This window comes from Candidatus Limnocylindrales bacterium (assembly GCA_035571835.1).
Lineage (GTDB): Bacteria > Desulfobacterota > Binatia > UBA1149 > CAITLU01 > DATNBU01.
The window spans coordinates 1-57,671 of the sequence record DATNBU010000045.1; the positions used below are offsets into that span (position 1 = coordinate 1).

A 57,671-nucleotide genomic window follows, 5' to 3' on the forward strand; every position below is an offset into this window, starting at 1 on the left:
CGAGCTCGGGAAACTCGTAGTAGCCGTCGTAGTAGGAGAGCGCGGCGTCGACACCGCGGATCGTCGTCTTCGCCCTCACGCCGACCTGCGAATGCCTGAGGTCCGACGACGGTGCGGGCGCATGCGCGAGCCGCACGATCGCGTCGTAGTCGCCGGCCAGCTCCGGAAAGCCTTCGTTGAACGTCTTGCGGTCGAGACCGACCCAGCGGCTGTCGAGCGTCGGCAGGCGCGACGGTGAGAAGAACGGGACCCACACGACCTCGAGCTGCACGTCGTGGAACGTCGTGGTCGCAGCCGCCGACCATGCCGCGAGCTTTTCGTCGCGCCGGTGGCCGTCGACCGGATCGCGCCAGTCGTGCGAGTTCAGCCGGTCGGTCGGATTGTACGAATCGCCGCTTCCCCACGCGTAGATGCGGCGCCCCGCGTAAAAGCGTGCGTTGCCGTAGCGGGCGGCAATCTCGCATTCGGCGATGTCGAGGATGCTGCGATCGCGCCGGTTGTCGGGGATCTCGATGACGACGTCGTCGACCAGGCTTCCGTCGTCGGCCTGCGCGCGCAGCTTGGCCGACGCGCGGAAATTCTCGCCGAGCTTGCGCTGCCAGTCGATGTCGAGGCGCGCTTCGTTACGGATCGTGTGGTCGCCGGCGACGGCGTGGAAATGCGAGAAATTGCGAAGCTCGAGCGTGGCCTGAAGGCCGAGCGCATCGAGGTGGAGCGCATCGGCGGCCGGTCCGGCGAACGCAGCGCTCGAACGCAGAACGGCGAGTATGCACGCCGCGACGAACGTGATGCGGCAGCGGCCAGTCACGGCGCCGGCCTCCTGCAGAAAAGCTCGACGCCCAGACCGACAGCGCGGCGAAGCACGATCAGCGAGTCGGTCGCCTTGACGGCGTCGTTTGCGTCGACGTCGCAGACGCACGCCGGGCATTGGCTGCCGAGTCCGACGGCCGACAGCAGCACCGCACGCGCGTCGCCGGCGCCGGGAAGCTCGGCATCGATCGAGAGCGGCTGGCCGCACGACGTGCAGGCCGCAGCAACCATGCACGATCCGAACGGACACGCGCCGCCCGAAGCGTTCGTCGTCACGTCCGGCTCCCCGTCGAGCCCGGTGACGAGCGCTTCGTATGCTGCCGCCGAGCCGCGGAGCTCGGCGTCGAAGAACTCGACGACGGCTGTTCGCGTAAGATCGTGCTGGCGCTCTTCGTCCATGAAGTCGCCGCTCCACGTCGGGCAGATCGAGCCGCACGACCCGGGCTCGATCTCGGGAGAGTCGCCGATCGACGACGGCAGCTTCGGCGTCGGCAGCGGCCGCAGTCCGAGCAGGCCGAACGTTCCGTCGCAATAGACGTCGTCGGGATTTTCACCCGCATCGATGTCGAACAGCGCGCGCGAGAAATTGATGTGGATTCCGTCCTCGAGCGTGACGAGCACGCGCGGCGAAGAGGCGCGTTCGAACGGAAGCGCCTGGTTCCTGTTGTACGGTGTGATCAGGTCGGCGGTGCCGCCCATCCAAAGCGCCGGCACGTCCGACCCGTCGAAGAATTCCTGCTGCAGCGAGCATGCCCACGGAGCGAGCGCGGCGACGGCCCGAACACGCGGGTCGCGAGGCTCCGCGCTGTAGCCGTGCAGCAGCACGGTAAGTCCGCCGAGCGAATGGCCGAGACTCCCGATCTTTCCGGTGTCGATGCGGCCCGCAAGAAAGCCCTGCGGCTCCGCAGAGTTTCCGATGAGCTGATCCGCAACGAACGACAGGTCGCCCGGCTGCTCGGCGATGTCGAAATACGTCGGAATCAGCGCAGGCGTATCGAACTTCGACAGCGGAAAGCTCGGCGCGGCGACGACGTAACCGTGGCTTGCGAGGAACGTCGTCAGGTAGACGGCATCGCGTGCGCGTCCGCCAAGGCCGTGCGCGCGCAGGATCAGCGGAAACGGATTCAGCGAGCTCGCCGGCGGGGCATCGCGAACTTCGACGAGACCCTGGCCGGTATCGGCCGGATACCAGACTTCGACGTCAAGCTCGCGCGAATCGCTGCCGTCATACGGGCCGTACGCCATCGTTGACCGTGACGGGTCGACGAGATGCAGCGTGCGCACGCCGACTCCGTACGGGCCCGGCTCCCCGTAAGCGCCGGTATCGGCTGATGCGAGAGCCACCGGGAAGACCGCGGTCCATGCCGCGAAAAAGAGATAACGGAGCATCCGCCGGATAATCAGCGCGCGCCGAGAACGTCGAGGGCGGCACGGTGCATGCGATCGTCGCCCGACATCACGACCCGCCCGTCGCTTTCGAACGTGAGGGGATCGCCCGACCAGTCGGTGAGCCTGCCGCCGGCGCCGTCGGCGATCGGGACGATCGCGGCCCAGTCGTGGATCTTCAGGTTTGCCTCGACCACCAGGTCGACCCAGCCGCTCGCGACGAGCCCGTAGTTGTGGCAGTCGCCGCCGAACAGCGGATAGCGAACGCGCGAGCGCAAGCGGTCGTACGCCGCCGCATCGTCTCCGCTGAACATATACGGCGACGTCGAGTACATCAGCGCGTCTTCGAGGCGGCCGCAGCGCCGCGTGTGGCACGGCATGTCGTTGTGCGTCGTCGGCCGGCCCTCGAGCCCGACCCAGCGGTCGTCGATGCCGGGGCAGTCGATGATCCCGAGTATGGGCTTGCCGTCGCGGCAGAGCGCGATCAGCGCTCCGAACAGAGGCCGTCCGCTGACGAACGCCTTGGTCCCGTCGATCGGGTCGAGAACCCACACGTGGCTCGCGCCCGGATTATCGCTGCCGTGCTCTTCGCCGATGATGCCGTGCTCGGGAAAAACCCGCCGGATCTCCTCGCGCATCAGCCGTTCGCATTCGCGGTCGGCGATCGTGACCGGGGTCGCGTCGGATTTGGTCTCGGTGACGAACTCACTGCGGAAATACCGCAGCGAAACGGTGCGAGTGATGTCGGCAAGCGAGAAGGCGAGTGCGACGAACTTGTCGAAATCGCCATCCACGAGACGCCGCCGCGTCATCAGTCGCCCATGAAGGCGAGCTGGATGCCGCCGAGCGGTGTAGTCATTCCGGTGATGCGGCCGCCCTGAACGGCGCGGTGCGGATCGCCGACGTCGACGCCTGCCATGCGCAGGAACGTGACCGTCGCGTCGATGTTCGTGCTCGCGAATGCCACTCCCCACGGGCCACCGGTGATGCGGGGCAGGACCTTTCCCGGCGGCGTTTCTGCGGCGCCGGGCTTGAGCGGGCCGACGATCTCCAGCAGCGAGCGTCCGGCCTTGAGGAATGCATAGTAGCGATCGTTCATCGCCGACGTGCGGCCCTTGAGGCCGAAGTGTTTTTCGTAAGTCTGCGATGCGGCCTTGGACGCGCTCACCTGCAGCACGACATGATCGAGGCGCACCAGCGAGTTTGCATGCGAGTGCGACGCGGCCTCGGCCGGCGGCCGCTCGAGCCACGTCGCGGCGGCAGGCGTAAGCTCCATCGGGATCTGCACGATCGAATCCGACCAGTCCTCGCACTCTTCGTGGAACGGGCTGCCGGCGAGCTGACCGATGGCGACTGCGGAACGATGCGGCTCGCTCGCGGCCCACGTCCAGCCGAAGAGTCCCGAACCGAGGATCAGGCGCTGGCGAACGAGATCGGCTGCGGCGGTCGCGTCGGCGTGAGAATCGGCGGCGAGGAAACGAATTCCGCCGCCTTCGAGGTCGATGTGCGCAGCGTGACAGCCCTGCCACGTGTAGGCCTCGCTGACGTGGAACCCGAGCTTGCGCCACGCTTTGACGGTGGGTCCGAGCGAAGGCACTGCGGCCAGCGCATATCCGATGCCATCGACGACCTGCTCGGCGGGGACGCGACGGGTCTTTCCCTTGCCGGTCGGACGCTCGGCTTTGGCGGGCTCGGGCGCAGCCTCGGCGACGGCTTGCTTCGCATCCTGCTCGGCAGCTTTGTCGGCCTGTTCGGCTTCTTCCTTGGCCTTGCGCTTTCGCGATCTGAAAAACGGAAGCTTCATCCGGAGGAAAACAGGCCGCCGTTCGCGAGCACGTACCGCACGAACGCGACCAATTGACTGGCGCGATGTAACTCTTTACCCACCACAAAGACAAGGCGTTACGCCGGGTTCGTCGGCCGGACCGGCCGCGCCTGCCTCCCTTCCCGTGAGCGACGACGACCTTCGAAAAGCCCTCGAGCAATACCTGCGCGGTCACGGCCGCCCGGGCGTTGCGGTTACTTCGCTGCGGGAGCTTTCCGGTGGCGCGTCGTGCCGCGTCTACGCGTTCGAGCTCGACTGCGGTCCGCCGGCCCTCGTTCTGCGCCTCGACCGTGCGGGCGGCGGAGTCCAGGGTACCCGCCGCGAAGAGCACGCGCTGCTCGATGCAGCGTCGCGCGCGGGCGTGACGGTGCCGGGCGTGCATCAGTTCGGCGACGAGGCGGACGGTCTCGGCGGCGCGTTCTTCGTGATGGACCTGGTCCCCGGCGAAGCCTTGGCGCGGCGCCTGCTGCGCGATGAACGTTATGCGGCAGCGCGCCGCGCGCTGCCTGCCCAGCTCGGCCGAGAGCTCGCCCGCCTGCATTCGATCGACCTCGCGCAGCCTTCGCTGTCGTTTCTCACGGCTCGGGCGCCGGCCGGCGAAGATCCGCGCCGCTATGCGCTGGCCGAGGTCGAACGCTACCGGCAGATCCTCGACGTGATGTCGGCCGACCAGCCGTATCCGCTGCTTCGCCTGACGGCGCGCTGGCTCGAGCAGAACGCGCCCGAAGTGCGCCGGCCCGCGCTCGTGCACGGCGACTTCCGCATCGGCAACGTGATGTTCGACGAGCGCGGCCTGACTGCCGTGCTCGACTGGGAGCTCTCGCACGTCGGCGATCCGATCGAAGACCTCGGCTGGCTTTGCGTGAAGACGTGGCGCTTCGGCAACGACAGCCTTGCAGCCGGCGGACTGTGTTCGCGCGAGGAGCTGCTCGGATACTACGAGGCTGCCGGCGGCATCGGCGGGGCGTGGAGCGCGCTTTCGTGGTGGGAGCTGTTCGGCAACTGGAAGTGGGCGATCATCTGCCGCATGCAGGCCGGCCGTCACACGGCCGGCAAATGGCCGGACGTCGAGCTTGCGGCAATTGGCCGGCGCGTCGCCGAGACGGAGCAGGAGATTCTGTCGCTGATGGAGTCCGGTGACGGATGCTGAACCTTCGCGATGACCTGACGATGAAGTCTCTCATGGAGAAGCGCTGATGCAGGACAAGCCTTCGGCCGTCGAGCTTCTCCAAGCGCTCGCCGCATTCCTGCGCGAGGAAGTCGCGCCGCGCATGGAAGGCGGGATGCGTTTCAAATCGATCGTCGGCGCCAACGTCGCCGGCATCGTCGCGCGCGAGATCAGGCTCGGTCCGGCGCAGGATCGTGCGCAGCTTCGGCGCCTCGTAGCGCTTCTTCGAGAGCCGGCAGCCGCCGCGCAGAGCTCAGGAGAAGAAGCGCGTGGCGAAGACGTGCGCGCACGCGTCGAGGAGCTCTCCTTCGAGCTGTGCCGCCGCATCGAGGCCGGGCTCGCCGACAGCGGTCCGTGGCGAGAAGAGGTCATCGCGCATCTGCGCGCGACCGTCGATGAAAAGCTTGCGGTCGACAATCCGAAAGCCCGCGAGAAACGCTGAAATAGAGTCCTGTATTCCGCGACGCTCCTCCCGATCGCGCCGCGCGTACCAGGCGTCAGTCGCAGCTCGCCTCCGTCCCCGGCGACAGGTCCACCACCCAGTACGTCCCGTACGTGCCGCCTCCGGTTGCACGTCCGATCCCGATGCTGTCGGCGTCGTTGTCGAGCAGAAGAGCGGCGATGCTCGGGGAATCCTTGAAGCTGTCGAGCATTGCCGCGGCGGTGGAGAATCCCGCGCCGATCGCTTCGGCCTGGTCGAACAGGTTGCACGCTCGCGCGAAGCACGCATCGCACAGACGGTCGAACAACGAGGATCCGTCCTTGCCGACAGTCGAGAAATAATTCTGGTCGCGCATGTCCTCGGCATGTCCCTGCGTCGAGCGCGACATCGACCTGCAGTTCTGCACGGCGCCTCGCCCGTGGTCAGCGCGGTAAGCGTTCACGAGCGACAGGAACGCCTGTTCCTCGGAGTCGAGCAGCGTTGTCTCCGGGCTGCCGCCGCTGCAGTTGCTGCAGACACCGCAGTCGGACGCGCAGGTCTCGCACGTCTCTCCGCTATCGCACGACTGATCGCCGCAGGTCGGAAGTCCGCAGACCTGCGGACATTGCAGCTCCACCTGCTGGCCGACTGCGCGGCGCAGTACACGCAGCGCGTCCGAGACGCCGACATCGCCGCTGCCGTCGTGATCACCGCACGTTTGCGTGTCGGCGTCCGATGCGGAAACGAAAAGCACGAGAACGAAAAATGCGGCGAGCGGGATTCTCATAGCGCCTCCGGACTGCAGCGCCCGCTCCCCGCGACGAAATCACGCAGTCATGGCAAGGCTAGAAGCGCCGGAGTCGGGCGACAAGACAGGGAGGCGATTCTCCAACTCACCTGGACCGACTGACTCGGCTGCTCCCGCTATGGACTCTCGTGTGCGTCCCGGGCGGCGGCGGCACGGCCTGCGCGCTGGCGCAGAATTGCGAGTTCTTGCGTGTCACGGCTCTTGTCACACTTCTGCTCGGCGGGCATGTTGACGCACATTTCATTGATGGGGGAATATCCGATGCTTCGACGTCTGTCCCTGTACCTCGCCGTGTTCGCGGCGATGGCCCTGATGCCCGCGCACGCGAACGCCCAGTTCTTCTATCGGCCCGACCTGCCGTTCATCGGGCTGCTCGGAGTCGGTGATCTCGGCGGCGCTACCAACTATGCCGCCGTGTTCGAATTGTCGGAGGCGCCATACTGGCTCATCCAGAGCGGCGGCAAGTGCTTTTCTCCGACCGATCCGACGCGGGCTTTCGAGATCTACGCGCAGATCCCGGAGTCGGTGTCTCACTCGACGAAGGGCGCGAAGGGAAAGCAGAAACAGGAAATCACGGTCACGTTCTATACGGCCGACGCCGTGTACTCGTCGATCGTCTCCGACAACTGCTCGATCAAATGGCAGGTCAAGGACGTCGACGGCGATTTCGACTACGATGGCGGCACCGACGTGATGACCGGCGCCTTCAAGTGCAAACCCGCCGTGGCGGCGGAGTTTGCCGGCCTCGGGCTCGACGACGCGGGGCAGGCCGCTTTTCTGGCGGCGTTCGGCGGAAAGCTCGCATGCAAAGTCAGCGGCGTTCCGGTCAACGGGCCGGCGCCGGTCTGTTTCCGCGGTGACACTCCGGTGGCCACCGAGTCCGGACTGCGCGCGATCCGCGACCTGAAGGTCGGCGATCTCGTCTGGTCGCGAGATGAAGCCACCGGCAAGGACGTCCTGTCGCCGGTCGAAAGAACCTTCGAAAATCCGGGCTTCGCGCTTCGCGAAATCGTTGCGGGCAGCGAAACCCTGCATACGACCGACGCGCATCCGTTCCGCGTTGAAGGCAAGGGCTGGGTCAAGGCGAGGGACCTCACGATGGGCGATCGCCTCGTTGCGCGAGATGGCACGCCGATCGGCGTTGCGTCGAACCGGATCGTCGACGGTACACGCTTCTATGCGGGCTACGACCGGCCCGCGCCGGCGAGATCGGCCAGGCTTTCGGATCTGCGCTGGACTGCGGCTTCGTACGCACCGCAGTCACGGATCCCGCAGGACACTCCGGAAGCGCCGACGGTCTACAACATCGAAGTCGGCACGCATCACAACTACTACGTCGGCGCGAGCCGCATCCTCGTGCACAACAAGTGAGAAGGGGGAACACCGCCATGCGCAACTCACTGGGCAGATCATCGGCAGCTCTGGCAGCAGCCGCGCTCGCAGTTCTTACGTTTTCTTCCGCGGCTCAAGCGGTCCGGCCGTCGCTGTCTTCCGGCAAAGAGGTGAACGACGGTGCCAACAACATGACGATTTACGACATCGGCCAGTCCATCCACTGCGTTTCGGCGACCGACAGCCAGACATTCCTGAACGGAGCCGTCAGCATCCCCGACTCGGTCAAGTTCGGGAAGAAATCGGCGGAGGCCGTCGAGTCGCAATATGCGGTGCTGCAGGTGAGCCTCGGCGATGGTGCCGGCGGTACACTCATCGACAGTGGCCCGCTGCAGCCTGCAACGTGCTCGATCTCGTGGAGCATTGCCGACAACGACGGGGACGGTGACTACGAGGGCGGAACGGACGAGATGACGATGTCGTTTCACTGCAGCCCCGGCGAGCTGATGGCGACGATGGGATTCGACTACGCGCAGGCGACGTCGTTTCTGTCGCAGTTTGGTGGCGAGCTCGGCTGCACCATGTCCGGAGTTCCGCAGCCCTGAACAGATGCCGGCGTCTAAAGAGACGCCGGGGTTCGCCATCTCGCGTTTAGTGAAACGGCCCGCGCTCCACAGGAGGCGGGCCGTTTTTGCCTGTGCGGCCGACCGTCGGACGTGTCGCGTCGAGCTCGCAAGCGCCGACGGTGCTCCAACAATCGCCATAGGGCCCGCGCGCCGGGTGCCGGCAGCTCGAGGTCGGGATCGTGTGACCGAGGCTACAGCACGGTATGTTCCGGCCAGAAAAAGCGGCATTCGGCCTTGATGGATCCAGCGCTATCCGTCATCGACGCTATCTTTCAAACAACTCGGTGGTGCGAGCCGTAACCCGCCGGTCGCTGACGGCGATCGCGCCATGCTGTTCGATGGAGGAGCTCGATGCGCGTTCGAAAAGTGGACAACAACATCTCTGTGCACGCCGTCTCGGGGACCTACGTCGTACTTCTTGGCATCGACATGAAGCAGGCCGACACGACTGGTTTGCTCGGATTCGCGATTCGACGGGCCGATCCGGTGGAGAACGAGGACTACTGGCTTCAAGGGATGCGGACGTTCGAGGCTTCGTATCCGAATCCGCCCGACGGAGCGCTCGTTTCCACGCGTGACCATCCCGTGCAGGATTTTCTGTGGAGCGACTTCACTGCCAAGCCGGGGCGCAAATACACGTACACGATCGTTCCGGTGACCGGCAAGCCGAAGAAGCTGCTGCACGGCGCCGGGGTAAGCATCGAAGTGGAGACGGAATCGGAGTCGGACGGCGAGCATGCCATTTATTTCAACCGCGGCGTGATTGGCAGTCAGGCGTACGCCCGCAACTGGCAGGCGGCACCGAACAAGCTGAGCCCGATCGAAAAGGAAAAAGCGCTCGACTGGCTCTCCCGCGGTCTCGATGAAGCCGTCATGGCTCATATTGCCAAGGCGAAGGATGAGTCTTACGGGCTTCGCGCCGCCGTATACGAATTCGACTACGAGCCGGTAATCGAAGCTTTTCAGAAGGCGCACGCGTCATGCAGGAACGTTCAGATCGTCTACGACGCGAGGGTATCCAAAAACAAGCAGGGAATCCCCGACCCCGAGGAGAAGAAGCGGGTAGCCCATGTCGAGGAGCTTCTGGACGAATACGGTTTAACCGATGTCGCGACGCCGAGGCGTGCGAGCCCGAGCTACATCGCCCACAACAAGTTCATCGTGTTACTCAAAGACGGCGCGCCGATCGAGGTCTGGACCGGCTCCACGAATTTTACGATGTCGGGTATCTTCGGCCAATCCAACGTCGGTCATCTCGTTCGTGATCCGGATATTGCCGCCAAGTACCTCGCATACTGGGAAACGCTACAGAAGGATCCGGAGAGCGATCCCCTGAAGGACAGCAACGAGCTGGCGACCCCGACTCTGACGGATTTTCCGCCGGAAAAGGGTACGACACCGCTCTTCAGTCCGCGCCACGGGCTTGCTCAGCTCAACTGGTACGGCGTCGCGATGGCCGGCGCGACCTCGGCGATGTGCTTTACGGGAGCATTCGGCATCAACAAGGTCTTTCTCGACGACTTCGAAAAGGACAAGGACTATCTCCGGTACGTATTCCTGGAGAAATGGGGAACTACCGCGAAGACTTCTCAGGAAACCGAGAAAGCGCTCAGCGACGACTTTGATATTCAGGTTGCCATCGGAGCGACCCTGCCCGGTGAAGCGATCTCTCACTGGCTTGCAGAGCAGTCGAACACCATCAGTCGCAACATCAAATACACACACACGAAGTTCATGCTCATCGATCCATTGAGTGACGATCCGATCGTCATCACTGGTTCGGCGAACTTCAGCGACGCGTCCACCAGCCAGAACGACGAGAACATGCTCGTGATTCGCGGCGATCTTCGCGTCGCGGATGTCTATCTCGGCGAATTCATGCGGCTATGGCGACATCACAACTTCCGCTACATCGTCACGACGGTCGATGAGGGAACAGGCGAGCCAAAGCACAACTATCTGCGCCCGAACGATACGTGGGCAGCGGATTTCTATGCGCCGACGAAGATCAAGACGAAGAGGCGCAAGATGTTTGCGTGATGGCATTGCCAGACCGGCGACAAAAAAAGGGCCAGGTACGTGTGTACCTGGCCTCTTTTTTTCCGAAAACGCGCAGCCGGTTCAGGACGTCCCGAACTCCCAGCTGCTCAGATACTTTTTCTGCTCCGGCGTCAGCTTGTCGATCGCGATGCCCATCGCGGCGAGCTTGAGCGATGCGACGTCGTCTTCGATCTGGCGCGGAACGGCGTGCACGCGGATGTCGAGCTTGCCTTTCTGCGCGCTCTTCCACGCCCATTCGGCAGCGAGTGCCTGCGTCGCGAAGCTCATGTCCATGACCGACGCCGGATGGCCTTCGGCCGCTGCGAGATTGACGAGCCGTCCTTCGGCAAGAAGGTAGACGCGCTTGCCGCCGGCAAGCACGTACTCGTCGACGCAGTGCCGCAGGTTCTTGGTGACCTTCTTGGCGAGCTTGGTGAGGCCCTTGACGTCGATCTCGATGTCGAAGTGACCGGCGTTCGCGACGATCGCGCCATCCTTGAGAAGGGGAAAATGCTTCTCGGCGATCGTGTGCATGTTGCCCGTCACGCTGACGAAGATGTCGCCTTCGCGTGCGGCCTTGGCCATCGGCATCACGCGGAAACCGTCCATCGCGGCTTCGAGCGCCTTCATCGGATCGATTTCGGTGACGATCACCTGCGCGCCGGCACCGGCTGCACGCGACGCGAGGCCGCGGCCGCACCAGCCGTAGCCGATCACGACGAATACCTTGCCGGCCAGCAGCACGTCGGTCGCGCGGATGATCGCGTCGATCGTTGACTGGCCGGTGCCGTAGCGGTTGTCGAACAGGTGCTTGGTGTCGGCGTCGTTGACGGCGACGACCGGAATTGTCAGGCGGCGCTGCTTCTCGAGCGCCTTCAGGCGGATCACGCCGGTCGTCGTCTCTTCCATCGACGCGACCACGCGCGACGCGTACTGCGTCATCGTCGTGTGCAGCAGCGTCACGAGGTCGGCGCCGTCGTCCATCGTCAGGTTCGGCTGCCGCTCGACTCCGAGCTGGAGGTGGCGGTGATAGGTCTTGGAGTCCTCTCCGCGAATTGCCCACGTCGGGATACCATCGTCGACCGACAGCGTCGCCGCGACGTCGTCCTGCGTCGACAGCGGATTCGACGCGCACAGCGCGACGTCCGCGCCGCCGGCCTTGAGCGTGCGCATCAGGTTGGCGGTCTCGGCGGTCACGTGGAGACACGCCGTCATCTTCGCGCCCTTGAGCGGCTTTTCCTTGCGGAAGCGCTCGGCGATCAGGTTGAGGACCGGCATGTCGCGCGATGCCCAGTCGACTCGCTTCTTTCCGGCCGCGGCGAGTTTCGGATCCTTGACGTCGGAGGCTTCGGGTTTCTTTACCATGTTCTGTTTCCGCGCGGCGGCGCCCTGTGAAGTTGAGTTACCGGCATCGCGCGCTTCGCGTGCCTCTCGGTCGTTCTTGAGCATGGGTTTTTCCGTCTCCTGGTGGAGGTCTGGTCGTTCGTTCAGCCGAGGACGGTGGCGAGATCGGTATTCTCCCACGGGAAGAAGCCGTCCTTCGCGTCGCGTCCGAAATGCCCGTAGGCGGCGGTCTTGCGGTAGATCGGTCGTTTCAGGTCGAAGCGCTCGATGATCGACGCCGGCCGGAGGTCGACGTGATCGCGCAGCTTCTGCGAGATGGTGGTCGACGCCGCCCGGCCGGTGCCGAACGTGTCGATGTGAACCGAGACCGGCTGCGCGACGCCGATCGCGTATGCGATCTGGACTTCGCACGCGGTCGCGAGCCTGGACGCGACGACGTTCTTGGCGAGGTAGCGCGCCATGTAGGCGGCCGAGCGATCGACTTTGGACGGATCCTTGCCGGAGAACGCGCCGCCGCCGTGACGGCCCCAGCCGCCGTACGTATCGACGATGATCTTGCGTCCTGTCAGGCCGGAGTCGCCCGAGGGTCCGCCGACGACGAAGCGGCCGGTCGGATTGACGTGGTAGACGGTGTCGTCGTCGAGCAGATGCTTCGGAATGATCGGGCCGATCACCTGTTCGCGGACGTCGGAGATGATCTGGTCGAGCGAGGCGTCTTCGATGTGCTGCGTCGAGATCACGACGGTCGCGACGCGCACGGGCTTGCCGTCGCGGTACTCGACGCTGACCTGCGACTTGGCGTCCGGACGAAGGTACGGAATCGTGCCGTCGTGGCGGAGCTCGGCGAGCCTGGCGACGAGATGATGCGACAGCGAGATCGGCAGCGGCATCAGCTCGGGCGTCTGGTCGCATGCGTAGCCGAACATCAGGCCCTGGTCGCCGGCGCCCTGTTCTTCGTGAAGACCCTGTCCGACCGTGACTCCCTGCGAAATGTCCGGAGATTGCCGGACCAGGCGCGTGATGACTTCGACCTTCGCGGCATCGAAGCCGTCGGTGCCGACGTATCCGATTTCGCGTGCCACCTGGCGCGCGATCTGCTCGTAGTCGACAGCCTTGCTGCTGGTGATTTCCCCAGCCATTACGATGAGGTTGGTCGCGCACAGCGTCTCGCAGGCTACGCGGCTCGACGCGTCGCCGGCGAGGTGCGCATCGAGCACCGCGTCGGAAATCTGGTCACATACTTTGTCGGGGTGTCCCTCGGAAACAGATTCCGAAGTGAAGATGAACTCGTCCGCCATGGCCGGCCTACGTACCGGTCACACCGCGGGGGGTCAACCGGTGCTCTACCCCTTGGCCGCCTTCGTATAAGGGCCCATCTGCCGCGTCAGAAATCGGCTGCGTTCGGTCGACGTACGGGAAGTACGACTCCCTCTCTTCGCCGATTTCTTCCTTGCATCTGGACCCTTCTACGAAGTCGGCTTCGTTACGCGCACGCTCTCGGTGGCGCTTTGTTCTTTGCGATGGGGGTCGTGCTTTATTCGGCGAAGTTACGAGCGATGAGGTCGCCGAGGGTGGCTACGGCGGATTCGGCGTCGGTGCCTTCGGCTTCGACGATGATTTTGGTTCCTTTGCTTGCGGAGAGGGTCAGCAGGTCGAGGACGCTTCGGGCGTCGGCGACGCTCGAGCCGGCGCGGATCGAGACTTTGCTCGCGAAGGGCGTCATCGTCCGCACGACCATGGCGGCAGCGCGGACGTGCAGTCCGAGCTGGTTGCTGACGATGAATTCGGCGGTTGCCTTCTCGCTCATATCGACTCCTTGGAAATGTCGCGGTGACGCACGATCACTGCGGCACCGTGCTGGCGCAATCGGCGCGCGCACTCCTCGACGATGGCCACCGAGCGATGCTTGCCGCCGGTGCAGCCGATGCCGACGGTCAGGTACGCGCGGCCTTCCTCGGCGTAGTGCGGCAGCACGAAATCGAGGAAATCCATCAGCCGGTCGATGAATGCGCGGGTCAGCTCGTTCTCCAGCACGTAGCCCGAGACGGACGCGTCCAGTCCGGTCAGGGCGCGCAGCTCGGCGACAAAATACGGATTCGGCAGAAAACGCACGTCGAAGACGAGATGCGCGTCGACGAGGCTGCCGAACTTGAAGCCGAAGCTCTTGAGCGTCACGTTCGGACCGGTGTACGCGTCGCTGTCCTCGGCAAACGAGCGCAGGCGGCGCTTGAGCTCGTGCACCGACAGCTCGCTCGTATCGATGACGACATCAGCGGCACGCTCGAGCGGCCGCAGCAACTCGCGTTCGGCACGGATGGCATCGTGGAGGTCGCGGCCGGCGCCGAGCGGATGCACGCGCCGGGTTTCCGAATAGCGCCGGATCAGCGTCTCGTCCGCGGAATCGAGGAAGACGACGGTCACGCGGTGGCCGGCCTTCTCGAGCGCTTTTCGTACCGACGGCCACGCGTCCACGTAGCCGTCGTCGCGCACGTCCATGCCGAGGCCGACTTTGGAGCGGCCGGCGTGCGAGCCGGCAAACAGCGCCACGAACTGCTCGACGAGCGCGCTCGGGAGGTTGTCGATGCAGTAGTAGCCGAGATCCTCGAGGACGTGGATTGCCGTGGAGCGGCCCGATCCCGACATGCCGGTGATGACGGCGACGTCGACCTGGCCTGATGCGGCGGACGCGGACGTCACGTCGTGCCCTTGCGGTCGGGGCCGCCGGAACGGACCGGAGGCATGGCGGAGAGCGGCGGAGCGGGCGGCAACTGCGGCGACGGTTCCGACTGTCCGGACCGTTTCGTCTGGTCTGTCCGGTCCGTCTCGGTCGTCTGATCCGTCCCGGTCTGGGCGGCCTCGAGCTCGGCTTCGCGTTCGCGCAGAACCTCGAGGATCTGCTCGCGGGAATCGGCATCGACCAGGCGACTTCGCGTCACCGCATCCGAAAGCACACGCGCGATATGCGCGAGCCATGCGACGTGCAGGGAAGGATTGTCGAGCGGCGACAGCAGCAGGAACAGAAGGCGGGTAGGCTTGCCGTCGAGCGAGTCGAACGCGACGCCGGCGGTCGAGCGGCCGAACGCGGCGATCGCTTCGCGCACGGGCGGCCTGGCGTGCGGGATCGCGATGCCGTCGGCGATCGCGGTGCTGCTTTCCGCTTCGCGCCGATCGAGCTCGGCGACGACGGCAGGAGCGTCGAGGTCGGGACGCAATTCGAGGATCGGAGCGGCGAGCCGCGCGAGCACGTCGTGCTTGGACCCCGTGCCGACATCGAGAACGATGCAGCCCGGGTCCAGGATCGACGACAGGCGCACCGGGACGACCTCAGGCGGTCGGGACAATGAGCCCGTAGTGCCCGTCGCGTCGCTTGTAGACGACGCTGATCGAGCTGTTCGCGGAGTTGCGGAAGACGAGGAATTCCGAATGCGTCAGCTCGAGCTGCAGCACGGCGTCGTCGACCGACAACGGCTTGGCGACGAGCGTTTCGGTTTCGATGACCTTGGTCGCGCCCTGATCGCCGGTCTGCTGGACGACGTCGACCGAAATCGTCGTCGCGATCTCGTGCAGGCTCGCGCGGCCCTTGCGGTCGTTGATGCGGTCCTTGTGCTTGCGAAGCTGCGCTTCGACCTTGTCGACGGCGAAATCGATGGCCGCGTACATGTCGGCGTTGTCGGCGTGCGCGGAGATGTCATAGCCGGCGGCGTGGATGTTGATCTCGGCCGTGCACTGCTGGCGATGGCGGTGGGAGAGGAGAATCACATGCGCCTCGACGGCGTTTTTCAGGTATTTTGCGATGATGCGCTCGACTTTCTCGACTGCGTAGTCCCGCAGCGCATCGCTCACATCCATATGTCGGAAAGTCACGGAAACTTGCACGGAATTCTCCTGAAGAGCGCGGGCTGTGGGCGTTTTCATCGGCGTCGGAAGCCGTTCTGGTCGTTGAGTGCGATCATTCGCTTGCGCTTGGACGAAGGAAGAATCCCCAGTCCTTCGCGATATTTCGCCACGGTACGGCGGGCGATGTCAATGTTTTCCCTGGCCAGCTGCTCGCAGATGTACTGATCGCTGAACGGCTGGCGCGGATCTTCCTTGGCAACGATGTCGAGGATCTTGCGGCGCACGCTTTCCGACGACACGTCTTCGCCGACGCTCGAGTGAAGGCTGCTCGTGAAGAACCATTTGAGCTCGTAGATCCCCTGCGGGGTATGCACGTACTTGCCGGACGTCGCGCGGCTGATCGTGGACTCGTGCATGCCAATGTCGCCGGCCACGTCCTTGAGCACCATCGGCCTGAGCGCGCTGACGCCCTGGATCAGGAAGTCGCGCTGATGACGGACGATGCTCTCGACAACCTTTCGGAGAGTTCTCTGGCGCTGCTCGATCGACTTGATGAGCCAGCTCGCCGCTCGCACGCGTTCCTGCAGGTAGCCGGTCGCTTCGCCGCCGGCCTCGCGGCCCTTGATCATGCTGCGGTAGTACGAATTGACCTGCAGCGCGGGGATGCCTTCATCGTTGAGCGCAACCTGGAATTCGTCGCCGATGCGCACGATGTACGCATCGGGCGTGATGTAGCGCGTCTCCGCGCCGCCGAAACCGCGTCCCGGACGCGGATCGAGCGAGCGGATGATGCGATGGGCTTCGACGATTTCGGCCGCGGTCGTGCCGAGCTCTTTGGCGACCTTGTCGTACTTCTGCGACTCGAGCTCTTTGAGATAACGGTCGGCGACCGCGACCACGTAGTCGTCGCTCTCGTAACCGATCAGCCGCAGCTGCACGAGCAGGCAGTCGCGAAGGTCGACGCTTCCGCATCCCGGAGGCTCGAGCTCCTGGACGATCTCGCGCGCTTCTTCGAGCTGTTCGATGGTGGCGCCCGACAGAAACGCGAGCTCCTCGACCGTGCACGCAAGATAACCGTCGTCGTCGAGGTTGTTGGCGATCATCGTTGCGATGCGGCGCTCGTCGTCGCTCATCGCAAGCAGGCCGAGCTGGTCGACGAGCGCGTCGGCGAGCGTGTCTTCGCGGGCCTTGGCGTTCTCGAAGAGCCGGTCGCGGTTGTCGTCGCGGTCCGAGCCGGCGCCGACCGAGCCGTGGATGTCGGCCGAGTGGCGGTCGAGGTATTCGTCGATGTCGAGCTGGCCGACTTCCTGCGCGCTCTCGGGCTCGCGCTCATTGGTGACGGCGACCCCGTCGGGGCTTTCGCTCTCGGAGACTTCAAGGTCCCCGGTGCGCTGCTCGACGCGTTCGGGGACGGCGTCCATGATCTCCTCGAGCACCGGGTTCTGGCAGAGCTCGTCGGCGATCATCACCTCGAGCTCGGGACGCGACAGCTGCAGGATCTTGATCGCAAGGCGCAGCTGCGGCGTCATCCGCAGCTGCAGGCTTTGTTTGAGCAGTAGTCGTTGCTCGAGTCCCATCCTTTTTTCGCGCGACGCTTCGAGTCGTCAGAGCCGGAAACGTTCGCCGAGGTATATCTCGCGCGCCTGCCGGCTCGAAGCGATCGACTCGGGGCTGCCCTCCTCGAGGATCCGCCCTTCGTTGAGGATGTACGCCCTGTCGCAGATGCCAAGGGTCTCGCGGACGTTGTGGTCGGTGATCAGCACGCCGATTCCGCGTTCCCGGAGCTGCGCAATGATGCTTTGGATGTCGATAACCGCAATCGGGTCCACGCCGGCGAACGGCTCGTCGAGCAGCATGAACTTGGGCGAAATGACGAGCGCCCGGGCGATTTCGACGCGCCGCCTCTCGCCGCCCGACAGCGCCGCGCCCATTGTCTTGCGGACGTGCGTTACGCCGAGCTCCTCGAGCAGAGTCTCGAGGCGTTCGCGCCGCTCGGCTTCGTCGATATCGAGAGTTTCCAGGATTGCGAGAAGATTGTCCTCGACGCTGAGGCGCCGGAAGACCGAGGGTTCCTGCGGAAGGTATCCGATGCCGGCGCGCGCCCGTTCGTACATCGCAAGGCCGGAGATCGCTCGGTCTCCGAGCATTACCGAGCCTTCGTCGGCCTTCTCGAAACCGACGACGATGTGGAACGTGGTGGTCTTGCCGGCTCCGTTCGGACCGAGCAGGCCGACGACCTCGCCCTGCTGAATTTCGAGCGACAGGTGGTCGACGACCGTACGGGCACCGTAGCGCTTGACGATGTCGCGTGCCGACAGACGAATGGGGGCGGTCGTCACTTTTTGGCAGGTCCCTTCTTGTCGACCGCGTCCGGTCCCTTCTTGTCGAGCGCGTCGGGCATGAAGACCGCCTTGATGCGGCCGCCCGCGGCCGGCGCGGTCTCGGAGCCGGCAGTGGCCGTGCCGGAGGCTGGCGTCGCCGCACCTCCGAGAACCACCGCCCGCTTTTCGTTCAGATAGACGACGACCTTCTCGCCGGCAACCGAGTTCGGCCCCGAGCCGAGCCGGGCGTTCTGCGAAAGCGTGATCGTCCCGCCGGTCGGATCGTACTCGGCGACCTCGCCGCGCGCTGATTCGTCGCCGCGCGTGACTTCGACGTTGCCGCGCGCCGTGATCTTTTTCAGGCTTCGCTTGCCTTCGGGCTCGAACGAAACGTCGAGCGACTGCGCGCGGATCTTCGCGCCGGCGTGGTCGACCGTCACGTTGCCCTGGTAGCGGAGCAGGCCCTCGCCGTAGAGGAACTCGAGGCGGTCGGCCGTGATGTTGATCGGCGACGGCACGTCGGCCAGCTCGAGATTCTTCGCAATGCCGGCCACCGAGCTCAGCACATCATTCGTCTTCCGCGCCGTATCCTCCGCCCCCGCAGAACCCACCCCAAGAAAAATCAGCAGAATTAAAAAGGGGACAGGTACATTTATGCAACTGCGCGGAAACGCAGGGGGCGTCGAAAAATGCGGGTTCAGCTGTGCTCGCAGATCCGTGGCGGCATTCGTGCGGCGCGCGAAAAACCACGACTTTTTTAAATGTACCTGTCCCCTTTTCACGACGGGGTCTCCGCGTGCGGGCGCAGGGTCATGCTTACGCCGGTGCCGATCACGACGCTGCGGTTTAGCATGTCCACGGTCATGTCTGTACCGGTCAGGTCGAGCTCGGCGGCCGAGACGCGCGCCACCCCATGCGCGTTGATGTGGCTCGACGCCTTGTCGTACGTGAGGTTGTCGGTCATCAGGCGCAGCCGGCCGAGCTCGAAGAGGACCTCGCCGCTGACTTCGACCGACTGGACGTCGGTGCCGTCGAGAAAAAGCCGTCCCCTCGTGGCGGAGACTTCGCCGACGCGCTCGCCGCCTTCGTAGAACACCACCTTCGGCGCGACGATCTCGATCGCCTTGTCGTTCTTGAAGTAGCTCGCCTCGCTGGCGGAAACCTCGAGCACCTTGCGGCCTTCGCGCGTGATCACGCGATGGAAGTTGCGGATGCGCTGCAGCAGCTCGGGAAGAGCCTGCGACGCGAGGAACGACGTGCTGACGAGCTCCGAGACGCTCGCCCGGCGCGTGAGCGAAAGGCCGAGCCCGGCCAGCGCCACGATGAGCACTGCCCCGAGCAGAAAGCGCCAGCCGCGTCGGCTCACGAAGGTTTCAGGCGACGCTCGCCTTGAGCAGGTCGTGGAGGTGGACGATGCCGATCGGCCGGCGCGTATCGCGCTCGAGGATGAACAGCGCGGTGATCGAATGCTTCTCCATCGTCGCGAGCGCTTCCTCGACGAGCGCTTCGGCGCGCGCGGTCTTGGGATTCTGCGACATCAGGTCGCTGGCTTTCTTTCCCGAGACGTCGCCGTGCCGCAGCACGGCGCGGCGGATGTCGCCGTCGGTGATGACGCCGGCAAGCTCGCCGCTGGCGTCGTCGACGACGCCGACGGTTCCGAGCCCGCCTTCGGTCATCGTGCGAAGCGTTTCCGTCAGGCTCGAGCTGGTCGTGACCAGCGGCACCTGGGCATCCGGATGCATCACTTCCTCGACGCGCATCAGCTTGCGGCCGAGCGCGCCGCCCGGATGAAGCTGCGCGAAGTCGCGATCGGTGAAGCCCTTGGCTTCGAGGACCGCGACCGACAGCGCGTCGCCGATCGCGAGCGTAACGGTCGTGCTCGCCGTCGGCGCGAGGTTCATCGGGCAGGCTTCCTTGCGCACGCGCACGTCGATGACCACGTCGGCGGCCTCGGCGAGCGGCGACGAGAGCCCGCCGGTGATCGCGATCAGCGGAATCGCGAGGCGCTTCACGCCTGGAAGGAGCGCGAGCACCTCCTGCGTGGTGCCGCTGTTGGAAATCGCAATGCAGACGTCGCCGCGGGCGAACATTCCGAGGTCGCCGTGCACGGCTTCGCCCGCATGAAGGAAGAACGCCGACGTTCCGGTGGACGCCATCGTCGCGGCGATCTTGCGGCAGATCTGCCCGGACTTGCCCATGCCCGTCACGACCACGCGGCCCTTGCAGTGGAGGATCAGGTCGACGGCGCGCGAGAAATTCTCGTCGAGTCGCGACGCCGTCTCGTCGAGCGCCTCGCATTCGATGCGCAGCACACGGCGCGCGGTCTCGAGCGCAGCATTCGGATCCAGGTCACGCACCATCGAGAAATCCTCGAACCGTCTCACGCGCGCGCCGGATTGCCGGCCGGCGCGCCGGGCATCGAATCGGCGGCCAACGGGCCGCTTCCGGCGTCGCCGCGGAGTGGCCCGCGCGCCGAATGAATCGCAAGCAGCCGGCGCAGGAGCTCGGCAAGATCCGAAAGGTAAAGCGAGTTCGGTCCGTCGCTGAGCGCCTTGTCCGGATTCTCGTGGACTTCCATGAAAAGGCCGTCGGTGCCGACGGCTACGGCCGCCCTCGCGAGCGTCGGAATGAAGCGGCGCTCTCCGGCCGATTTGTCGCCGCCCGCGCCGGGAAGCTGCACCGAATGCGTTGCATCGAAGACCACCGGCGCACCGAAGTCGCGCATGATCTCGAGCGAGCGAAAATCACTGACGAGATTCCCGTAACCGAAGCTCGCGCCGCGCTCGGTCAGCAGCACCTTGGTGCTGCCGGCTTCGCGCGCCTTGGCGAGCACGTTCTTCATGTCCCACGGCGCGAGGAACTGGCCCTTCTTGATGTTGACCGGCTTCCCGCTCGCCGCCGCCGCCTTGACGAGATCGGTCTGGCGGCACAGCAGCGCCGGGATCTGCAGCACGTCGACGGCTTCTGCCGTGGGCGCGACCTGCGATGCGTCGTGCACGTCGGTCAGCACCGGAAGGCCGGTCGCCGCGCGCGCGTCGGCGAGGATCCGAAGCCCCTCGTCGATGCCGATCCCGCGGAACGAGGCATGCGACGTGCGGTTGGCCTTGTCGAACGACGCCTTGAAGATGATCGGCACGCCGACGTCGTCGCTGATCTTCGCGAGCGCGGCCGAGTGCCGCATCACCGAGTCGCGCGACTCGATCACGCACGGGCCCGCAATCAGAAAGAGGCGTCCGGCGCCGGCTTCGATGCTGCGCGGACCGTCGCCGATCGAGAACGAAGCTACGTTCATCCGTTCTCCGTCTCGTCTTCACGGGCGCCGACGACGCGCAGCCCGAGATTGCGAAGCGGCGGAGTCTCGCGGCGCTGCTGCTTGTGGGCGAGCGCGGCGCGGACGAACCCGCGGAACAACGGATGCGGATCGAGCGGCTTCGACTTGAATTCCGGATGGAACTGGCACGCGAGGAACCACGGGTGATTCGGAAGCTCGATCATCTCGACGAGCGAGCCGTCGGGCGAGGTTCCCGACAGCACCATTCCGCCTTTTTCGATGCGGTCGCGGTACGCGATGTTGAACTCGTAGCGGTGGCGGTGGCGCTCGCTGATCTTCTTCTTGTTGTACGTGCGGTGCGTCAGCGTGCCTTCCTTGATGTGGCACGGATAGGCGCCGAGCCGCATCGTCCCGCCTTTCTGCGCGAGCGCCTGCTGGGCGATCATCAGGTCGATCACCGGATGCGGTGTTGCCGGATCGGCTTCGGTGGTGTGGGCGCCCTCGAGGCCGCAGACGTTGCGCGCGAATTCGATGACGGCCATCTGCATGCCGTAACAGATGCCGAAGAACGGTACCTTGTTTTCGCGCACGTACTGGATCGTGGCGATCTTGCCTTCGGTGCCGCGCGGACCGAAGCCCATCGGTACGAGCACGGCGTCGGCGCCGAGGATCTCGGGCGTGATGCCCTTGGACTCGACCTCCTCCGAATCGACGTGGACGATCTCGACGGCGCACTCATTGGCGATGCCGCCGTGCGTGAGCGCTTCGTTCATCGACTTGTACGAATCGGTGAGGCCGACGTACTTGCCGACCATCGCGATGCGCACCTTGTCTTTGGGATTGTCGATCGTGTGGGCGACTTTCTCCCACGGCACCAGCTTCGGCGCGCCGGTCCAGATGTGCAGCTTGGTCGTCACGCGATCGTGCAGGCCCTGCTCCTGGAGCGCGAGCGGCAGCTTGTAGATGCTGTCGATGTCGCGCGCTTCGAGCACCGACTTGCGATCGACGTTGCAGAACAGCGCGACTTTTTCCTTGACCGATTGCGACAGCGGGCGGTCGCAGCGCAGCAGCAGGATGTCGGGCTGGATGCCGAGCCCGGTGAGCTCTTTTACGCTGTGCTGGGTCGGCTTGGTCTTGATCTCGCCGGCGGCGCCGATGAACGGCACCAGCGTCAGGTGCACGAACAGCACGTTTTCGGCGCCGACATCGAAGCGGATCTGGCGGATCGCCTCGAGGAACGGCAGGCTCTCGATGTCGCCGACGGTGCCGCCGACTTCGCCGATCAAGAGGTCCATGCCTTCGGCGGCTGCACGGATGCGGCTTTTGATCTCGTCGGTAATGTGCGGAATCACCTGCACCGTCGCGCCGAGATAGTCGCCGCGGCGCTCCTTGGTGATGACTTCGAAATATACGGCGCCGGTCGTGATGTTGTTGCGCCGGCTCATCGGCGTCGAGATGAAACGCTCGTAATGTCCGAGATCGAGGTCGGCCTCGTAGCCGTCGTCGGTGACGTAGACCTCGCCGTGCTGGAACGGGCTCATCGTGCCGGGATCGACGTTGATGTACGGGTCCATCTTGAGCATCGAGACCTTGAGGCCGGAGCTTTCGAGCAGCGCACCCATCGATGCGGAAGCGAGGCCTTTGCCGAGCGCCGAGACGACGCCGCCGGTGACGAAGATGTATTTGGTGGGCCTGGCTTCGCTCGTGCTCATGCTGACGACTCCTTACCTGGCTCCTCGGCGGGCGAAGCGCGCCCGCGTTGCTATCCTACCGTCCGGCATGCGCCGGCGCATTGATGGCGTGCGTTCCGGCCGCGAGCTGCGCGCGCAGCGCGGCCAGATCCTCGGGCGTATCCACTTCGATCGGAACTCCGTGCGCACGGCGGACCACACCGATGCCGATTCCGTTTTCCAGTGCGCGAAGCTGTTCGAGACTTTCGGTCTGTTCGAGCGGCGTCGGCTTCATGGCTGCGAAGGCCAGCAGCGTCTCGCGTCGATACGCGTAGATGCCGACATGACGAAACGCTCCGGCGATCGAACCGGGTCGCGCGCGATCGAACGGAATCGCAGCCCGCGAGAAATACAGCGCGCGACCGGCAAGGTTGCAGACGACCTTGACGACCGACGGGTTCTGGAGCTCGTCGGCATGCTCTAGAGGCACCGCAACGGTGGCCAGCCCGAGACCGGGGTCGCTGCGGAGCATTTCGATGAGATCGTCGACCAGCGTCGGATCGAGCAGCGGAAGATCGCCCTGCACGTTGACGACGATCGCGCAGTCGAGCGACTCGGCGACCTCGGCGATGCGGTCGCTTCCACTCGGATGGTCGGCGCGTGTCATGACGACGTCCGCTTCGGCGGGAAGCGCCGCGCGGATGCGTTCATCATCGGTGGCAACCAGCACCCGCGACGGGAGGCGGGCCTCGCAGGCCCGTCGCCAGACGTGCTCGACGAGAGGCATGCCTCCGAGATCGGCCAAAGGCTTTCCCGGCAGCCTCGTCGACCCGTACCTTGCGGGGATGACGACGACCGCGACGTCGTTCGAAGTTGCGTGCATCGAGATCGGCGCGGACGGTACCGCGCCGGAGAACGATATAGCGAGCCCTGTGGCGGGAAGTCAAAGCGGCTGCGACCGGCATTTGGCCGGTCCGCACGGGAATGCGCAAAACCCCTGTGCGCTTTTGACTCCGTGTGCGCTGCGGCGTACTCGCGGCACGTCGCATGACCAAGCGTGCATTCGTCACCGGCGTGACCGGACAGGACGGCTCGTATCTTGCCGAGCTTCTGCTCCGCAAAGGATATGAAGTCCACGGGCTGGTGCGCCGCACCAGCACGGTCGCACGCACCCGCATCGACCACCTTCACCGGCCCGACGATCCGTCGCCGCAATTCTTCCTTCACTACGGCGACATCACCGACGCGCTCCGGCTGCGCGATCTGCTCGAACGCATCGAGCCGGACGAAGTCTACAACCTCGCGGCGCAGTCCCACGTGCGGGTGTCGTTCGACGAGCCTGCGTTCACGGTCGAAGTGACCGGCATGGGCGCGGTCAATCTTCTCGAAGCCGTGCGCCGCATGAAGAAGCCGGCGAAGTTCTACCAGGCCTCTTCGAGCGAGATGTTCGGCAAGGTTGCCGAAGTGCCGCAATCGGAAAAGACGCCACTGCATCCGCGCAGCCCGTACGGCTGCGCGAAGGCGTTCGCGTACTACCAGGCCATCAACTATCGCGAAGCGTACGGGATGTTCGCGTGCAACGGCATCCTGTTCAATCACGAATCTCCGCGCCGCGGTGAAAGCTTCGTCACGAGGAAAATTTCGCGCGCGGCGGCGCGCATCAAGCTCGGCCTGCAGGACAAGCTTTCGCTCGGCAACCTCGACGCCAAACGCGACTGGGGTTTTGCGCCGGACTACGTCGATGCGATGTGGCGCATGCTCCAGCATCGCGAGCCGGACGACTACGTGGTCGCCACCGGCGAGACGCATTCGGTCGGCGAATTTCTCGAGAAGGCGTTCACGCGGGTCGGCCTGAGCTGGCGCGACCATGTCGTGCTCGACCCGAAGTTCGAGCGGCCGTCGGAAGTCGACCTGCTTCTCGGCGACGCGTCCAAGGCCCGCCGCGTGCTCGACTGGGAGCCGCACACGCTGTTCGACGAGCTCGTCGCAGTCATGGTCGACTCCGATCTCGAGCTCGCGAAGAAAGAATCGTAGCTCACACCAGCAACGTGCGGATGACGACCGCGAGCGCCGAAACGCTGGCGACCGCGAGAACCGCGCCGCGCGTGCGGCCTTCGTCGAGGTAACGCCGGCTCGCGCCGGACATCGCGAAGCCGACGCCGGTGGCCGGCAAGAGCAGCAGGCCGCTCGCGAGCTCGACGCGTCCGAAATGACCGGCGAGCGCCAGAGCAGGGATCGACATGGCGCTTCCGAGTGCGAAGTACGTGTTGAGCGTCGCGCGCAGCTCCGGCCCTTCGGCGTGCTGGTAGACGAGCGCAATCGGCGGCCCGCCGATCGACGTCATCGTTCCCATCACTCCCGAAACGAATCCGGTCGTGACCAGCGTGCGCCGGTTTCGCGGCAGCGCGAGGCCGGACAGGCTGAGCGCGACGGCCACGAGCACGAGCACGCCGAAGACGACGTTGGTCGTGTGCTCGGAAAACCATGCCAGCGCAGCCGCACCGATCGCAACGCCCGGAAGGCGGCCGAGAAGTGCGAGCGCGACGCCGGAGCGGTCGATGCTGGTGCGTTCGCGCACGGCCGACGCGAGCGACAGCACCAGCGAGCTCAGCATGATCGGGCCCGGAACGAGCTCCGGTGCGACGAGCGCGAGCAGCGGTGCGGAGATCAGCGCGTAGCCGAAGCCGACCGAGCCCTGCACCCAGGCGCTCACGGCAACCGCGATCATCGCTTCGACGGTCGCCTGATGCTCCATGCACGCGACGCTATCACCGGCGTGCGCGCGAACGCATCGCGCGGCGGTGCACGCGAATCGCGTTCGTGCGGGCGCGCAACGTGAACCGTCGCTGCGACGACGGGCCAGCGGAATGCAGAAAAGCGGCGTGCGTTCCGGATGGAACGCACGCCGCCGCTGCGAATCGGGACGGAAGTCCGGGCTACTTCGTCAGGTTCGCCTGCACGCTCGCCGTGCCGTTGACGGCCAGCGTACAGGTCGCCGCGGTTCCGGTGCACGCGCCGGTCCAGCTCACGAAGCGGAAGCCGGGCTCCGGAAGGATCGACAGCGTGATGCTGGTGCCCGGCACCGCCTTGACCGAGCACGTGCTGCCGCAACTGATCCCGGCCGGTGTGCTCGTGATCAGGCCTTTGCCGCCGCTGGTCTTGACGGACAGCGATGCCGTGGACGTGGTCGTGCCGCCGCCGCCGCCACCACCACCGCCGCCTCCACCGCCTCCACTCGTCGAAGCGGTGAACGTCGCGTTCGCCTGCAGATGTCCGTTCGTGACGACCGTGCACGTGCTGCCGAGGCCGCTGCACGCTCCGGTCCATCCGCTGAACACGTAGCCGCTCGCCGCCTTTGCGGTCAGCGTGACCGACATTCCGGCATTGTACGGAGAGACGCATTTGCTGCCGCAGCTGATCAGGCGATCGGCAGAATCGACGCTGCCGTTCCCGGTCTTCGTCACCGTCAGCGAATCCGACTGCACGTTGGCGGCCGTCATCTGCGTGCTGACGAGCTCGCCGAGCTCGCCGTCGGCCGGGGTGGTGCAGGTGCCGTCGGCACACAGGGCTTCATGCGTGACGGGATCGTAGGCGCCGGTGTACGCGTACATCTCGATGCGGCGCACGACCGAGCGCGTGGTCGGCTGGATCGGGCCGCCATTGCGCTTGCGCTGGCGCTTTCCGTTGCCGCCGAGCGGTTCGGTCTGGATCACGTCCCAGTTCGATTCGAGCTGGGCAGCATCCATCGGGACGATCGCCGCGTTGTCGGCGACGAGCTGGTCGAGGTTCACCTCGAAGGGAAGCTGCCGCACGTACACGCGCATCCACTGCGCATCGCCGTAAAGGCTCGGCGCTTCGGCGGGCTGCGGAGCCTGCACTTCGACGACGATCTCCGGCGGATTGCCGACCACGGCAGGCTGCTGCACGTAGTAGCTGGGCATCGGGATCGCGGTCGGAGGATCGACCGGAGTGAGCACGCCGGGGCTCGCCGGATCGTCGCAGAGCCAGCGCGCGGTCACGTGCGACGGATTGCCGTACGCGCTCGTTCCGAAGTGTTCGCAGCCCGAATCCTGGTACGTCGCCGGACCGGTCCACTGGTAACACTGCCCGGGAAACCAAGGCACGGTGTGCTGCAGCGTTCTTTCCGTGTACGCGCCGTTCGCGTCGACCGGGCTCTCCCATCGCACGCTTACGCCGCCGGCATAGTCGGTAACCGTCGGCGCTCCGTAGCGCTCGGTGGAGAACGAATACGGGATGTCGGCTTTGGTCAGCCCGTCGATGTCGATCTCGAAACCATGACAGACGAGGCCGGTGTCGTTGGCGATGTCGAAGTTTCCGATCGAGCCGTAAATGATCGCTGACTGCGCGTGCGCGTCATGCGGTCCGGCGATGAGGCCGGCCGCGACCAGGCCTGCGAGTGCGGCGCCGTGAAATGTGCGTCTGCTGCGTTGCATGTTCGTCCCCTGTCCTTGCGAAGCGACTCTGCGCTCCGTTGTGATTTGGATTTCCGGCGTTCGCCGGACGGACAGGGAAATGCAGCAAGCGTGCCACCGGGAACCGACGCGTTGGTCGAGCGCGCGACGTCCGATTGCGCTCCGGAACCGGGAAAGCGTGCAGATTTTTGCAGGGTCGAGAAAAAACGTTCGCGCGATCTGGCCCGTGCGGGCGAGATGCCCCGGGCCTGACACACCGCCGTCTCAGCCTGCGGCGAGCGTCGTGATCACCGAATCGGCGATCTCCAGGCCGCGATCCGTCAGCGTGACGACGTGTCCGCGGCGCGTCAGAAGGCCGCGTTCGACGAACGAATCGAGCCGGGGCGCGGCATCGATGAGCGGAATGCGAAACAGCTTTTCGAATTCCGCTGCGTCGATGCCGCGCGACAGGCGCAGGCCGACCATCAGGAACTCCGCGATCGCCATCTCGCGCGAGAGCGATTCCTCGCTCGCGTGCCACGCGCCGTCTTTGGCCGACATGTACAGCTCCGGCAGTCTTCGATTGGCGTAGCGACGGCCCCAGGACGCACTCTCGAAGTCAGCAGCCGGTGCGCCGCTTTCCCTGTCGTCACCGACGCGCGGGCCTGCAGACACATCATCCGTTCCGGCGGCGAAGCCGTGCGCGCCGGCGCCGAGGCCGAGGTAATCGCGCCACGTCCAGTATGCGAGGTTGTGGCGGCTCTCGCGTCCCGGCCTTGCGTAGTTGGAAATCTCGTACTGGCCGAGGCCGGCGTCGCCGAAGCGCTCGCGCGCGAGGCGAAACATCGCGAGCTCGGTTTCCTCGTCGGCGGCGGTGATCATGCCGGCGTTTCGCATGCCGGTCATCGGCGTGCCCTTTTCGTACGTGAGGCAGTAGGCCGACACGTGCTCGCTCGCGAGCCCGATCGCCAGGCGCACGTCGCTCTCCCAGTCGGCCAGCGACTGTTCGGGGATGCCGTAGATCAGATCGCACGAGATATTCTCGAAACCGGCGCGGCGCGCGGCCGCGAACGCTCCGACGGTTTCGTCCGCGCTGTGAATGCGCCCGAGCGTGGCCAGATGCCTGGCCTGGAAGGATTGCGCGCCGAAGCTGACGCGGTTGATGCCGGCTTCGCGAAAGCCGCGCAGCTTGGCTTCGCCGCCGCCTTCGAGCGACCCCGGATTGGCCTCGAGCGTGATCTCCGGGTCGTCCGTAAATCCCCACAGCTCGTCGAAGGTTCTCAGCAGCACCTCGATGCTCGGCGGCGCGAACAGCGACGGAGTTCCGCCGCCGAAGAACACCGTCGAGACCCGGCGGCCGGTCCACTCGGGACCCCGCGCAGCAAACGCTGCTTCGCGGACGAGCGAAGCCACGTATCGCTCCTCGGGAATCCGTTCGGCGACGTAGGTGTTGAAATCGCAGTACGGACAGCGCTTCGCGCAGTACGGGAGGTGGACGTAGATCGAGAACGGACTCGTCAACGGACTCGTCATCGGACTCAGCATGGGTCCGCCGTCAGCGAGCCTGTTTGCGGGCCGTGAGCCTTACGTGCGTACGGCCGCCGCCCGGTGCGCATCGTGCGGATGCGCATGGCGGTGTACGGATCAATGATAGCGCCGCACCAGCCCCACCACACCGCCGCGGATCTTCAGGTCGCCGTTCTCGACGACGATCGGCTTGTAGGCGGCATTGGACGGCTGCAGCCGGACGCTTCCGTTCTTCTCGCGGTAGAAGCGCTTGACGGTGGCTTCACCGTCGACGGTCGCTACGACGACGTCGCCGTTGCGCGGATCGGGCCGCTCTTCGACGAGGATGACGTCACCGTCGAGAATGCCTTCTTCCATCATCGAATCCCCCGTCACCCGAAGCGCGTAGCTGTCGCGTTTGCGGATCAGGCTCTGCGGGACGTCGATCGTGTCGTTGCCTTCGATCGCTTCGATCGGACGGCCGGCCGCGACGCTGCCCAGAAGCGGGATCGTGATCGATGCAGGCCGTCGGCGCTCTTCTGTGATTTCGATCGCGCGGCTGTGATTCCATTTGCGGCGGATCAGCCCCTTGGTTTCGAGATTCGAAAGATGCTTGTGAACGGTTGCCATCGAGCGCAGCTCGAAGCGCTCGCCGATCTCCTCCAGCGTCGGCGCGTAGCCGTTCTTCGTGATGCTCTGTTCGATGTAGTCGAGGATTTCTTTCTGGCGCTTGGTCAGTGTGGCCATCGGATTCGCTCCATACGCGCGTGCGTTCGCGGATTCCCTGCGGTGTCTCTGCCGGCTTATTGCCGACATTCCGGTCAATTCTCGAATCGTCGGACCTGTGTGCCAGATCCGGGATCAACCTAGGCGAAAATGTAGCGAAGCTCAATGCCTTCGGCGTCATTTTTCGGGATTACGCATGGATCGTCCGAAATCGTCCGGACCGCGAACGTCGGGCTATTGCGGGGCCGGCGGGGCCGCAGTGGGCGGCGGACCGTCGCCGTCCTGCACTGCGCGCCGTCCGCGGCCGAGCTGGTACTCGCGCACCGCCCGGTTGTGCGTCGCAAGATTCGGGCTGAACTCATGCGAGCCGTCGCCTCGCGCGACGAAGTAGAGATCGCCGACGGGCGCCGGATGCAGCACGGCGTCGATCGATGCCCTGCCGGGATTGCAGATCGGCCCCGGCGGAAGCCCCTTCCTCATATATGTGTTGTAGGGAGTCGGGGTCGCGAGGTGCGCCCGGGTCAGGTTCCCGTCCCACGGCAGTCCCGAATCGATCACTCCATAGATGACCGTCGGATCGGTCTGCAGCGGCATCCCGGCTTTCAGCCGATTGAAGAACACGGCGGCGATTCGAGGCCGCTCCTCTCCCTGGGCCGTTTCCTTCTCGACGATCGATGCAAGCGTCAGCAGCTCGTCGAGCGGCAGCGGCGGCTGGCGAGGCGCCGCCGCGAGCAGCGGATCGACCACCTGATGAAAACGCGCGAGCTGGAGCGCGACGATCTCTCCCGGGGACATCCCGGGAACGAGGTCGTAGGTGTCGGGGAACAGGAAGCCTTCGGCGCAGCTTGCCGTCGCCGGCGCTCCGGCCGCGCGACGGAACTCGTCGGAGCAGGCGACCGCCACATAGCTGGATGCCGTGACGGCGCCGGCCGCTTCCAGCAGCGCTCCGATCTCGCGCAGCGTACGGCCCTCGGGGATTGTCACGCGCAGGATCGGTTTCGGCGGGCTCGCGAGCTCGGCGAGAACGGACGCCAGCGTCACCGTTCCCTCGAACTCGTGGCGCCCGTACTTGATCGTACGGTCGATGCCTTTCCAGTGTGCCATCGCCAGGAACGCGCGCTCGTTGCCGACCAGATCCGCTTCGCGAAGCTTGCCGGCGATGCGCCGCAGGCTCTCGCCGGGCTGCACTTCCACGCTGGTTTTTACCGGGAGAACGACGCTGCGACTCGTCTCGCTCTTTATGACTGCGATGACAGTGACGGCTGCTGCCGCGAGTGCGACAACCACGAGCATGACGAGTGCGACGAGAGCGCGTTTCATCGGCGATGTGGACGGCGCCAAAAAGCGCCGGTCGTGGTCGCACGCCACGAACAGACAGAGGAAGGGCGAGGCCGAGCCGGAGCGAGGTTCACGGGCGTGGCTGCGAGTCGAGCCACGACTGAAGGATGAGCGCGGCGGCGATGCGATCGCGGACCTGCCTGCGGCGATTTCGCCGCATCCCGCTCTCGATCAGCATCCTCTCGCCCTCGGCCGTCGTGAGCCGCTCGTCCTGGAAAACCACCTCGCGGCCGGTTTCGCGGATGAACCTTTCGCAGAAATGGCGCACGCGGTCGGCCTGTTCGCCTTCTTCGCCGCGAGGGTTAAGTGGTAGTCCTGCAATGACTTTTTCGACATCGTACGATTCCAGCATGGTCTGGATGGCGGCGCAGTCGACCGCCAGCGAACGGCGCTCGACGACGCCGATCGGCTGCGCCGTGAGGCGCAATGCGTCACTTACAGCGACGCCAATACGTTTGTCTCCCACGTCCAGTGCGGCTAGCCTGCGCATGGTCAGGGATCCATCGCCCAGGGGACTGGTCGGGCGAGGAGACCTCGGGGAAGTCGGGATAGTCGGTAAAAGGCTCGGGCCACGGACTGAGAGTAACGGGCGAGGCCGGTCGGGCAAACGACGGCTCGTCACAGGGAGACTGCTGGCACAGGTGCTGGCGTTGACAGGCGCAGGACGGGAAGGCAACGTACTTTGAACTTGCGTAAAACAGGTTTCATGGATTGGCGGCCGCTTGGGCCGCTGTCCAGCGTGGGGTGTGGAAGATGATGGTGGGAACGCTGGGGCAGCCGCCCAAGAATGGTGATCTCGGTCCTGGGCGCCTCGTGGTGCTCGGACTCGTGGTCAGCATGGTGTCCTTCGCGGGATTCCGTGTGGCGACCGACACGAAACCGGTACGTATCGCTGCGGCGAAACAAGACACCGAAGATATCGTCAGCGCATCGATCCCTTCTCCCATTCCTCGCGGCTTCTTCACTCCTTCTACTGCACTTCCAGCCGCACCAGCCGCCGCACCGGCCGCCGAATCCTCTCCTGAAGAACAAAGCCTCTCCGACGTGCTCCCGGTCTTCGAACCGGTCGAGCCGGAATCCAAAGTCTCCGCGGTCCTTGTCTCGACGCCGGTCGATGACGCTGGATCGCTCGCCGATGTTCCCGAGTTCCGCGACACCGAGCATCGCTTCCGCACCGGCGAGACGTTCGCCGAGGTTCTCGGTTCGAACGGCGTCAGCAACACCAACGCGGCGGCGTGGATCAAGGCTGCGAGCCGCATCTACGCCCTCAGCCAGATCCGCGAAGGCCAGAAGCTGGCGATGCGCATCGACGTCGCGGCTTCCGACCTCGTCTCGATGAAGATGGACATCGACGCGACGACCTATCTGGTCGCGCGCCGCAAGGACGGCGTCGTCGTCGCCAACCGCGAGTCGGTCGAGTTCGGACGCGTCCGCCGCGTCGTCGAAGGAACCATCGACGCGAGCTTCTACGCGAGCGCCGCGCGCGCCGACGTACCCGACGAGATCATTGCCGAAGTCGCCGAAGTGCTCGGGTGGGAGCTCGACTTCGAGAAGCTACCGCAGGGCTCGCGCTTCAACATCCAGTTCGAGGAGCTGCGCAATCCGGACGGCGCCGGCACGCTTCCCGGACAGCTTCTCTCGGTGCGTATCGTCGAGACCGGCGGCAAGCTTCACGAAGGCATCTGGTACCGCCAGGGCGACGACAAGACCGGAGCGTACTACACGAGCAAGGGCCAGGCGCTCGGCCGCGACTACCTGCGTTTCCCGGTGTCGTTCACGCGCATTTCTTCCGGATTTACGTTCTCGCGGCTGCATCCGGTGCTGAACCGGGTTCGCCCGCACTACGGCGTGGATCTCGCAGCGCCGACCGGAACGCCGGTTCACGCGGTGGCCGACGGCAGCGTCGAGCTTGCGGCATGGAAAGGTGGATACGGACGCTACGTCGAGATCCGCCACGACGACACGTACAAGTCGGGCTACGGACACCTTTCGCGAATCGCGACGGGCCTTCGTCCGGGCTCCACCGTCAAAAAAGGCGACATCATCGGGTACGTCGGCTCGACCGGCATCGCGACCGGTCCGCATCTTCACTACGTGATGTACAAGGACGACGTCTACATCGATCCGATGAGCGCCGCAGCGCCGCGTTCGCGGTCACTGACCGGCGATGCGAGCCGCCGCTTCTTCGACATGGTCAAGAAGATCGAGGCTGCCTACGCCGCAGCCGAACGCGCCGGCGGCACGCTGGTGCTGGCCGCGAGCTCGAAGCCGGGATCGACGTCGATCGACTGAGCCACCGCGCGGCTCGCCTTCCAGCTTTCTCTATTCGCCGCTGACGTCGAGGATCACGTCGCGAAGCGGCCCGTACAGCACGGAGCTTGCGGCGATCAATCCCGGAAGCAGCGTCTTCGCGTTGTTGAACGTGAGCGGCTTGCCGAAGCGGTCGGTTACGACTCCGCCGGCTTCCTCGACGAGCATCGTTCCCGCACAGATGTCCCACTCGTTCTTCGGCGTCAGTGAAAACGTCGCGTCGGCCATTCCGGCCGCGATCTGCGCGAACTTGTACGCGACGCTGCCGGTCAGCTTCACCTTCATCAGGCTCTTGTAGGCATCCCACTCGCCGCGTTTGTCCTCGCTGCGGCTGGCGAGCACGACGGCATCGGCGACCTTCGTCTGGTCGGTGCAGCGCACGGGTTTGCCGTTGAGCGTGGTTCCGCCGCCACGACGGGCCGCAAACAGCAGATCCTCGGCGGGATTGTAGGACACGCCGACCTGGACGACGCCGTCGACGACCAGCGCGACGCACACGCAGAATTCCGGGATGTGCTGCGTGAACTCCTTGGTGCCGTCGAGCGGATCGACGATCCACACTCGCGACTTCGACAGGCGCTCGGTCGTGTCGGCGGTTTCCTCCGACAGCCAGCCGTCGTCGGGGAACGCACCGAGAACCACGGCCTTGATCGCCGCATCGGCCTCGGTGTCGGCCACCGTCAGCGGATTGTCGGGGGCCTTCTCGTGGACCTCGTACTCGCCTTTGTAGTACTTCGCGACGATGGCGCCGCCCGCACGGGCGGCTGCAATGGCAACTTCGAGCTCTCGCTGCATGGCTGGTTATCCTGATGGGCTGCTGGATCGCCGCGGGCTGTCCGTCCGGCCTGGCGCTCGCCCGCCGCGCGACCCGCGATCCGTTTCGGCGCAGTTTCCCGAAGATCCTGCGACGGCAAAATTGTCCGGGGACGTCCGGGACGCGGACGCAATAACGGGTTCGCGCGCCGCTTCCAACTTTGGGCGCCGCCGAAATCCACTTGCACAGCCAGCCTTTCCCTTGGATTCTCTCCTTTCGCCCGCCGTTCGAACGGCCGTCGAAGGACCGTTGGTCCCGGGAAGTCTTCCCGCGGCGCCCGAGGGATTTCCCGAAGGCGCCCGAGGTGTTTTCCGAGGATACGGACGCAGGATGAACGTGCGCAGCAACTCCACCCGCGGAATCGCCGTCTTCGGCCTCGCCCTCGCATCCGTCCTGATGGCGGCCGCCGAATCGCCGGCCGCCACCCCGCTACCCGTGCAGATCACCGCGGACGATTCCGGGACCGGATGCGCCAGCTCCACGCCGGTATCGGATTCTACGGGTACGATCGCCGCGTGGCAGTCCGATTGCGATCCGGCCACGACCAACGCGGACGGCAGCACCGAGATCTTCCGTGCGATCGTGGGCTCGGCGCCCGTGCAGCTTACCGACAAGACCGCGTGCACGAGCAGCCGCCCGACCATCAGCGCCGACGGAACGCGCATCGCGTTCGAGTCCGACTGCGACCTGGTCGGCGCCAACGCCGACGGCAACATCGAGATCTTCCTGTGGAAGAACGGAACTCTATCGCAGCTCACCACATCGACCGACTGCGAAAACCTGGCGCCATCGATCAACGGCCCCGGCTCGTTCGTCGCGTTCGACAGCACCTGCAACATCTTCGGAACCAACAACGACGGCCGCGGCTCGGAGATCTACCGCGTCTCGGTGCAGGGCGTGCTGAAGCAGCTCACGACCGACGCGACCGGCAACTGCGACAGCACGTCTGCGTCGATCGACAGCAGCGGCAACCTCGTCGCGTTCGATTCGGACTGCGACCTCACCGGCGAGAACGAAAACCTGGCCGTCGAGATCTTCACCGTGACCTCTGCGGGCGCCGTCAGACAGCTCACGTTCGCGCCCGACGATTCGTGCTCGAGCGTGCATCCGGAAATGGATGCTGCAGGGACCATCGTCGGCTTTCACAGCGATTGTGACTTTACCGGAGGCAATCCGGACGCCGGCGACGAGATCTTCACGGTAACGACCGCTTCGCGCACGGTGCAGCAGGTATCGAGCTCGCCTCTCGGAGCCGCGTGCGCGAGCGGCGAAGTCCGCATGGCGTCGTCGGGCGGTGCGCTCGCGTTTTCGAGCTACTGCAAGCTTGCCGGCAACAGCGACGGCAGCATCGAGGTCTACCAGGTCACTCTCGGCGGCAGCAGCGTCGGCGGGCTTCTCGCCGTGACGAGCGGCAGCGACTGTTCGAGCATGGCCGGCGGCCTCAGTGCCGACGGCTCGCGCGTGATGTTCGACAGCGACTGCAATCCGTCCGGCGACAACGCCGACGGCAGCGTCGAAGTCTTCCGCGCGAGCGCGTGTGCGTGCGGCGCTCCGAACACGCGGCGGCTGCCTCCGCAGGATCCGCTCGCGAGCGATGCGCTGCTCATTCTGAAGGGCGCCGTCGGCAGCGCGAGCTGTGCGGCATGCGAGTGCGACACGAACGACGACGGCAAGGTCTCGTCCACGGACGCGCTTCGCACGCTCAAGGCGGTCGTCGGCGAGGCCGGCATCACGCTCGACTGTCCGAGCGAGTGACGCGCCTCAGCGCCCCCGGCGGAAGCCAAGGGCCGATCTCGGTGCTCAAGATACGGATCACTCAAAGCGCTGATGCATCCTGAGCGCTGATGCATCGGACGAAACCTGGATCACATTCCCCGGGGAATGTTCGTGCAGCAGGGACCAGGCGCGCCGACCGTGCTGTGCATCGCAACAACAAGCCCATCGCCGGTAGCGGCATCGCCACAAGGCGGTGTCCGTCGCGAGGTTGGCCATGTGTGCCCAAAGCCGTTGCCAGCCCGAACCCGCGCGCATAGCTTCCGCGACCGGAGCGATGGTGCGATGGTCGAACCTCAACAGCCGGATGCCGCTGGGACCGGCGGATTTGCCACGTTCGTCGCGACCGGTTTCGGTGCCGGGTTCTCGCCGGTCGCGCCGGGAACCGCCGGTACGATCGTTGCGATCCCGTTCGGCTGGCTCCTGACGTCCGGGCTTGCCGGACATCCGGTCGGCCAGATCGTCGCGGTCGCGCTCGCCGCCGCCATCGCCGTCTGGTCGGCCGGCGCCGCGGCTCCCGGCTTCCGACTGAAGGACCCCGGCCAGATCGTCGTGGATGAGATCGCCGGCTATCTGGTCACGGTGGCGCTGCTTCCACCCGGATGGCTGACCCTGGTCGCCGGATTCCTGCTGTTCCGGGTCTTCGACGTCCTCAAGCCGCCCCCGTGCCGACAGGCCGAGAAGCTGCCGGGCGGAATCGGCATCGTCGCGGACGACCTTTTGGCCGGTTTGTATGCCAATCTTTCGATCAGAATCTTGTGCATTTCCGGCATTCTTTCGCTTTAGTTTCGTGCAGGTCTGGCAATCGGTCCGAGGTTGGCGTAGAAAAAGCGAAAATCCATGACGACGACCATTCGTACAGCGGCGATCCTGGCAACCGGGGATGAAATCACCGGCGGCAGGACGGTCGACACCAACTCGGCCTGGATCGCCGACCGCCTGGCCGAGATCGGAATCGACGTCTCGCTGATTCTCGGCGTCAGCGACGATGTCGACCGGATCTCGTGGGCATGGCGGTCAGGCGTCGAAAAAGCCGACCTCGTCATTTCCACCGGAGGCCTCGGACCGACCAGCGACGATCTTACGACCGAAGCCGTAGCGGCCGTGGCAGGTGCGGCGCTCGAGCTCGACAACCGCGAGGCCGAGCGCATCCGCGAGTTCTTCCGTTCGCGCGGTCGCGTCATGCCGGAGAACAATCTTCGCCAGGCGATGATTCCGGCCGGCGCGGTGATCGTCCCGAATCCCGTCGGAACCGCACCGGGCTATCGCCTTTCGATCGCGCGCACGGGCGGCGGGGCTTCCGGTCGCAGCGCCTCGGTCGGCATCGTGCTGCCCGGCGTGCCGCGCGAAATGAAGCCGATGTTCGAGGCCAGCGTGCTGCCGTGGATCCGCGAACACGTCGATCCGTCACGCGTCGTCGTCTCGCAGACATTCTCCACGTTCGGCCTTCCCGAGTCCGCTCTCGACGAACGCCTTCGCGGCGCCGTCCCTCCTTCGCGTGGCCGTCTTTCGTTTCGTGCGAGCTTTCCGAAGATCACCGTGCGCATCGGCGTTGCCGGTGCTCGCGAGACTGCGGCGCGTGAGCTCGAAGCACTGGCTCACGACGTGCGCGCACGCATCGCCGAAGTCGTCTACGCCGAAGGCGACCTTAAGATGGAAGAGGTCGTCGGCCGTCTGCTCGGCGAACGAAAGCTGATGCTTGCGACCGCCGAGTCGTGCACGGGCGGGCTCCTGTCGAGCCGCATCACCGATGTTGCGGGAAGCTCGGGTTATTACAGCGGTGGCGTTGTGGCCTACAGCAACGATCTGAAACAACGTCTTCTCGGAGTCCGCGTGAAGACGCTCAACGAATTTGGTGCCGTCAGCGAACAGACGGCACGGGAAATGGCGACCGGTGCGCTTTCTGCCGGCGCCGCCGACATTTCGATCGCGACCACCGGCATCGCCGGACCCGACGGCGGCACGCCGGAAAAACCGGTCGGCACCGTCGCGATCGCGATTGCGCGCCGCGTGGCCGGAGGAAGCGACGAGGTCGATTCGCGGCTCTACCGGTTCTGGGGCGGCCGCGACTGGATCAAGATCCTGACGGCGCAGGTCGCTCTCGACTGGATCCGCCGCAGCCTTCTCGGGCTGCCCGTACTCGAGCCGGGCAATCTTACGCCGGCCAGACCGAAGACGGAGGCCGCATGAACCAGATGCAGGCAGGCATCGGCGCGCGCGCCGAGAGCATGATCGTAAATCGGGCAACGGCCGGCCACAGAGGCCGGCCCGGGAAATACAGCAGGCCGTAACGGCGGCCATGGAACAACCGGCAATCAAGCCGAGGCAATAAAGCCGAGAAGGAAAGGAGCGGAAGAAGATGTCGACGGAAGAAAAGAAGAAGGCTCTCGAGCTCGCAGTCAGCCAGATCGAAAAGCAGTTCGGCAAGGGCTCGCTGATGCGGCTCGGCGCCGATGACGTGGCCAAGGATATCCCGGTCGTGCCGACCGGATCGCTCGGGCTCGATGTGGCGCTCGGCGTCGGCGGCCTGCCGTGCGGTCGCGTGATCGAGATCTACGGGCCGGAATCCTCGGGCAAGACCACGCTGGCGCTGCAGGTGATCGCGCAGGCGCAGCGGCGCGGCGGCACGGCGGCGTTCGTCGACGCCGAGCATGCACTCGACACGAACTATGCCCGCAAGCTCGGCGTGCGTACCGCCGAGCTGCTTATCTCGCAGCCCGACAACGGCGAGCAGGCGCTCGAGATCACCGAGACGCTCGTGCGCAGCGGCGCGATCGACGTGCTGGTCATCGATTCGGTGGCGGCCCTCGTTCCGCGCGCCGAGATCGAAGGCGACATGGGCGAGCCGCAGATGGGACTCCAGGCGCGCCTGATGTCGCAGGCGCTCCGCAAGCTCACCGGCACGATCTCACGCTCGAACTGCATCGTCATCTTCATCAACCAGATCCGCATGAAGATCGGCGTGATGTTCGGCAACCCCGAGACGACCACCGGCGGCAATGCGCTCAAGTTCTACGCGTCGGTGCGCCTCGACATCCGCCGCATCGCTTCGCTCAAGCAGGGCGAGCAGGTCATCGGCAACCGCACGCGCGTGCGCGTGGTCAAGAACAAGGTCGCACCGCCGTTCCGCGAAGCGGAGTTCGACATCCTTTACGGCACCGGAATCAACAAGGACGGCGAGCTGCTCGATCTCGGCGCCGAGATGAACATCGTCGACAAGAGCGGCTCGTGGTACTCGTTCGGCGGTGAGCGGATCGGCCAGGGGCGTGACAACGCGTGCGAATTCCTGCGCGAGCATCACGACATGGCCAACCAGATCGAAGCCAAGGTTCGCGAAGCCGTCGGGCTTCCGTCGGGCGCGCCGGTTCTGAAAGTGGTCGACGGCGGTCTCAGCGACGTCAAGTCCGATGCGAGGGCCGACGACGCCGACGGCAAGGCAAAGAACCTGAAGGCCGCAAAGGCGACCGGCTCGAAGTAGGCGTCCCGGCGCCATCATGATGGAGCGGGCAAAAGCCGCACGCCCGGGGCGTGCGGCGCCTTCGCGCAAGCGCGAAACGTCGCGCGGCGCGCCTCGCGAGAAGTCAGCGCGCGCAGCGACGAGCGCAGTCGAATATGCGATTGCGCTCGTTGCTGCCCGGTCGCTGCCGGAGAAGCGGCTGCGCGAGAAGATCGCGCAGCGCTACGACGCAGACGAAACCGAAAACGCGATCGTCCGCATGCGCGAGCTTCGGCTCGTCGACGACGTCGCGTGGGCTGAGCGCTTCGTGCGCGATCGCTTCGAGCGCAGCGACAAGGGTCGTCACCGTATTCGCAACGAGCTCGTGCGGCTCGGAATCGCCGCGGCATCGATCGATGCCGCGATCGAGCGCGTGGTCGATCCCGACTCCGAGCGCGACAAGGCGGCTCGTGTTCTGGAGCGCATGCAGGCGCGGACGGGTCGGGACCGTCACGAGCAGGATGATGCGGGCGGCTGCGGCGACGTCGACGATGCGACCGCCGATCGCAGCGCATCGCGCGAGGCGGAAATGGCGAAAAACCGCCTGTTCCGCCGCATGCTCGCGCGCGGATATCCCGCCGGACTGGTGCGTGACTTGCTGGACGTTTCCTAGTATCCCGTGACCGCTGCATGACCGGTACCGAAGTCCGCAAGTCCTTCCTCGATTTCTTCCGTTCGAAGGGCCACCTGATCGTTCCGAGCGCGCCGATCGTCCCCGTGGGCGACCCGACGCTGATGTTCACCAACTCGGGCATGGTGCAGTTCAAGAACGTGTTTCTCGGCATGTCCGAGCCGCCGGCTGCACGCGTCGCCGACAGCCAGAAATGCCTGCGCATCTCCGGCAAGCACAACGACCTCGAAGACGTCGGCCGCGACACCTACCATCACACGTTCTTCGAAATGCTCGGCAACTGGTCGTTCGGCGACTATTACAAAGCCGAAGCGATCGAATGGGCGTGGGAGCTGCTGACGGGCGTCTGGGGTCTGCCGAAGCAGCATCTCTACGCGACCGTCTACAAGACCGACGACGAAGCCGAGCAGCTCTGGAAAAAAATCACCGACATCGGGCACGACCGCGTGCTGCGCTTCGCCGAGAAGGACAACTTCTGGGAGATGGGCGAGACCGGGCCGTGCGGCCCGTGCTCGGAAATCCACATCGACCGCGGCGAAGGCTCGTGCGACATGCAGCATGTCGCCGGGCACGTGTGCGCGGTCAACGTCGGTTGCGCACGCTACATCGAGCTGTGGAACCTGGTCTTCATCCAGTACCACCGCGACGATGCCGGCAAGCTCCATGAGCTGCCGGCCAAGCACGTCGATACCGGCATGGGCCTCGAGCGCGTCGCATCGGTGCTCGAAAACGTGGCCGGCAACTACGACGGCACGCTGCTGCGGCGCCTGATCGCAACCGCCGAGAAGCTGTCGAAGCTTCCGTACGGAACAGGCGACGACCGCGACATTTCGTTCCGCGTGCTGGCCGACCACAGCCGCGCAATCTCGTTCATGATCGTCGACGGCATCGAGCCCGGCAACGAAGGCCGCGGCTACGTGCTGCGCCGGCTCCTTCGCCGCGCGGCGCGCCACGGGAAAACCCTCGGCCTCGGCGACGCGTTCCTCTACCGCATCTGCGACACCGTCGTCGAGACGATGGGCGACCAGTACGAAGAGCTTGGACGCAATCGGGACAAGATCCTAGCCACCGTACGCGACGAGGAAGAACGCTTCGCCGTGACGCTCGACCGCGGCCTGGTGCATCTCGACAGCGAGGTTGCGCGCCTCGGCACCGGCGCGACACGCCTTCCCGGCGACGTCGCGTTCCGGCTCTACGACACCTACGGATTCCCGGTCGACATGACCGACGACATCCTGCGCTCGCGCGGCATGGCCGTCGATCGCGACGGTTTCGAGGCTGCGCTCGAAGAGCAGCGCGAACGCGGTCGCGGCGCACAGGCCGCACGCGGCGGCGCTCGCGATTTCACGCTGCTCGTTGCTGCTGCGCGCGAGCGCGGAGTGCGTTTCGCCGGTGCGTTCGTCGAAACCGCCGAGTCGCGCGTCAGCGGCCTTTCGCGCGGCGGCGAGCTCGTTCCCGCATTGCGTGAGGGCGACGAAGGCGAGCTCACCGTCGAGCTCACGCCGTTTTACGGCGAAGGCGGCGGCCAGGTCGGCGACGTTGGCGTGATCGAGAAGGCCGACGGTTCGCTCCTGCGCGTGCTCGACACCCAGAAACCTGCGCCCGACGTCATCGTGCACCTGGTGCGTGTGGACAAGGGCGAGGTCCGCGTCGGCGACGACGTCGTGCTGCGCATCGATGCCGCGCGCCGTCAGGCGATCCGGCTCAACCATTCGGCGACCCATCTGCTGCACGCGGCGCTGCGCCACCATCTCGGCAGCGGCGTCCACCAGCAGGGCTCGCTCGTCGATCCGTCGCGCCTGCGCTTCGACTTCAATCATTCCGGGCCGGTTGCCGATCGCGCACTGGTCGACATCGAGAGCGAAGCCAACTCGGCCATCCGCGCGAACTACGAAGTGACCGAAACCGAGATGCCGTACGATGATGCGATCGCGGCCGGCGCGCTTGCGTTCTTCGGCGACAAGTACGGCGACGTCGTCCGCGTGCTGAAGATGGGCGACTATTCGGTCGAGCTCTGCGGCGGCACGCACGTGTCGCGAACCGGCGACATCGGCCTCGTGCGGATCACGGCAGAAAGCGGCGTCGCCGCCGGCGTGCGGCGCCTCGAAGCCACGACCGGCTCGGGCGCGTTCGAGATGATCCGCCGCCGCGACGAGATCCTGCGGGAGATCGCGCAGATCCTGAAGATCCGCGAGGAAGACACGGTCGGCCGCATCGAGAAGCTCCTGAGCGAAAGCCGTGAGCTCGAAAAGAAGCTCGCGCGCGTGTCCGAAGGCCAGTCGCGCGACGTCGTGTCGGAGCTCGCTGCGCGCGCCCGATCGGCCAGCGACGGCACGCATTTCGTGGTTTCGCGCGTCGAGGGCGTCGACGCCAAGTCGCTGCGCTCGGTCTCGGACCGGCTGCGCGAACGGCTCGGTTCGGCGGTCGTCGTGCTGGCCGCCGACAACGACGGCGCGGCAAGCGTGCTGGTCGGCGTTACGCAGAACCTCACGTCGCGCTGGAATGCCAACGACCTCATCCGCCAGTTTGTTCCGCTCGTCGACGGGCGCGGCGGCGGCAAGCCCGACTTCGCGCAGGCCGGCGGCAAGAATCCCGCGGGCATTCCCGCGCTACTGGAGAAAGCCAACGAAATCCTCGTCTAGCTTCGAGTTCGCCGACCCGCAGCGGCTCCACGAGTTGTTCGGCAACCATGACGAGAACGTGCGCACGCTCGAGCGCGCTCTCGGCGTTCGCGTCGCAATGACGCCCGACGGCCTTCGAATCGACGGTGAGGATCACGAGAAAGAGCTCGCCGTGCGTGTGCTTCGCGAGCTTTACGGTGTCTCCACCGGCGGCCGTCCGGTTGCGCCCGGCGACGTCACGCGCGCGATCGAGATCCTCGGCGCGAGCAAGACCGCGACGCTCGCCGACATGTACCGGCGCCCGGTCTACGTCTCGCCGCGCGGCAAGGAGATCGCGCCCAAGACGACCAACCAGCGCCTCTACGTCGACGCGATCCGCGACCACGACCTCACGTTCGGAATCGGGCCGGCCGGCACCGGCAAGACCTACCTCGCGATGGCGATGGCCGTTGCCGACCTGTTCCGCGGCAAATACTCGCGCATCATCCTTACCCGTCCGGCGGTCGAAGCCGGCGAGAAGCTCGGCTTCCTTCCCGGCGACCTCGCCGAGAAGGTCAATCCTTACCTGCGGCCGCTCTACGATGCGCTGCACGACATGGTGAGCCTCGAGAAGGCGCAGACGATGATCGAGCGCGGCACAATCGAAGTGGCACCTCTCGCGTTCATGCGCGGCCGCACGCTCAACAACGCGTTCGTGATCCTCGACGAAGCCCAGAACACCACGCGCGAGCAGATGAAGATGTTCCTGACGCGTCTCGGCTTCGAGTCCAAGGCGGTGGTCACCGGCGACATCACGCAGGTCGATCTTCCGACCGCGCAGGTCTCGGGCCTGCACGACGCGTGGAAGATCCTGCAGAACATCCAGGGCATCGCGTTCATCGAATTCGAGGACCGCGACGTGGTCCGTCATCCGCTGGTCAAGCGCATCATCACTGCGTACGACAAGAAGACGTCGCCGCGCCGCGATAAAAGCTGACCGCTTGCCAATCGACATCGTCGACGAAACCGGTCGCGAGACAGTGCTCGCGGAAACGGCCGCCGCAGCTGCCGAGGCAATTCTCGCCATCGTCGGCCGGCCCGACTGCGAGCTCAGCATCGTGCTCGTCGGCGACGATCGCATGCGCGAGCTCAACCACGAGTGGCGCGGCAAGGATTCGCCGACCGACGTGCTGTCGTTCCCGCAGCTCGATGCGAACGCGTTCGGCCCTTCCGCGACGATGCTCGGTGACGTCGTGATTTCGCTCGACACGCTTCGCCGGCAGGCTGCCGACGGCGGTTGGACCGATCCCGAGGAGCTCACGCGGCTTCTCCTCCACGGCGTGCTGCATCTTCTCGGCCACGATCACGAAGACGACGTCGATGCGCGCGTGATGCTCGCCGAAGAAGCGCGCGTGGTGCGCGAGCTCGCAGCGCGCGGCATCGCATGCGCGTCGGAGGACCTCGCGTGAAACCCGCCGGCGTGCGCATCGCAGCCGCGGTGCTCTCGGGCCTGCTGCTGGCTGCGGCGTTTCCGAAGCTCGAGCAGGCGTGGCTCGCATGGATCGGCTTCGTTCCGCTTCTTCTCGCCGTGCGCGGCATCGGCGCGCGCCGCGCCGCACTGCTCGGATGGATCACCGGCTTCGTCTGGCAGGTCGCGACGATCTACTGGATTCCGTCGACGATCAGCAATTTCACGGCGATCCCGCCGATCGCAGCGAAGATGATCCTCGTGCTGCTTGCGGGGTTTTCCGCGTATCCGTTCGTGATCCTTGCGGCGTTCTCGGAATGGATTAGCCAAGCGCGCCCTGCGCGCGTTCCAGAAGGAGGCCTGTCGCGCCTGCTCACGCTGCCGGCGGTCTGGGTCGTGGCCGAATGGCTTCGCGTCGTCGTGATCGCCGGCTTTCCGTGGAACCCGGTCGGCAACACGCAGATCGCGTACGTGACGATGGCGCAGGCTGCGGATCTCGGCGGAGTGTATCTTCTGTCCGCGATCATCGTGCTTGCGAACGTCGCGATCGTGGAGGCACTGGCCGCTCGCCGCGCGGGTGCCGGTTCCATGATGGTGCCTGCGATCGCAGGTCGTCTTGCGATTGCCGTCGCGTGTCCGTTGCTGCTCTTTGCGTACGGGATGTGGCGTCTCGACGAGCTTGACGCCATTCCGTATACAGGCTCGCTCAAGGTCGGCATCGCGCAGGGAAACATCGCGCAGGACGAGAAGTGGAATCAGCGCCTGCGCGACCGGATTCTCGAGAAGTACCTGGATCTGACGAACCAGGCGGCGTCGGCCGGAGCGCAGCTCGTCGTCTGGCCCGAAGCTGCGCTGCCGTTCTACATCCAGCGCGACATGCGGTCGCTCGAGCTGACGCGCGTCGCGCGTGAGCGCGGAATCGACCTGCTGGTCGGTGCGCCGGGCATCGTCGAGCACGAAGGCGGCTCGCTGACCCCGTACAACCAGGCGTGGCTCGTGCGCAGCAGCGGAGACGTCGAAGGGCCCTACAACAAGATCCAGCTGGTGCCGTTCGGCGAATACATTCCGTTCTACGGACTGTTCGGCATGGTCAAGGTGGCGGTGCAGTCGGTCGGGCAGCTCGGCGCCGGAACCGAGTACAAGATCTTCGATACGGTCGAGCTCTCGCCGCCGGCCGCTGCCGGATCTGCTTCGAACGCGCCGCCACGCGCGACGAGCGGCGCGGCGGAAGCGGGGACGGCAAGCGCGACGGCCGCGACTGCCAGCGCGCCAGGCGCAGCAAAACGACCGGCGCGGTTTGCGACTCTGATCTGCTACGAGGGCATCTTTCCGACGCTCACGCGCAGCTTTGCCGCGGAGGGAGCCGACTTCCTCGTGAACATCAGCAACGACGCCTGGTATGGCGACACCTCAGCGCCGCACCAGCACCTCGCGATGGCTGCGATGCGCACGATCGAGAACCGCCTGCCGATGGTGCGATCGACCAACACCGGCATCTCGGCGTTCATCACCGACGAGGGCCGGATCGGGCCCGTGACGCCGCTGTTTCACGAAGACATGGTCGTCGAGACCGTTCTCGTGCGCGACGTATGGTCGTTCTACCGCGCATATGGCGACGTGTTCCTGCATCTGTGCCAGGCGTTCGTCGCCGTGGTCCTTGTCGCCGGTGCATACCGGCGGCGCATGCTACGGGCGGCCCGGCGTGCCGCGACTCCGCCGTAAGGCCGGCGCACGCCTATCGCGTCGCGCGACCTCGCGTCGGGTCTTGCGACGTTCAAATTGATCGCGCACACCCCTCGTGAAAATCTCCGCCCGTCATGGCAAAGGTCGAACCCGAAATCCGCGCGCGAGTGACCGCCCTCGAGGAGAGAGTCGATCTCCTCGGGCGGCGTCTTTGACGTAGATACCCTCCGCAAGCGCTTCGAAGAGCTCGACGCAAAAAGCCAGGATCCGTCGCTGTGGGAAAACCGCGAGGCGGCCGGCTCGGTGCTGCGCGAGCGCTCGAGCCTCGAATCGAAGATCACGCACTTCTCGAAGCTGAACGAGCTGCGCTCGGACGTCGGCGTCTACCTCGAAATGGCCGACGAGGGCGACGAGTCGGCGGCCGCCGAGCTGATGTCGCATCTTGCCGCGTGCGAGGCGCAGCTCGACGAGATCGAGCTGCAGCAGATGCTCTCCGGAGAGTACGACCGAAGCAACGCCATCGTCGAAATCCGGCCCGGCACCGGCGGCACCGAAAGCCAGGACTGGGCCGAAATGCTGCTGCGCATGTACCTGCGCTGGGCCGAGCGCCGCGGCCTCAAGGCCACGCTGACCGAGCTGCAGCCCGGCGAAGGCGCCGGCATCAAGTCGGCATCGCTCATTCTCGAAGGAGAGTTCGCGTACGGATACATGCGCGCCGAAGCCGGCATTCACCGGCTCGTGCGCATCTCTCCGTTCGACAATGCCGGGCGGCGGCACACGTCGTTCGCCTCGGTGATGGTCTGGCCCGAGATCGACGACACGATCGAGATCGACATCCGCGACGAGGACCTTCGCGTCGATACTTACCGCGCCGGCGGCGCCGGCGGACAGCACATCAACAAGACCGACTCGGCCGTGCGGCTGACCCATCTCCCGACCGGAATCGTCGTGGCCTGCCAGAACGAGCGCTCGCAGCACAAGAACAAGGCGTTCGCGATGAAGATGCTCGCGTCGCGCCTTTACGAGCTCGAGCGCCAGAAGCAGGAAGCCAAGATGGCCGAGCTCGGCACCACGAAGGTCGAAGCCGGCTTCGGCAGCCAGATCCGCAACTACGTGCTCGCTCCGTACCGCATGGTCAAAGACGTCCGCACGGGCTTCGAGGTGGGCAATACCGACGCCGTGCTCGACGGCGACATCGACGATTTCATCACCGAGTACCTGATGCAGTCGTCGCAGGGGAAGCTCGGAGCAGTCAAGGGCGCAGCGGTTCCGCGCTAGGAGCTGACCCGGGACTCGCGGACGATCAGGCGTCGTCGCTGCCGTCGTCCTCCGTTACGCCGTCGTCGTCGATTCCATCGTTGTCGTCGTCTTCGTCGTCGACATCGCTGACGCCGTCGTTGTCGTCGTCGCTGTCGTCGACGTCGTCGATTCCGTCGTCGTCGGCGTCGCTGTCGTCGACATCATCGATTCCGTCGTCGTCGTCGTCGGTGTCGGCCGCGTCTTCGATCCCGTCGTTGTCGTCGTCCGTATCGACGCTGTCGCTGATTCCGTCGTTATCGAGGTCGCCGTCCACGGAGTCGGCCTTGTGGTCGCCGTCCTCGTCGTTGTCGATCTTGTCCTTGACGCCGTCGTTGTCGTCGTCGCGGTCGCGTGGGTCGGCGATTCCGTCGTTGTCGTCGTCGGGATCGACGTTGTCGGCAATCCCGTCGTTGTCGTCATCGCCGTCGTTCTCGTTGTAGACGCCGTCGCCGTCGAAATCGTCGTTGTCGATGTCGGCATCGTCGACGTCGTCGAGAATGCCGTCGTTGTCGTCGTCCAGGTCCTGGAAGTCGCTTACGCCGTCGTTGTCGTCGTCGGCGTCCTTGCCGTCGGGGATACCGTCGTTGTCGTCGTCATGGTCACGGAAGTTCGCCTTGCCGTCGCCGTCAAAGTCGTCGTCGTCCAGCGTCGCCACGTCGGCGTCGGCCGAGTCCGGCACGCCATCGTTGTCGTCATCGGCGTCGGCGGTATCGTCGGTGCCGTCGTTGTCGTCGTCCGCGTCGCGGTCATCGCGTACGCCGTCGCCGTCGTCGTCTGTGTCATCGGCGTTGTCGATGCCATCGCCGTCGAAATCCGAGTCGTCGAGCTCGTCGGCGACCGCCGGCGACGGGCCGACTCCGAGATTGCTTCCGGCTGGCAGCAGCAGGACGGCGGCAGTCCCGAGGTGCAGACGGAAGAGCACCATCAGAAAGGTAGCGAAGTAGCGGCGGGCGTTGCCCGACCGCGAGTAGTGACTGTGCATCGAGTTGTTCTCCCTTTTCGATTCGAAGCGAGAGGCTTCGAAAGCGTGCCGGTGTACGCAAGGCGCGTGCCGGAATGCCGCAGTGTCGCGCCGCATGGTCTTTTCTCACGACACGGACATTCCGGTTTGCGCGAATGCGTTGCTCGACACGTACTTGTATCGATATCGGCCGCGGATCGCCGGTAAGCCTCGCCTTGCGTCGCGTTCTGCCGGTGCATCGCATCCGCGCAAGATCTGGACGATCCGTGCAGGATTCTGCGCGACGATTGCGATCGTCAAGGTCGACCGCCGGCACCATGCGACCGGCGGCGTTACGCGCAGCCGACGTCTCCGATGCGATGGCGTTTGATCTTGTACCAGAGGTTGCGCTCGCTGACGCCGAGCAGCCGTGCGGCCTTGGCCTTGTTGTCGCCGCATTTCGCGAGCGCCTGACGGATGGCTTCGGCCTCCGCGCGTCCGACGACGGCAGCAAGCGTGGCCGGCTCTGGGCCCATCGAAGCCGCAGCGGCCGGGTCGACCTCAGGAAGATCAAGCAGGTGTGCGACCATGTCGTCGTCCGCGCGGTCGCCTTCGCAGCGCACGGTCAAGCGCTCGCATACGTTCCGCAGCTCCCGGACATTGCCGGGCCACAGATAGGCTTCGAGAAGCTCGCGCGCGTCGCGCTGAAGCGTCAGCGGCCGGCGGCCGATGCGCGATGCCGACTCGGCAAGGAAATGCGCAGCGAGCAGGGCGATGTCGCCGTCGCGCTCGCGCAGCGGCGGCACGCGCAGCTGCAGCACGTTGAGGCGGTAATACAGGTCCTCGCGGAAACGGCCTTCGGAGACAGCCTCGGACAGATTGCGGTGCGTGGCCGAAACCATCCGCACGTCCACGTGCACCGGGATGTTGCTGCCCACGCGCTGCACGATCCCTTCTTCCAGAACTCTCAGCAGCTTGGCCTGCAGCACCAGCGGCATGTCGCCGATCTCGTCGAGGAACATCGTGCCGCCCGAAGCCAGCTCGAACTTTCCGATGCGCTGGTCGGATGCTCCGGTGAAGGCGCCGCGCGCGTGTCCGAACAGCTCGCTTTCGAGCAGCTCGAGCGGAATGGCGGCGCAGTTGATCGGGACGAAAAGCGACGAGGCGCGGTCGCTGCATTCGTGAATCGCACGAGCGACATGCTCCTTGCCGGTTCCGGTTTCGCCGACGATCAGCACCGGAGCGCGCGACTGCGCGACGGACCGGACCTCGGCGAACATCTTCCGTATCGGGGCCGACTGGCCGACCATGTTGGCGAGTCCGCGGTGCCCGCTCTCGCGCAGGAAACGATTCTCGGAGGCGAGCCCGTCCAGCTCGAACGCACGCTTGATCAGCATGTCCAGCTCATCGAGGTCGAAAGGCTTCGTGATGTAATCGAACGCGCCGAGATGCATGGCCTGGACTGCCGAATCGACCGTGCCGTATGCGGTCATCACGATTACCGGCATTGCCGGATTGCTCCGGCGCGCCTCGCCCAGAAGCTCAATGCCGTCCTTGTCCGGCATCCGGAGGTCGGTCAGCAGAAGGTCGATGCCCTCGTCGAGACGGGCGCTGGCTTCCTTTCCGCTCGCAGCAGTGACCACGCGGTGACCGCGCTGCGTCAGTGCCGCTTCGAGCAACCGCCGGAATCGCTCTTCATCATCGACGACGAGAATGGTGCGCTCGCGTTTCATCGCAGTTCTCCATTGTTGCTTTGCTGGTGGACGGGAAGCGTTACGCGGAACTCCGCGCCGCCTTCGGGCCGGTTGCGGGCAGTGACCTCGCCGCCGTGTGCGCGCACGATGCGGCGTACGATGGCGAGGCCGAGCCCGATGCCGCCGTCCCGTTTGCTGGTGAACGGCTCGAACAGCCTTTCGAGGACCTCGGACGGGATCCCGTGCCCATGATCGACGACCACGAGCTCTGCTGCGGGTCCGCATTCGGCCAGGCCAACCTCGACCTTCGATCCCCTGGGGCTCGCCTGCATCGCGTTCATCAGCAGGTTGAGACAGACCTGGTGCATCTGGTCGGAATCGCAGGCCACGATGATCGGCTGCCGGGCATGTTCAATGTCGATTGCCACGCCGCGCGCCGTCGATTCCGACGCGAGAAGGTGGGCCGAGCGTTCGACGATCACGCTCAGGTCGACGGACGACTTGAGCGGCGGCACAGGCTTGACGAAGTCGAGGAGGTCGGCGACGACGCGCGCCAGGCGATCGGATTCTTCCTTGATGAAGACGGACCATTCGGCGGCTTCGTTGTCGCCGCAGTCCTTCATCCTGCGCTCGAGCAGCTGCGCCGCGTTGCGGATGATACCGAGCGGAGTGCGCACCTCGTGTGCGATACCGGCCGCCATCTCGCCGAGGAACGCCAGCTTGGAGGTCCGGATCATTTCGTCATTGGCCGAGGCGACCGCCGTGACCATTCTCTGAAACGCGCCCGCCAGCTCGCCGACCTCGTCGTGCGAGCTCGGCGACGGCACGGGTTCGAGATCACCGGTTCGCGCGATTCGCGCGGCCACCTGCGTCAGCTCCTTGATCGGGCGTGCGAGGCGATCCGCCAGCAGCGCTGCCGCGGCGAGCGCAAAGAGAATCAGGCCGAACCCGGTGGCGAACACGCGATCCCGGACCGCGACGACCGGTGCGAGCGCCAGATCCCGCGGGATGCTCGCCGTCAGATGCCAACCGGGCGTCGGCAGTATTTTTTCGCTGCCGATCGGGACTTCCGCAACGATGAATGCGCGGCCCTCAAGGTCGGTTCCCTCGTGAATGATGGGCGGAGCGTCGGCGGGAAAGCGCTCCGGATTGCTGCCGCGTCCCACTTGCCAGCGCTCCGGATGCCGGATCGCAATCGGATCGCTGCGTCCGGCCACGAGGCGATCGTTGCCGTCGAAAAGGCGCAACTCCACCTGCGAGTGGCCGGGCTTGGGCACGACGATCCGGTCGAGGACATCGCGATTGAGCATCGCGACGAGCGTGCCGAGCACTTCGCCGTCGTGGTCAGGGTCGGGAATCGTCGAGGCGAGCCGTACGTACCACGCGTGATGACGATCGGACCATTCCATCGATGGTACGGCGGAGTCGCCGTACGCCCCGTCGGTCGCCGTTGCGGCGGACTCGGGCAGCCGCCTGCCGATATCGTCCGCATCGCTCGACGCGACGCAGACGCCGTCCTTCCCGAACACGAGCATGTCGAGATAAACGCCGTAGTCACGCTGGAGCGATGCGAGAAAACGGGCGATCGTCTTGTCCATGTCCTGCACGACGATCTCGCGCATGATCGAAAGCCGCGCCCACGTGCGAACGTTGCGGTAGTGGGCGACCAGCATCTCTTCCAGCCCGCCCTTGACGTTGACGGTATCGTCGGCCAGCTGCTCGCGAATCGACGGCAGCAGCACGCTGCGTGCTGTCGCGAACGCGACCAGGCCATAAAGCAGCGTCGACCCGGTCAGCAGAATCGCCGACGCGGCCAGCAGCTTCGCGCGGATCGACGTCCTCGGGCCCGTTCGTGCGACTTCAGCGGACATCGACGACCTCCACGACGGCCACGGACGGATCGACGTCGTTCGCATCGATGTATCCGATCGCGTTCGGCGTCACCGCAACGTACGCCCGAACGGCCTTGCTCGATTGCAGGACGGCGGGTGGCGCGACGCCCTGAAAGTATTCGCGGTTCCAGTAAGTCGCGAGGTTTTCCTCACTGTCGCGCATCGCTTGCGCGGAGAAAGCGCGGCGCAGCGGATCGCTGCCGGAAAGGTTGAGCGGAAGGATCGCGCTTCCGTCGCGCCAGAAGCGGCTCTTCCCACGATAGATCCGTTCGAGCTCGTCGCGGGCAATCGAGCGTACGGGGTTGAGCGGATGAACGATCACCCTCCACGCGACATCGCCTGCGGCTGCCTGACCGCATCGCCCGCTTGCCGGCAGGAGGGCTGCCGTCAGGCAGATCATGCCGGCCAGCGCGGCTCTCACGTACCTTCCACCGCGTGACATGGCTGGCTCAGAACAGCATCGAGAACGACGAGAGCACGCCGTCGCCGCCGAGGCTCGTGTCATCACCACCGAGGATGCCTTCGAGCTTGAAGACGATGGCGTCGTACGGCTTCCACGCTGCTCCAAAGACGACGGGTACCCGGTCGAATCCGCGCAGGTCCACGTACTCGACACGAACGAACGGATGAAGGTTGAGCCCGGCATGCCAGACGATCTGCGCATAACCGCCGCCGGTCGCGTGTCCGGAATCGGGCGCATTGATTGCGATCTCGGACGAGAGCTCGACGAGCCGGGCAGTCCAGAAGGCATCGACGCCGAAGGTCGTTTCGTCGCGATGATCGACGTGGTCATGGAAGTGGACGACCGATGCACCGACGCGCACACCGCTGCTGGTGCCGGCCTCGGCGCGAGCGCCGACGGCGCGGCGTGCTTTCTGCGGATCGTGGCTGTCATCGATCTGCGGTGTCACCTGCCCGAACGCCGTAATGATGAGATCGAAGGCAGTGACCGGCGCGAACAAGGTGGCTTCCATGCCGGTGACGCTGGTGTCGAAGAACTCCGCGGTCGCGATCGGACGCGACGACGTCCAGACGAGCGGCTCGGCGTGAATGACGTTCCAGATGCCGAATGGCGTGAGCATCTGGCCGATCCGCAGCCGCACGTGCTCACCCGCCAGCCACTGCGAATAGAGCCGCTCGAGGTTGAACAGGTGATCGCCGCTGCCGAATCCGCCGGATTCGATGTGCACCGGATCTTCGAGCTCGGCTTCCGTGAAAAGCAGCCAATGGTCAGTGAGCCGAAGCGTAAGAAAAGCGCTGAGGTCATCGACGACGAGCTCGTCGCGGGAATCGTCGAGAAACGCGGCATCGACGGCAACGTAGCCACCGATGGTCAGCCTGTCATGAAAAAGTGGCAGTCCGCGGCCGGGTTCATAGTCGGCGTGTGCGTGCCAGGCGAAGCACAGCAGCAGCGACGCGACGAATGCGACTACGCGCACAAATCGGTGCCGGCGGACGTTCATGGTCTGCTCCGGTTCAACGCGGGACACACTCTCGCAAACGCCTGCAATCGCAAAAAGCGCGGCAGGCCTGGGCTGCGCGGATCACGCAAGAAATTGCGCACTCACTTCGCAGGTCGCATCCGTTCTGGAACGGGCTTTGCTGAATACCGGACGGAGCCCGCAGCCATCGGAGTACGGCTGCCAAGGAGACACGCATGATTCCGCATAAATCCTCATTTTCCGGGTTCGCAGCCGCCGTGGCGGTTGTCACCGCTGCGATCGGATTTCCCACTGCTGGCAACGCCGACTCGCCCACGTTCGGTACGCTCAGCAACTTCGACTGCTTCAACGATACCGGCGAGGAGACCCACGGCTTCGAGATCGAGCTCGACGGACTCTCGAGCGCCGATGTCGTGTACACGTTCGGAGAGCAGCGCTACGGGAATCCCGTAGTCGTCGACTTCGCCGGCGGCGTCTATGTCCGCTACGAGAGCGCGTACGACCCCGGCACGCAGACGTTCGCGGCGGCGACACCGCTCGCGCCGGCCGTGATCAGCCCGACCGACGGGCACGCATGCTGGACGGGCGGAGCCGGCGATTACCTGTCGAGCGGCTGCGAGCATTTCGGCGTTTCGCTGAACGGAAATCCGACGACCACGACGTACCGCTGGCTGGTTGCCGATCCCCAGCAGCCCGGCACGCTCAAACGTGCGGGCACCGACGTGCACATTCCGGCGCCGATCTGGAACCTGAAGCCGCCGCCTCCGCAGTCGCCCGACCAGATTCATCCGGTCGTCGCGGCGGTGATCGAGCCGCCCGAGCCGCACGAGTTCCCGTTCGGCGATGCGATCTGGATGAAAGTCTACAAGACCGAATCGCCGGAGCCGGCCGAGCTGAACCATCTGGTGACCGACGATGAGCGCGTGCCCGACGAGGCGGCCGAAGTCGAGATGGAATGGCAGCTTCTTCAGTCCGAGGTGGGCGTGCCGCACGAAGCCGAGCAGGAAGCGCAGATCGCCGAAGGCAACGAGTCGGTGACCCGCCGCTACGAATTCTACGAGTACACCGGCAAGTATAACGATGAGGACCACGAGGCCCTTCCGGAGAGCGATTCGAATCCGGCCGAAGGCGAGGTCGGAAACTACATCGGCTCGCAGATGGCAGCGGTCAACCTCATCGCACCGGTAACGACCAGTACAACGACGAGTACGACGACCACGTCGATGTCGTCGTCGACGACGACGCTCGATGCGGCCGTGTGCGGAGACGCGAACGACGACGGCGGGATCACGTCGACCGATGCGCTTGCCGCGCTGCGTGCGGCGGTCGAGCTGTCGTCGCCGTGCACGCTCGCGCGCTGCGACACCGACCACAGCGGCTCGCTGCAGTCGTCGGACGCACTGCGTATCCTCAGGTTCGCGGTCGGCCAGCCGGTCGTGCTCGACTGCACGGCCTGACGGGCCCGGCGGTCGGGGCAGCAACGGTCCGGGCAGAACGCCGGTCCGGCCACGGCGCGTGGCGGACCGGCGCCCGTGGACGGACCCGCGCCCATGGTCGTGGATCTTCCCAAAGCCGGGCAGCAACCGGCGACCGGCCCATCTTCAAGACCAATTCAAGAACTCCTCAAGTACTTCCGGGCTCGACCGGGCGACACTGCGATCATGACGTTGCGAGCGTCGCCGGCGTCGGGCCGGCGAGGCTCCAGGCCCAGCCGTGGAGGTACAGTCCGTGTCCAGAACACGTAATTCATTGATCCGTCTCGTCGGGATCGCTTTCGCACTGCTCGCGGCGGCATCGCCGTCGCGCGCAGACTTCGGAAACTGCGGCCAGCCAGCGAGTTTTGGACCCAAGCCGCTCGCGTCGGATGCGCTGAGCGTGCTGCGGGCGGCCGTCGGCACGATCGGCTGCACGACGTGCGTCTGCGACGCGACGGGCGACGGCAAAATCACGAGCTCGGACGCGCTGCGGGTGCTTCGCTTCGCCGTCGGGCTCGGCGACGGGCTGGAGTGCCCGGTTTGCCGGGCCGAGAAAGTCATCGGAGCCGCCGGCGGCACGATCGAATCGCTCGACGGCTCGGTCACGATCGCGGTTCCGGCCGGCGCGCTCGATTCGGATACGACCGTTTCGATCGAAGGCGGTGCGCTCTCGGATCTTCCCGCCTCGTTGCGAACCAATGCGACCGCCTGGCGACTCGAACCTGCCGGACTCACATTCAACGTGCCGGCGACGGTCACGATACCGCGCGACGACGCGTCGGTATCCGGACTGGGCGCAAAGATCGCAATGCTCGTTTCGATCGATGACGATGGCGTCGAGGTGCTCGACAACCAGACACAGACGGTGGATTCGACTTCCGGAACGACACGGGTCGCGGCCCGCGCCGACCTCGGACACTTCTCGACACTCGCCATCGTGCCTCTCGGCGTAACTGCCCGCGTAGTCGGCGTGCCGACGAGCGTCATCACCGTGGACGAGGGACTGGTGCTTACGGCGCTGGTTTCGGAGAATGCCGGCGAAGACGTTGTCGACGTCGTGGCGGCCTCGTATATCGACGACGACTTCGGATCGTTCCAACCGGATGGAATAGAAACCGCGGACGTTCCGCTCGAGGAGGTGACCGAAGGCAACTTCGGCCACGGTCTCGATTACATCTGTTCGTCGCAGGTGAGCGCGTTCTTCACACCGCGGATCAGGACGGTGTACGACGTGGCGGCAGCGTTCGAGGGCGCGCCGTCGGGCGTCGAGCATACGACACTGATGAAGACGAACGTCGTCTGCGCGCCATAGCGCAGCGTTCTGACCGACTAGCCGGCAGCCGTGCGCGACAGCGCGCGCTCCATGCGAAGGCTCGCGTCGTCCAGCTCGGCTTCGTGAATGACGAGCGGCGGCGCGAGCCGCACGACCCGATCGTCGTGCAGCGTCCACCCGAGCAGCAGTCCCTCGCTGCGACAGGCCTGCGTGAACGCCGCGGCGCGCGAGGCGGCATCGAATTCGATTCCGATCAGAAGCCCGGCGTGGCGGATCTCGCGCACGGCCGGGCTTCGCAGCCGTTGGCGCAGCCGGTCCGTGAACCATTCGCCGAGCCGGGCCGCGCGATCGGCGAGCTTCTCCTCCAGCATGACTTCGAGCGACGCGAGCCCTGCCGCGCACGAGAGCGGATGGCCGCCGAACGTCGTCACGTGCGCGAGCGGCGGATCGTGCGACAGCGTGCGCATCACGCTGCGCGATGCGATGAACGCGCCGAGCGGCAGGCCGCCGCCGAGCGCTTTGGCCAGCACCAGCACGTCGGGCACGACGCCTTCGCGCTCGAATGCGAAGAGGCTTCCGGTCCGGCCGAAGCCCGTCAGCACCTCGTCGAAGATCAGAAGCACGCCGTGCTCGCTGCAGCGCGCGCGCAGCGCCGCAAGCCATCCCGGTTTCGGAAGGATCACGCCGGCTTCGGCCTGCACAGGCTCCACGATGACGGCCGCATGGCGTTCGTCGATCACCGCGAGGCCGTCGAAGTCGTTGAAATCGATCTGCGCGACGTCGCCGACCAGAGGCTCGAACGGCGTGCGGTAGACCGGATTGCCGCCGACCGAGACCGATCCCATCGTATCGCCGTGGAAGCCGCCGCTGCACGAGACGAGCCAGGTCCTTCCGGTCGCCTTGCGCGCGAGCTTGAGCGCGCCTTCGACGGCTTCGGTGCCGGAGTTCGTGAAATACACGTTGTCGAGCGTTGCCGGCAGGACGCTCGCAAGCTTCCGCGCAAGCGCGGCCTGCGCCTCCTGGACGAGCTCGCCGTAGACCATCACGTGAAGATGCTTTTCGGCCTGCACGCGGATGGCTTCGAGCACGCGCGCATTTCCGTGGCCGAGCGCGCAGACGCCGATGCCGGCAAGCAGGTCGAGGTATTCGCGGCCGCCGGCAGCGTGAATCGTGCAGCCGCTCGCGCGCTCGACGACGAGGCCGAGCGGTGAGTCGGAAGTCTGCGCGACGTTGCGAAGGAACGCGGCGAGCTGCTCGCCCGGAGTCATGGTGAGGTTGGTACGGCAGATGCCGCGGACATGCGAAAGACTGTCGCGGGCGGCCGGCTCAAACGGTCTCTTCGACGGTGCGCCATTCGAGAAGATCCGCGAGCCGGTGATGTCCGTCCTGCGCCCATTCGATCGGCGGGCGCTGCATCTGGCCGGGTGGGCAGATCCACGTCGCGCCGAGCTGCTCGAACGTTCCGGCAAGGTCTTCGTACGCGTGATGCGCGGGATCGAGCCCGAGCCCGACGCCGGCCAGCGGAAGCTGTGCGGTTCTCAGCCGCTCGACGAGCTCGGTGCGATTGGCGACCGATGCGACCACGACGGTGCGCAGCCCCGGTCCCGGCGCTGCCGGAGCAAGCGGCCGGTAGTGCACCACCCACGCATCGCCGCGCCCGCGCAGCAGGATGCCGCCGCCTTCGCGAAGCGACACCATCTCGCACGCATCGAGAAACGCGCGCCGCCTCGTCTCGACCGCAAGCTCGCGCGGAAGCCGCGGACACAGCGCCTCGTAGCGGCTGAGCTGAATCCCGAGCAGGCGCGCAAGACGCGACGCGCGCTTCTCCGCACCTTCGACGAACACGACGTGCGGCGTCAGGCAGCCGAGGCCTTCGTACTGCACGATGTCGGCCGCAAAGCCTTCCTGCCACTGGTCGGTGTCGGCCTCGCGCGGCACGACGCCGACGCTGATGCGCGAGCCGCGCGTGACGATCGGTCGGCGCGGATGCCGCGACACGATCGACTTCATCGTCGAGTCCGAGCCCGACAGCTCGACGCG

The 57,671-nt window shown here is 65.6% G+C and carries 53 protein-coding genes (1 of these 53 running past the window's edge); 20 read left to right on the top strand and 33 right to left on the bottom strand.

Annotation, left to right across the window (positions count from 1 at the left end; translation table 11 throughout):
• The 4 genes from VN634_21255 to VN634_21270 all read right to left on the bottom strand — a co-directional run.
• Positions 1-808 (bottom strand): hypothetical protein (locus VN634_21255; protein HXC53428.1); only part of this gene is annotated, 808 nt, incomplete at its 3' end.
• The gene (locus tag VN634_21260) at positions 805-2,154 is read right to left on the bottom strand and encodes a hypothetical protein (protein ID HXC53429.1); all 1,350 of its coding nucleotides are present in this window, start codon (positions 2,152-2,154) and stop codon (positions 805-807) included. The genes VN634_21255 and VN634_21260, both read right to left, overlap by 4 nt.
• A gap of 56 nt (positions 2,155-2,210) precedes the next feature.
• On the bottom strand, positions 2,211-3,008 hold the full coding sequence (hisN, locus tag VN634_21265; GenBank protein ID HXC53430.1) for a histidinol-phosphatase: 798 nt from the start codon (positions 3,006-3,008) through the stop codon (positions 2,211-2,213).
• Positions 3,008-4,000 (bottom strand): VOC family protein, encoded by a 993-nt coding sequence (locus VN634_21270; protein HXC53431.1) that lies wholly within the window; start codon positions 3,998-4,000, stop codon positions 3,008-3,010. The genes hisN and VN634_21270 overlap by 1 nt, the downstream gene beginning before the upstream one ends.
• A gap of 145 nt (positions 4,001-4,145) precedes the next feature.
• On the opposite strand from VN634_21270, the gene VN634_21275 reads away from it, so the two are divergent.
• The gene (locus VN634_21275) at positions 4,146-5,171 is read left to right on the top strand and encodes a phosphotransferase family protein (protein HXC53432.1); all 1,026 of its coding nucleotides are present in this window, start codon (positions 4,146-4,148) and stop codon (positions 5,169-5,171) included.
• Between the two features lie 46 nt (positions 5,172-5,217).
• Entirely contained in the window at positions 5,218-5,631 is a 414-nt protein-coding gene (locus VN634_21280) for a DUF6285 domain-containing protein (GenBank protein ID HXC53433.1), read from the top strand.
• 55 nt (positions 5,632-5,686) lie between these two features.
• Here VN634_21280 and VN634_21285 read toward each other — a convergent pair whose 3' ends face one another.
• A complete protein-coding gene (locus VN634_21285; protein HXC53434.1) occupies positions 5,687-6,397 on the bottom strand; it encodes a CAP domain-containing protein in 711 nt (236 codons plus the stop codon).
• A gap of 282 nt (positions 6,398-6,679) precedes the next feature.
• Here VN634_21285 and VN634_21290 point away from each other — a divergent pair, with 282 nt between their 5' ends.
• The 3 genes from VN634_21290 (at position 6,680) to VN634_21300 (ending at position 10,416) form a co-directional block, all read left to right on the top strand.
• Positions 6,680-7,789, top strand: coding sequence for a polymorphic toxin-type HINT domain-containing protein (locus tag VN634_21290; protein ID HXC53435.1), 1,110 nt, complete (start codon positions 6,680-6,682; stop codon positions 7,787-7,789).
• A 17-nt stretch (positions 7,790-7,806) separates the two neighbouring features.
• A complete protein-coding gene (locus VN634_21295; GenBank protein ID HXC53436.1) occupies positions 7,807-8,355 on the top strand; it encodes a hypothetical protein in 549 nt (182 codons plus the stop codon).
• A gap of 387 nt (positions 8,356-8,742) precedes the next feature.
• Complete coding sequence (locus VN634_21300) at positions 8,743-10,416, top strand: phospholipase D-like domain-containing protein (protein ID HXC53437.1); 1,674 nt, start codon at positions 8,743-8,745, stop codon at positions 10,414-10,416.
• An 81-nt stretch (positions 10,417-10,497) separates the two neighbouring features.
• Here VN634_21300 and ahcY read toward each other — a convergent pair whose 3' ends face one another.
• The 14 genes from ahcY to kdsB form a co-directional block, all read right to left on the bottom strand.
• Positions 10,498-11,781: an adenosylhomocysteinase gene (gene ahcY, locus VN634_21305; protein HXC53438.1), complete on the bottom strand. Its 1,284-nt coding sequence runs from the start codon at positions 11,779-11,781 to the stop codon at positions 10,498-10,500.
• Between the two features lie 122 nt (positions 11,782-11,903).
• Positions 11,904-13,058, bottom strand: coding sequence for a methionine adenosyltransferase (gene metK, locus VN634_21310; protein HXC53439.1), 1,155 nt, complete (start codon positions 13,056-13,058; stop codon positions 11,904-11,906).
• Positions 13,059-13,294: 236 nt separating this feature from the next.
• On the bottom strand, positions 13,295-13,567 hold the full coding sequence (locus VN634_21315; GenBank protein ID HXC53440.1) for an HPr family phosphocarrier protein: 273 nt from the start codon (positions 13,565-13,567) through the stop codon (positions 13,295-13,297).
• Complete coding sequence (gene rapZ, locus VN634_21320; protein HXC53441.1) at positions 13,564-14,457, bottom strand: RNase adapter RapZ; 894 nt, start codon at positions 14,455-14,457, stop codon at positions 13,564-13,566. Before rapZ ends, VN634_21315 begins: the two co-directional genes overlap by 4 nt.
• A complete protein-coding gene (locus tag VN634_21325) occupies positions 14,454-15,101 on the bottom strand; it encodes a PTS sugar transporter subunit IIA (GenBank protein ID HXC53442.1) in 648 nt (215 codons plus the stop codon). The genes rapZ and VN634_21325 overlap by 4 nt, the downstream gene beginning before the upstream one ends.
• Complete coding sequence (gene raiA / locus VN634_21330) at positions 15,085-15,624, bottom strand: ribosome-associated translation inhibitor RaiA (protein ID HXC53443.1); 540 nt, start codon at positions 15,622-15,624, stop codon at positions 15,085-15,087. The genes VN634_21325 and raiA overlap by 17 nt, the downstream gene beginning before the upstream one ends.
• Before the next feature lie 47 nt (positions 15,625-15,671).
• On the bottom strand, positions 15,672-17,174 hold the full coding sequence (gene rpoN, locus VN634_21335; GenBank protein ID HXC53444.1) for an RNA polymerase factor sigma-54: 1,503 nt from the start codon (positions 17,172-17,174) through the stop codon (positions 15,672-15,674).
• 27 nt (positions 17,175-17,201) lie between these two features.
• Positions 17,202-17,936 carry an LPS export ABC transporter ATP-binding protein gene (lptB, locus tag VN634_21340; protein HXC53445.1) on the bottom strand — a complete coding sequence of 245 codons (735 nt, stop codon included), beginning with the start codon at positions 17,934-17,936 and terminating at the stop codon, positions 17,202-17,204.
• Positions 17,933-18,484 (bottom strand): LptA/OstA family protein, encoded by a 552-nt coding sequence (locus VN634_21345; GenBank protein ID HXC53446.1) that lies wholly within the window; start codon positions 18,482-18,484, stop codon positions 17,933-17,935. Before VN634_21345 ends, lptB begins: the two co-directional genes overlap by 4 nt.
• 212 nt (positions 18,485-18,696) lie before the next feature.
• Positions 18,697-19,284, bottom strand: coding sequence for an LPS export ABC transporter periplasmic protein LptC (lptC, locus tag VN634_21350; protein ID HXC53447.1), 588 nt, complete (start codon positions 19,282-19,284; stop codon positions 18,697-18,699).
• A gap of 7 nt (positions 19,285-19,291) precedes the next feature.
• Positions 19,292-20,278 carry a KpsF/GutQ family sugar-phosphate isomerase gene (locus VN634_21355; GenBank protein ID HXC53448.1) on the bottom strand — a complete coding sequence of 329 codons (987 nt, stop codon included), beginning with the start codon at positions 20,276-20,278 and terminating at the stop codon, positions 19,292-19,294.
• 20 nt (positions 20,279-20,298) lie between these two features.
• Entirely contained in the window at positions 20,299-21,210 is a 912-nt protein-coding gene (gene kdsA / locus VN634_21360; GenBank protein ID HXC53449.1) for a 3-deoxy-8-phosphooctulonate synthase, read from the bottom strand.
• Complete coding sequence (locus tag VN634_21365) at positions 21,207-22,901, bottom strand: CTP synthase (GenBank protein HXC53450.1); 1,695 nt, start codon at positions 22,899-22,901, stop codon at positions 21,207-21,209. The genes kdsA and VN634_21365 overlap by 4 nt, the downstream gene beginning before the upstream one ends.
• 55 nt (positions 22,902-22,956) lie before the next feature.
• Positions 22,957-23,742 (bottom strand): 3-deoxy-manno-octulosonate cytidylyltransferase, encoded by a 786-nt coding sequence (gene kdsB, locus VN634_21370; protein ID HXC53451.1) that lies wholly within the window; start codon positions 23,740-23,742, stop codon positions 22,957-22,959.
• 164 nt (positions 23,743-23,906) lie between these two features.
• On the opposite strand from kdsB, the gene gmd reads away from it, so the two are divergent.
• Positions 23,907-24,893, top strand: a complete 987-nt coding sequence (gene gmd / locus VN634_21375; GenBank protein ID HXC53452.1) for a GDP-mannose 4,6-dehydratase — start codon at positions 23,907-23,909, stop codon at positions 24,891-24,893.
• A 1-nt stretch (position 24,894) separates the two neighbouring features.
• On the opposite strand, the gene VN634_21380 is transcribed toward gmd, so the two are convergent.
• From VN634_21380 to ruvX, 6 genes are all read right to left on the bottom strand, one after another.
• A complete protein-coding gene (locus VN634_21380) occupies positions 24,895-25,614 on the bottom strand; it encodes a sulfite exporter TauE/SafE family protein (protein ID HXC53453.1) in 720 nt (239 codons plus the stop codon).
• Between the two features lie 181 nt (positions 25,615-25,795).
• On the bottom strand, positions 25,796-27,313 hold the full coding sequence (locus tag VN634_21385; GenBank protein HXC53454.1) for a hypothetical protein: 1,518 nt from the start codon (positions 27,311-27,313) through the stop codon (positions 25,796-25,798).
• A 243-nt stretch (positions 27,314-27,556) separates the two neighbouring features.
• Complete coding sequence (hemW, locus tag VN634_21390; protein HXC53455.1) at positions 27,557-28,804, bottom strand: radical SAM family heme chaperone HemW; 1,248 nt, start codon at positions 28,802-28,804, stop codon at positions 27,557-27,559.
• Between the two features lie 111 nt (positions 28,805-28,915).
• Positions 28,916-29,524 (bottom strand): transcriptional repressor LexA, encoded by a 609-nt coding sequence (lexA, locus tag VN634_21395; GenBank protein ID HXC53456.1) that lies wholly within the window; start codon positions 29,522-29,524, stop codon positions 28,916-28,918.
• A 213-nt stretch (positions 29,525-29,737) separates the two neighbouring features.
• Complete coding sequence (gene mltG, locus VN634_21400) at positions 29,738-30,823, bottom strand: endolytic transglycosylase MltG (GenBank protein ID HXC53457.1); 1,086 nt, start codon at positions 30,821-30,823, stop codon at positions 29,738-29,740.
• 88 nt (positions 30,824-30,911) lie between these two features.
• On the bottom strand, positions 30,912-31,331 hold the full coding sequence (gene ruvX, locus VN634_21405) for a Holliday junction resolvase RuvX (protein ID HXC53458.1): 420 nt from the start codon (positions 31,329-31,331) through the stop codon (positions 30,912-30,914).
• A gap of 263 nt (positions 31,332-31,594) precedes the next feature.
• On the opposite strand from ruvX, the gene VN634_21410 reads away from it, so the two are divergent.
• Positions 31,595-33,133, top strand: a complete 1,539-nt coding sequence (locus VN634_21410) for a peptidoglycan DD-metalloendopeptidase family protein (protein ID HXC53459.1) — start codon at positions 31,595-31,597, stop codon at positions 33,131-33,133.
• Between the two features lie 30 nt (positions 33,134-33,163).
• Here VN634_21410 and VN634_21415 read toward each other — a convergent pair whose 3' ends face one another.
• Positions 33,164-33,946, bottom strand: coding sequence for a 3'(2'),5'-bisphosphate nucleotidase CysQ (locus tag VN634_21415; GenBank protein HXC53460.1), 783 nt, complete (start codon positions 33,944-33,946; stop codon positions 33,164-33,166).
• 355 nt (positions 33,947-34,301) lie between these two features.
• Between VN634_21415 and VN634_21420 the strand changes: the two genes are divergently transcribed.
• From VN634_21420 to prfB, 10 genes are all read left to right on the top strand, one after another.
• The gene (locus VN634_21420) at positions 34,302-35,720 is read left to right on the top strand and encodes a hypothetical protein (protein HXC53461.1); all 1,419 of its coding nucleotides are present in this window, start codon (positions 34,302-34,304) and stop codon (positions 35,718-35,720) included.
• A 126-nt stretch (positions 35,721-35,846) separates the two neighbouring features.
• A complete protein-coding gene (locus VN634_21425; protein HXC53462.1) occupies positions 35,847-36,524 on the top strand; it encodes a phosphatidylglycerophosphatase A in 678 nt (225 codons plus the stop codon).
• A 54-nt stretch (positions 36,525-36,578) separates the two neighbouring features.
• On the top strand, positions 36,579-37,928 hold the full coding sequence (locus tag VN634_21430) for a competence/damage-inducible protein A (GenBank protein HXC53463.1): 1,350 nt from the start codon (positions 36,579-36,581) through the stop codon (positions 37,926-37,928).
• 169 nt (positions 37,929-38,097) lie between these two features.
• Positions 38,098-39,216, top strand: a complete 1,119-nt coding sequence (gene recA / locus VN634_21435; protein HXC53464.1) for a recombinase RecA — start codon at positions 38,098-38,100, stop codon at positions 39,214-39,216.
• 16 nt (positions 39,217-39,232) lie between these two features.
• A complete protein-coding gene (locus VN634_21440) occupies positions 39,233-39,847 on the top strand; it encodes a RecX family transcriptional regulator (GenBank protein ID HXC53465.1) in 615 nt (204 codons plus the stop codon).
• 17 nt (positions 39,848-39,864) lie between these two features.
• Positions 39,865-42,507: an alanine--tRNA ligase gene (gene alaS, locus VN634_21445; GenBank protein ID HXC53466.1), complete on the top strand. Its 2,643-nt coding sequence runs from the start codon at positions 39,865-39,867 to the stop codon at positions 42,505-42,507.
• 34 nt (positions 42,508-42,541) lie between these two features.
• Positions 42,542-43,462 carry a PhoH family protein gene (locus tag VN634_21450; GenBank protein ID HXC53467.1) on the top strand — a complete coding sequence of 307 codons (921 nt, stop codon included), beginning with the start codon at positions 42,542-42,544 and terminating at the stop codon, positions 43,460-43,462.
• A gap of 4 nt (positions 43,463-43,466) precedes the next feature.
• Entirely contained in the window at positions 43,467-43,934 is a 468-nt protein-coding gene (gene ybeY / locus VN634_21455) for an rRNA maturation RNase YbeY (protein ID HXC53468.1), read from the top strand.
• Entirely contained in the window at positions 43,931-45,655 is a 1,725-nt protein-coding gene (gene lnt, locus VN634_21460) for an apolipoprotein N-acyltransferase (protein HXC53469.1), read from the top strand. Before ybeY ends, lnt begins: the two co-directional genes overlap by 4 nt.
• 153 nt (positions 45,656-45,808) lie before the next feature.
• Positions 45,809-46,894 carry a peptide chain release factor 2 gene (gene prfB, locus VN634_21465; protein HXC53470.1) on the top strand — a complete coding sequence of 362 codons (1,086 nt, stop codon included), beginning with the start codon at positions 45,809-45,811 and terminating at the stop codon, positions 46,892-46,894.
• A gap of 25 nt (positions 46,895-46,919) precedes the next feature.
• Here prfB and VN634_21470 read toward each other — a convergent pair whose 3' ends face one another.
• The 5 genes from VN634_21470 to VN634_21490 form a co-directional block, all read right to left on the bottom strand.
• Positions 46,920-47,897 carry a hypothetical protein gene (locus VN634_21470; protein ID HXC53471.1) on the bottom strand — a complete coding sequence of 326 codons (978 nt, stop codon included), beginning with the start codon at positions 47,895-47,897 and terminating at the stop codon, positions 46,920-46,922.
• A 311-nt stretch (positions 47,898-48,208) separates the two neighbouring features.
• Complete coding sequence (locus tag VN634_21475; protein HXC53472.1) at positions 48,209-49,588, bottom strand: sigma-54 dependent transcriptional regulator; 1,380 nt, start codon at positions 49,586-49,588, stop codon at positions 48,209-48,211.
• Complete coding sequence (locus VN634_21480; GenBank protein ID HXC53473.1) at positions 49,585-51,420, bottom strand: ATP-binding protein; 1,836 nt, start codon at positions 51,418-51,420, stop codon at positions 49,585-49,587. Before VN634_21480 ends, VN634_21475 begins: the two co-directional genes overlap by 4 nt.
• Positions 51,410-51,862: a hypothetical protein gene (locus VN634_21485; protein HXC53474.1), complete on the bottom strand. Its 453-nt coding sequence runs from the start codon at positions 51,860-51,862 to the stop codon at positions 51,410-51,412. The genes VN634_21480 and VN634_21485 overlap by 11 nt, the downstream gene beginning before the upstream one ends.
• A 28-nt stretch (positions 51,863-51,890) precedes the next feature.
• Positions 51,891-52,631: a hypothetical protein gene (locus VN634_21490; protein HXC53475.1), complete on the bottom strand. Its 741-nt coding sequence runs from the start codon at positions 52,629-52,631 to the stop codon at positions 51,891-51,893.
• Between VN634_21490 and VN634_21495 the strand changes: the two genes are divergently transcribed.
• The 3 genes from VN634_21495 to VN634_21505 all read left to right on the top strand — a co-directional run bounded on the left by VN634_21495 (position 52,593) and on the right by VN634_21505 (position 55,670).
• Entirely contained in the window at positions 52,593-53,102 is a 510-nt protein-coding gene (locus tag VN634_21495; GenBank protein ID HXC53476.1) for a hypothetical protein, read from the top strand. The two genes, VN634_21490 and VN634_21495, sit on opposite strands and share 39 nt — an antisense overlap.
• On the top strand, positions 53,099-54,340 hold the full coding sequence (locus tag VN634_21500) for a hypothetical protein (protein ID HXC53477.1): 1,242 nt from the start codon (positions 53,099-53,101) through the stop codon (positions 54,338-54,340). The genes VN634_21495 and VN634_21500 overlap by 4 nt, the downstream gene beginning before the upstream one ends.
• A gap of 271 nt (positions 54,341-54,611) precedes the next feature.
• Positions 54,612-55,670: a hypothetical protein gene (locus VN634_21505; GenBank protein ID HXC53478.1), complete on the top strand. Its 1,059-nt coding sequence runs from the start codon at positions 54,612-54,614 to the stop codon at positions 55,668-55,670.
• Between the two features lie 17 nt (positions 55,671-55,687).
• On the opposite strand, the gene VN634_21510 is transcribed toward VN634_21505, so the two are convergent.
• The gene (locus VN634_21510) at positions 55,688-56,899 is read right to left on the bottom strand and encodes an aspartate aminotransferase family protein (protein ID HXC53479.1); all 1,212 of its coding nucleotides are present in this window, start codon (positions 56,897-56,899) and stop codon (positions 55,688-55,690) included.
• Between the two features lie 58 nt (positions 56,900-56,957).
• Positions 56,958-57,671 carry the 3' portion of an acyl-CoA reductase gene (locus VN634_21515; protein ID HXC53480.1) on the bottom strand. It continues 681 nt past the right edge of the window, so 714 of the gene's 1,395 nt are visible here — the last part of the coding sequence; its start codon lies beyond the right edge, outside the window; it ends in the stop codon at positions 56,958-56,960.

What these genes read in the sequence shown, in the direction of transcription:
- VN634_21385 (HXC53454.1), bottom strand. Translation starts at nt 27,313, where the DNA reads ATGCAACGCAGCAGACGCACATTTCACGGCGCCGCACTCGCAGGCCTG.
- metK (HXC53439.1), bottom strand. Translation starts at nt 13,058, where the DNA reads ATGGCGGACGAGTTCATCTTCACTTCGGAATCTGTTTCCGAGGGACAC.
- ahcY (HXC53438.1), bottom strand. Translation starts at nt 11,781, where the DNA reads ATGGTAAAGAAACCCGAAGCCTCCGACGTCAAGGATCCGAAACTCGCC.
- VN634_21475 (HXC53472.1), bottom strand. Translation starts at nt 49,588, where the DNA reads ATGAAACGCGAGCGCACCATTCTCGTCGTCGATGATGAAGAGCGATTC.
- VN634_21270 (HXC53431.1), bottom strand. Translation starts at nt 4,000, where the DNA reads ATGAAGCTTCCGTTTTTCAGATCGCGAAAGCGCAAGGCCAAGGAAGAA.
- VN634_21440 (HXC53465.1), top strand. Translation starts at nt 39,233, where the DNA reads ATGATGGAGCGGGCAAAAGCCGCACGCCCGGGGCGTGCGGCGCCTTCG.
- mltG (HXC53457.1), bottom strand. Translation starts at nt 30,823, where the DNA reads ATGAAACGCGCTCTCGTCGCACTCGTCATGCTCGTGGTTGTCGCACTC.
- kdsA (HXC53449.1), bottom strand. Translation starts at nt 21,210, where the DNA reads ATGAACGTAGCTTCGTTCTCGATCGGCGACGGTCCGCGCAGCATCGAA.
- hisN (HXC53430.1), bottom strand. Translation starts at nt 3,008, where the DNA reads ATGACGCGGCGGCGTCTCGTGGATGGCGATTTCGACAAGTTCGTCGCA.
- VN634_21355 (HXC53448.1), bottom strand. Translation starts at nt 20,278, where the DNA reads ATGGTGCGTGACCTGGATCCGAATGCTGCGCTCGAGACCGCGCGCCGT.
- kdsB (HXC53451.1), bottom strand. Translation starts at nt 23,742, where the DNA reads ATGCACGCAACTTCGAACGACGTCGCGGTCGTCGTCATCCCCGCAAGG.
- VN634_21470 (HXC53471.1), bottom strand. Translation starts at nt 47,897, where the DNA reads ATGCACAGTCACTACTCGCGGTCGGGCAACGCCCGCCGCTACTTCGCT.
- VN634_21425 (HXC53462.1), top strand. Translation starts at nt 35,847, where the DNA reads ATGTTCGTGCAGCAGGGACCAGGCGCGCCGACCGTGCTGTGCATCGCA.
- rpoN (HXC53444.1), bottom strand. Translation starts at nt 17,174, where the DNA reads ATGGGACTCGAGCAACGACTACTGCTCAAACAAAGCCTGCAGCTGCGG.
- VN634_21295 (HXC53436.1), top strand. Translation starts at nt 7,807, where the DNA reads ATGCGCAACTCACTGGGCAGATCATCGGCAGCTCTGGCAGCAGCCGCG.
- ruvX (HXC53458.1), bottom strand. Translation starts at nt 31,331, where the DNA reads ATGCGCAGGCTAGCCGCACTGGACGTGGGAGACAAACGTATTGGCGTC.
- VN634_21500 (HXC53477.1), top strand. Translation starts at nt 53,099, where the DNA reads ATGATTCCGCATAAATCCTCATTTTCCGGGTTCGCAGCCGCCGTGGCG.
- hemW (HXC53455.1), bottom strand. Translation starts at nt 28,804, where the DNA reads ATGACGAGTCCGTTGACGAGTCCGTTCTCGATCTACGTCCACCTCCCG.
- recA (HXC53464.1), top strand. Translation starts at nt 38,098, where the DNA reads ATGTCGACGGAAGAAAAGAAGAAGGCTCTCGAGCTCGCAGTCAGCCAG.
- VN634_21285 (HXC53434.1), bottom strand. Translation starts at nt 6,397, where the DNA reads ATGAGAATCCCGCTCGCCGCATTTTTCGTTCTCGTGCTTTTCGTTTCC.
- VN634_21415 (HXC53460.1), bottom strand. Translation starts at nt 33,946, where the DNA reads ATGCAGCGAGAGCTCGAAGTTGCCATTGCAGCCGCCCGTGCGGGCGGC.
- VN634_21380 (HXC53453.1), bottom strand. Translation starts at nt 25,614, where the DNA reads ATGGAGCATCAGGCGACCGTCGAAGCGATGATCGCGGTTGCCGTGAGC.
- VN634_21410 (HXC53459.1), top strand. Translation starts at nt 31,595, where the DNA reads ATGATGGTGGGAACGCTGGGGCAGCCGCCCAAGAATGGTGATCTCGGT.
- gmd (HXC53452.1), top strand. Translation starts at nt 23,907, where the DNA reads ATGACCAAGCGTGCATTCGTCACCGGCGTGACCGGACAGGACGGCTCG.
- VN634_21280 (HXC53433.1), top strand. Translation starts at nt 5,218, where the DNA reads ATGCAGGACAAGCCTTCGGCCGTCGAGCTTCTCCAAGCGCTCGCCGCA.
- alaS (HXC53466.1), top strand. Translation starts at nt 39,865, where the DNA reads ATGACCGGTACCGAAGTCCGCAAGTCCTTCCTCGATTTCTTCCGTTCG.
- VN634_21315 (HXC53440.1), bottom strand. Translation starts at nt 13,567, where the DNA reads ATGAGCGAGAAGGCAACCGCCGAATTCATCGTCAGCAACCAGCTCGGA.
- lexA (HXC53456.1), bottom strand. Translation starts at nt 29,524, where the DNA reads ATGGCCACACTGACCAAGCGCCAGAAAGAAATCCTCGACTACATCGAA.
- VN634_21430 (HXC53463.1), top strand. Translation starts at nt 36,579, where the DNA reads ATGACGACGACCATTCGTACAGCGGCGATCCTGGCAACCGGGGATGAA.
- VN634_21365 (HXC53450.1), bottom strand. Translation starts at nt 22,901, where the DNA reads ATGAGCACGAGCGAAGCCAGGCCCACCAAATACATCTTCGTCACCGGC.
- VN634_21510 (HXC53479.1), bottom strand. Translation starts at nt 56,899, where the DNA reads ATGACTCCGGGCGAGCAGCTCGCCGCGTTCCTTCGCAACGTCGCGCAG.
- VN634_21290 (HXC53435.1), top strand. Translation starts at nt 6,680, where the DNA reads ATGCTTCGACGTCTGTCCCTGTACCTCGCCGTGTTCGCGGCGATGGCC.
- VN634_21480 (HXC53473.1), bottom strand. Translation starts at nt 51,420, where the DNA reads ATGTCCGCTGAAGTCGCACGAACGGGCCCGAGGACGTCGATCCGCGCG.